The organism is Streptomyces sp. NPDC050625, from assembly GCF_040654755.1.
In the GTDB taxonomy this organism is placed as follows: domain Bacteria; phylum Actinomycetota; class Actinomycetes; order Streptomycetales; family Streptomycetaceae; genus Streptomyces.
In genome coordinates, this window is the sequence record NZ_JBFAIQ010000047.1 from 1 (window position 1) to 42,957 (window position 42,957).

Genomic DNA, 42,957 nt, shown 5'->3' on the forward strand with positions numbered 1-42,957 from the left:
AAGCGAACAAGCCCCACGGGGCTCCGTATGTTGTCTAGGCCCACCGTCAAGCATCACCTGGGACCGGAACGTCAAGCATCAGCTGGGATCCGACACTGACATTCGTCGGCATGCTGGAGTACAAGGCGGCTCTGCACGGCCGCACTTTCGCCAAGGTGGACCGGGCCTTCCCGTCCTCGCAGGTCTGCTCGGCCTGCGGATTGAGGGACGGCCCGAAACCTCTGCACGTCCGGGAGTGGACGTGCGGCGAGTGCGGTGCCGTGCACGACTGCGACCACAACGCAGCCCGCAACGTCCTGTTCGAAGTTCGTCGGCACGGCCACGGCCCACCATCGCGAGCGAGCCCCCGGCCCTCACCGAGGACGGGGGCTCGCCTGTGTGTGCGTGGTGCGTCGTGGAGCGGTCGGCGAAGGACGCCGTATCGTCGCCGCCGGATGGGCGGAGACGCCAAACGCCTGTGGAGCGCCGGTAAGACGGGCACACGTGCCCGCACAGCGCGGTGAAGCAGGAAGCCCCCGGAAGGGTCACACGACCCAGGCCGGAATCCCTGGACCCTAGGCCAGGGAGCACGTCAACGGCGACAGGCCGCCCAACAGGAACAGGACAGGCATGACGATCGCGATCTTGCTCGCCGGAGCTTCCGGAGGAGAGGAAGGCCCGTGCGAAATAGAAGAGACGGGCGACGGCGTTGGGACGATGGTTGCGCTGTCAGGAGGCTTCGCTCCGGCAGAGGAGGCGAGGCGCGATGATCCCCGGGTGGGATCACGGCTTCACGGATCAAGGAGTCTCTCTGATGGTCAGTGTGAGTATGGAGTCTGCGGAACAGACGGAGCAGCGGCTACGCCGTGTGATCGCCCGGGCTGATCTCGTCGTGCACGACGGCGTATGGTGTTTTGAAGAGTCTCCGGCCGACCAGCCGCCCGCGCTCACCGGCGAGACGCTGGCGGTGGTTCGGGACCGAGAGAGTTGGAGCCGCTTGGTCCCGCTCACCCAGGACGGTGACGGCGTCGAACGCTTCGGAATCTTCTCCTTCCACTTCGCCGACCAGGTGGACAACAGCGGTTTCGTCGGCTGGCTGGCCACCCACCTCAAGGTTGAGCTGGGGACCGGCGTATTTGTCGTCTGCGGTAGCAACCGCGCCCGCGGCGGCATCTATGACTACTGGGGCTGTCCCATCGACTTGCTGGATCAGGCCATCGCGGTCGTCAGGGCGCTGCGAATCAGCTGACACTGCATGGCAGGTCTGATCCATCCATACCGTTCCGCGGCACCACCTCCTGCGGAAACCAGGCGACCTTGACGGTGCTCGCGGCGGGCTCCACCGGATCCACCGGGGGCACGCCCACCCCGACCCCCCCTCCGCTTCGCCGTCCACCTCGACCGGGGCCCCGTCCGCGAACTCGGGCACGACCTCCGGCACGTCCGGGGCAAGCTCGCAACTGGCCAGCACCGGAAGCAGCGGGACGTCCACCATCGCCGCAGCGGTCAGCGCCCTCCTCTTGGCCGGAGCCGGGGCACTCGGGGGCGTGGCCCTGCGCCGCCGCCGTACGCGGGCCCGACCCTGGAAGTAGCGCATGCATCACCCGTCCAGCCAGGAACCCGCCGGGCAGTCCTTAGCCGGCGTGGTAGAGGGCCCGGGCACGCGTCAGGTCGGCAGGCCCGTCCTGGCCGAGGTTGAAGAAGTAGTTCACCTGCCATGCCTGGGTGCTGCGGGCCTGCCGGTTGGTCGTGGTCACCCACGGCGGATAGACGCGAAATCCCCGCTTCCCGCCGGAGCCGTTGCGGGAGACGATGTTGCGCTCGCACAACACCTCGCGCGGGAACACGAACTGTCCGAAGCCGGCGTCGTCGCGGCTGCTGATGACGAAGAGGTGCACCCCGTCGTCGGCGTCGAAGGGCCGGATCGGCCCCTCCTCAGACCGCTGCCACACGGTGACGAACTGGCCCACCTTCGTCGGGGTGGTCTTGGCCACGCGAAACCGAACCGAACGGTCATCGAGTGTGAAGGCACAAGCTGCGTACTCGGCACTCTCCGGTTCGGTTACCGGCAGCGAGCAGGCGAAACCGCTCGGGTCGTACGCCAACGCCTTCGCCGCCAGCAGGTCACCGTGAAGCCCCGTCCACGGCTGATTCGTCACCATGCGGTCATCTTGCCATCGCGCCCCTGAGCACTGCTTCGGCCCCTCATGTCGCCGGCCGTGCAACCCGCCACCCTCGAACCCGACCTACATCCTCCGGACAGAGCCCATGGCTGTTCGGCGGGCCCGACCGACTCATTGGCCTCGCCTTTGCCTGCGACCTGGCGTTCTCCCTCGGGGGCGGTTCTCCCTGACGGACAGCGCTCCGACCACGTTCACCCTGTTTGTTCCGGTCGGCAGTGTCCAGGCGGTGGACGGTTCGACGTGAAGGCGAGCAGACCACGTTGGCCTGTTCAGCCCGCCGGTTGGCGTTCGTGGGGTGTCGTGCCCTGGCCCGTACGACGCGGTTCGTGGTCGCCTTCTGGAGCAGGCCGCAGCCGAGGACCTGGCGCAGCAGGTGCGGTGTGTCGGGGAGGGCCATGGTGAGCGGGACAGCGCTCGCGCTGCTGTTGTCCATACCGCGGCCGAGGGTGAGGGAGGAGGCGGCGGGCGGGTCGACCCGCAGCAGCGGGGCAGCGCACCGGCCCGGCAGGAACGACAGCAGGCAGACCGATGCCGCCACGGTCAACGCGCCGACGTGCGGCACCGGGCGTGGTTGGGCGATGAAGGAGCCGAGGGCGCCCCCGGCGTTGATGTACGTCAGCACGAGCGCGCCGACACGATGAGGATCATCGCGGTGCCCAGGCCGTTTGCCACCGTCGGCGGGCAGTGCGCTCGGGCGCATCGGGACGCGGCCCAGCTCACGGACAGGGACCTGGAGACCGGCGCCGAGAACAGCTCATGCCGCACGAGTGGGGCGAGTGGCGGTGGCAGTCAGGATGTGTTCAGGTCCCCGATGGCACAGTCGCGCAGCATGACCTATGAAACGTCTGAGAGTCCGGTGGTTCCAGGGGCACGCACCCAGCAAGGAGACCAGCGGCGAGCCGGCGAACAGCCGGCCGGGGCTGGCTCTCACCGTCTCTCCTCCGAGAGTCGTCGGACGCCTGCCAGGCAGATGCTGAACAAGGTTCCCGAGGTCACCATCTGGTTTTGGATCATCAAGATCTTGTGCACCACGGTCGGCGAAAGTTTCGCTGACTGGATCAATATGAACCTCGGTGTTGGCCTGATCAACACCGCATTGATCTTCACCGCCGTTCTGGCAGGCGTCTTGGTCTGGCAACTCAGCACCAAACGCTACATCCCGTTCGTGTACTGGCTCACCGTCGTCGTGGTGAGCGTGACCGGCACTCTCTACACCGACATCCTCACCGACAGCCAGGGCGTCCCCCTCGCACTGAGCAGTAGCGTGTTCGCCGGCGTCCTCGCTGTTGTCTTCGGAATCTGGTACGCGCGCGAGCGGACCCTGTCGGTCCACAGCATCACCACTCGTCCCCGTGAACTCTTCTACTGGCTCGCGGTCCTGGTCACTTTTGCCCTCGGCACCGCCACCGGCGACTGGACCCTGGACCTGACCGGCTGGACCCCGGGCGTCTCCGTGCTCCTGCCTCTCGGGTTGATCGTCGCGATCGTCCTTGGATGGCGCCTGGGAGCGAACGCGGTGCTCTCCTTCTGGCTGGCCTACATCCTCACCCGCCCGCTCGGCGCCAACCTCGGCGACTGGCTCGGCTCGCCCAGCGGCGACGGCGGCCTGGGCCTCGGTACCGCGGTGACCAGCGTGATCTTCCTGGCCGCAATCCTGGCTACGGTCGTGTACCTCACGCTCAGCCGGAGCGATGTGATCGAGACCCACTCCCTGACAGATGCCCCACATGCGCTGGACCCGGCGCGTGAGCGGATCATGCTCGGCTACTACGCGGTCGTAGCGGTCGCAACTGCGGCGCTCCTCGTCTGGGCGCACCAGCAGCCTCACGCGGCCGCGGCCGGCGAGGAGGACACCCCTGCGCCGGTAACCGCCCACCTCACCCCGGAGGAGGCGACGTCACCGTTCCCTCCGAGCGAGATCGCGAAGTTCCGCACGATCACAGCCGGCACTCTGGCAAGGCTCAATGCGGGTAATCAGCGAGCCGCGACCACCCGAGTGACCGACCTCGAGACCGCTTGGGACGACGACCAGCCCACCCTCGAGCCCAAGAGCGAGCAGTCGTGGCACTTCCTCGACAGCGAAATCGACCAGGTCCTGAAGGCACTACGCGCCCCGAACCCCGACAAGACCACCGAGGTCAAGGCACTCAACACCCTCCTCACCTCACTCGGCTGACCAATCGAGAGTCGTCGACCCAGCCGTAGCCGTACTCGATGCCGTCCGCACGCAGCTGCTCGGCCCGCGTTTCGTTCCGGTCGCACACGACGACCGGAACGGTGGCGCCGCAGTCGCGTAGCTCCCTGGCCACCTTGCGGACCGGTCCGGCCCCCACGATCCGGCGACCAGAAGGGCGAGCGGACCGCCCTCCGGCAGCCCGAACGCCGCGCGGGCCCGGGCTCGCTGCTCTGCGTCGCAAGGGCGGAACCGGGGGTCGGTGACCGAGCCGCAAACGCGCACGTCTCGTGCCCCTGCGGCCCGCGCTTGGGCGGCCGGAACGGCGTGAGCGGCCAGGTGGATGTCGACGCCGTCCGCCACCCCCAGCGGATTCACCCGGAGCAGCGCATCCGGTGGCAGCCCTGCTGGACGGCACGGCCCAGGCGGGCGGGCAGCAGATCCAGCAGGTCGAACCGGCCCACGGCGAAACCGTTCGTCGTAAGGCGTCGGGCGAGTTCCGTGGCCGCGCCGTCATACGGGCTCCGACGCTCGCGGAGACCACCGCGATCCGGCCCGCGCATGGCGTTGCGGCCCGCTGCTGCGGAATCAGGCCCGCGGGGGCGAGCCCGGGCGCCGTGCTTCCCGGCGTGGGGCCTGGGCTTTCCTCCACACATGAAGGGAGCGACGGAACTCCACGAGATGTAGTGGTGGCAGACGGGCGCGCGGCGAGCTGGAGAGTGATGTGCTCTCAGAGCTCTGGGCCGCCGACGGGCCTCTGAGCGCACGCCAGGTCCGGAAGCAGTTGCAGGGCGACCTGGCTTACCGGCGATCTTGCGTGAAAGCCCCGGCGTTCACGCCGGGGATGAAACGCATCTCAAGACTGCTCTGCCCGCAGGCTGGAGCGGACGTTGTTGCTGCTCGATGTACTGGCGGACGATCGCCAATGGTGCTCCGCCGCACGACGCGGAGAAGTACGAGGGCGACCACAGGTGTCCGTGCATGACGGCGGGGTTGATCCGGCCGGTGAACTCCTGCCGTATCCGGCGGGCGGAGACGCCCTTGAGGCTGTTGACCAGCTTCGAGACGGCGACGGAAATGCTGACAAGTTGAAGGCCGTCGACGGCCGACTGCACTGGAAGCCGGCGGCCAGGGACGAGATCATCGGCGTCCCCGTGGTCAAGGACGGCGGCGCCATGTGCGCGTGCAGCAAGGACCGGCGACTGGCACGGCACATACCCCGTGAGACAGAGCTGCTCGGCCTGCCCTCGCCGAGACCGGTGCGGCGCCCGTGGGTAGGGTGGGGGCATGTACATGCGGGGGCGCAGGCTCAGATTCACAGCGGTGTCGGCGATGGCCGTACTGGCCCTGACCGGGTTCTCGGCGGGCCGCGGCCACGGAAACGGCAGCCAGGACAGCAGTGACGGGGGCGGTTGCAGCAGCTCCAGCCAGGACCACGACAGTTCGGCGTCGGGCGGCGGTGGCTCGCACGGCAGCGATCCGCACGGCAGTTCATCCAGCGGCTCGCCCAGCAGTGACTCGCACGACTCCGGGACGAGTGCCCGTGACAGTGGCGGCAGTTCACAGCCCACCTCCACGGCGTCCACTTCCAGCGGTGCCGACCGGCCCCTGAAAGACGGCACCGCCGTTCTCGTGCACTGCGCCAGCATGGAGGACCCGTACGCGACCGTCGAGATCAGAAATCCGAACGGACGCGACGGCCTCTTCACCGTGAAAGTCGCCTTCAAGGACAAGCACGGATACACCATGATCGACACTTCGGATCAGGTGTCGGTACCCGCGAAGGACAAAACAACCTTCCGGGTGGCCGTTGCCAGCTCGGGGCGCGTGGATATGATCGATCACTGCGAGGTCGATCCGAGAGCCGCTGCCGACCGGTGACGGCTGGCCAGGTTCTGTCCGGCAAATGATGACCGGAAGCGGTTATGCGACCGACCAGTGGGTGGAGTGACGCCGCTTCGGTGGCAGAATCCCAGCGGGCGAAGCGTCATTGGGCCGTCTGTCAGCTGCTATTTGGTGCGTACCGGCGGTCGTCCGGACTTTTTCCCAGTGGGGAGCGCTTCGCCCACCGCGCATTCGTCAGATCGTGGCTCCCCATGAAGTGGATCGTGACACATCAAGATCCACTTCTGAAGCACGCCTACCTGATCTTTTCGAAGGTTCGGTGGGTGTGGTGGGCGGATGGTCAGGCCGGTATGGGCGAGGAAGGACCATGGGGGTTGCTGGTTGTGGTTGATGCGGTGGATGCCTTGTTCGGTGGCGTCGGCGGCGTCGGCGAGGTGGTCGCCGGCGAGGTTGGCGAGTTCAGCGCGTTGTATAGCCCAGTGCGAAGGCCCGCTGGCGTCCGCGGCCGGGGGACCGGCGCCCATCTGCAGCCAGCCAGCGCCTTAGGACGCTCCAAGGGTCCCGGCCGCCAACCTGGCCTTCGTAGTCGAAGGAGCGAACAGCAAGCACCTCTGACCTGGCTGTCGTGACGACGAGAGCCAGCTACACCGCGCCGGTGGCAAACAGCTCGAGGTGCCCGCACTTGGGGCAGCGGAACGCCTCTATCTGCCGCCGGGGCCGGCCCATCCGCTTGGCACCCCCGAAAATCCCCCGCTCCAACGCGCCCTCGATCCAGCGCGCGTACCCGCGCGAGTTCTCGCCGGCGTCCTCGATGAAACCCTCGGCCAGACCGACGGTGCCGCAATAGGTGCACCTGTAGTTGTTCACCCCGTGAGTGTAGGTAACAGCGCGGTCGGCCAAGACGGACGCGTGACCATCAATTCCTACCCAACTGGGACGGCGGGGGGCCAGTGCCGTATCAGGCAACGTTCGCCCTGTTCACGATCTTGCGCGGGCGTCCGTCTGCGGCGTGCTGGTGATCTTCTTGATGTCGCGGCATTCGGGGAGGGTGAAGGTCTTGGGCCGGAGGCCTCTGTACTTGAGGTAGAGCGAGTTGAGCCGTCGGCATTGAAGTCGTGGATCACATCTCAGCCCCAGTCCGGGCTGGTGAACGTCACCTCGGTGATCTTCCCAACCGGCATGCCCTGAGCGGACAACAGCACCATCTGGGCCCGCCGCCAGGTCACCACCGAACCGGTGCCCCGGCGCACGATCCGCAGGCGGCGCCGGCCCTCGTCGTCATCGATCTCCCGCACCCGAACCCGTACCCGCACCCGTTCAGCCATCCGCACATTTCCCCGAGCTTCCGCTGCACGGCCGTACCGCCGTGTTCGGCCTTCTCCGCTCGCGAAGACGGGGCACAGGACTGGCTACTGTTCGGGGTATGTCTGAGACTTCCGGCCAGCTTTCCCTGGGCATCGATGCAATATCCCGAATGCAGCCCTCCGTTGCGGTACCGGGCCTGAAGTACGTCGCCGACTGGCTCACCCCCGACGCCTGCCAGGCCCTGCTCTCGGACATCGACGCCGCGGAGTGGTCGGCACAGTTGAAGCGGCGGGTGCAGCACTACGGCCACCGGTACGACTACGGCCGCCGAAGCGTGGCAGGCGACCGGCAGGCAGCCGCGCCGCCGCTACCCTCATGGGCCCGAGCGGCGGCCGCCCGCCTCGCAGGTGAGGGCCTGATGGACCAAGAGGCGGAGCAGGTGATCGTCAACGAGTACCAGCCGGGGCAGGGGATCAGCGCCCACGTCGACTGCCTGCCCTGCTTCGGTCCGGTCATCGCCGCGATCTCACTGGGCTCAGGCTGCCTGATGGACTTCACCAATCCCGAGGACGGCGCGAAGCTGGCCGTGCCGCTCGCACCGGGTAGCCTGCTGGTCATGACCGGCCCGGCCCGCTACGCCTGGCGCCATGCCATCGCCGCGCGCAAGAGCGATCCCGGAACCACCGGCCGTGTCCCACGCGGCCGACGCGTGTCGGTGACCTTCCGCACCCTGCTGCATCCCGGCCAGTAGTCCCCCCGGACCACGGCACCAGCTCCCAGAACGCCTCGTTCTCGACGTCCAAGTCACATGCCGAGCCGACGAAGACGTAGGACGTGAAGACCACGACGGACTTGTCCGTCTCGTCGATGTGGGTGGTGCCCGCCGCGGCCACGCCGACTCCGATGGCCGCGGCGCCGCAGTCATCCGCAGGCCGCCATCGACACACCTCGGCCGCTCTGTTCCAGTACCGTGCTGCGACCGTCGCGGGGCTCGCGTAGCGGAGCCCCGCCTGACCAGCCCATAACAAGAGAATCACATCGCTTCGTCCCTTCTGCTGGTTTCGGCGGACGGCATCTAAGGTCACGCCAGCCGCTGCGCCGGAGGACCCCGGCAATGCGGCATGCGCCTCGAAGGGAAAGGACCGATCGTGCGCAAGCGTTCTCTCATAGCTGTCACCGCCGCGTTCGCCGCTGGAGCACTCTCGCTCACGGCATGCGGTTCCCGTGACGCAGGATCAGCCGACGACCCCTCCGGCGGATCCACGGTCGTCACCATCGGATTCGACGCCCCTCTGACCGGGGACCTGTCGGCTCTCGGCCTCGGTATGAAGAACTCGGTCGACCTCGCTGTCAACCAGGCCAACAAGAACAAGGAGGTGCCGGGCGTCACCTTCAAGGTCGTGGCGCTCGACGACCAGGCCCAGCCGTCCTCCGGCCAACAGAACGCCACCAAGCTCGTCGCCGACACGAGCGTGCTCGGCGTCGTCGGCCCGCTGAACTCCTCCGTGGCCCAGTCCATGCAACAGGTCTTCGACGCCGCCCAAGTGCCCGAGGTCTCGGTGAACACCAACCCCGCCCTCACCCAGGGGGACAAGTGGGACACGGGCGAGAAGGTCCGGCCGTACAAGACGTACTTCCGCACCGCGACCACGGACGCCATCCAGGGCCCGTACGCCGCCGAGTACCTGTACAACACCGCCAAGAAGAAGAAGGTCTTCGTCGTCGACGACAAGAAGACCTACGGCGCCGGCCTGGCCGCGACCTTCTCCGCCTACTTCAAGAAGCTCGGCGGCACGGTGGTCGGCAACGACCACGTCAACCCCGACGCCAAGGACTTCTCGGCCGTCGCTACCAAGATCAAGGACTCGGGCGCGGACGTCGTCTACTACGGCGGTGAGTACCCGGCGGCCGGCCCGCTCAGCGCACAGGTCAAGAAGGCGGGCGCCGCGATCCCGCTCATCGGCGGCGACGCGATCTACAGCGACGAGTACCTCAAGCTCACCGGCCCGCGCGGCGACGGCGACCTGGCCACCTCGGTCGGCGCGCCCGTCGAGAGCCTGCCCTCCGCGAAGAAGTTCATCGCGGACTACAGGGCGGCCGGGTACAAGGAGGCGTACGGAGCCTACGGTGGCTTCTCCTACGACTCCGCCTGGGCGATCATCCAGGCAGTGAAGGCCGTGGCCAAGGACGGAAAGCTGCCCTCCGGCGCCCGCGCCAAGGTCACCGAGGCCCTGCAGAAGGTCTCCTTCGACGGGGTCATGGGCAAGGTCTCCTTCGACGAGTACGGCGACGCCACCAACAAGCAGCTCACCGTCTACAAGGTCAAGGGCGGTGCCTGGAAGGCCGAGACCACCGGCACGTTCACCGGCTGACCGAACCCGGTCACTGGGCGAGCCGCGGGCGACCGGGCACGTCTCGCCCTTCCGGGCAGGCGGCGAACGTTCGCCCGCAACAACACGAGGCCGGGCTGCTCCTCCCCATACGGGACGGGGCAGCCCGGCCTCGCCCGTACTGCGCCCGCGGCCGTCGGGCGCGCCTCCGTCACCGGCAGGGAGAAGGAACTGAACACCGCCTGCAACGGCTACACGGGCCGAATGGGGGAGTGCCACAGGACGGGTGGCGGGGTCAGCAACGCGGCAGCCGCTTCCGCTGATGTTGGAGTAGTGCGCGAAGACGTCGGGCCCGCCCCCGTCCTGCTTCGACAAGATCAAGACGGTTCCTGTGAACGTCATGCCATGGGAGCGGGGGGCGACGTCCGCCACGATGCGAAGCCGCCTCCCACCCTCTGTCCCAGCCATTGCCTAATCTATCGAAACTCGATAGATTCCCATCGTAAATCGATGGAAGGATGAGGCATGGGAAAGCTGACAGTGCGTGCGCTGCGTGCCGTGCTCGGGGTGGTGCTCGCCGGCACCGTGTTCGTACAGGCATTGATGGTGTGGGCATTGGCCACCGACCCGGAGGACGGGTCGCTCCCGCTGACCCCGCTGCGCGTGATCACGATCCTGGGCATGGTGTCGGCCCAGGTCGCGCTGGTCTGCGTATGGCGGCTGGTGACGATGGTGCGACGCGGAACCGTGTTCTCCCACGCCGCCTTCCGGTACGTGGACGGCGTGATCGGCGCGATCGTGGCGGCAGCCCTCGTATGGTTCGCGGTCACGGCCCTCAACGCGCCGGGCCAGCGGGACGACCCGGGCGTCACCCTCATCATGGGCGGGATCGGCGTGGCCATCCTGGGGGTCGCACTCATCGTGCTCCTGCTGCGGATGCTGCTCGCCCAGGCCGTTGCGCGCGACGTCGAAGCGACGCAGATGCAGGCCGAGTTGGACGAGGTGATCTGATGCCGATCAGCGTCGACATCGACGTGATGCTGGCCAGGCGCAAGATGTCCGTGGGCGAGCTCGCGGACCGCGTAGGGATCACGCCCGCCAACCTGGCGGTACTCAAGAACGGCCGCGCCAAGGCAGTGCGCTTCGCGACGCTCGCCGCGCTCTGCGAGGTGCTCGAGTGCCAGCCGGGCGACCTGCTGCGCTGGGAGGCCGAGGACGCCGTGGGCGGATGACGTGCCTTCAGGGCGAGCGTGGTTCAGCCGGTTCAGCCGACGCACCGCGGCCAGGGACATGCCTGGAATCCGTGCGCTGGCCGCCGGGCCGTATGAACTGCAGCACTGACACGAGCGCCAACTGATCTGGTGGCACGCGGGTTGACCACGCTGCGAGAAAAGATCCACGAAGTCCTTGTCGGCTGACAGCGGTCCGGGCTCTTCCCGGATCCGTATGCACAAACAGCCCTTCGGGAACGCCCGGGCCACCTCGGTGATCTGGGCCGGAACATCGCCCGGCAGACGCGGACACAGCGACACCACGATCAACGGGTCAGGCAGGGTGTAGGCCTGATGGCACGGCCGTGCCGTCCCGATCGGATCCGCACCCGGATGTGATCACCGCCACAGAGACGACAAGTAGCGGGCGGACAGGGCTGGTTGTGGAACTTTCCCTACGTGACCGGATACGGGCCGGTGACCCGGAGGCCTTTGCCGAGCTGTTCGGTGCGCATGCCCGCGCCGTGTACAGCCACGCCGCCCGGCTGACCGGAGACCGAGGCGCCGCCGAGGACGTGGTCTCCCTGACCTTCCTTGAGGCATGGCGGCTGCGGGAGAAGCCGAGACCCGATGCCACGGCCATCGAAGGAGACGCCGGGAGCCCCGATGGTGATGGCCTGCGTCCCTGGCTCTACGGCATCGCCACCAACGTCCTGCGCAACACCCGCCGAGCCGCCCGCCGGCAAGGCGCTGCGCTCGCCCGGCTCCCGGGCCGCCCGACGGACCTCGACCGTGTGCCCGACTTCGCAGATGACGTCGTCGGCCGCATGGAGAACGCCGAACGCCTCGCCGCTGCCCGCGCGGCGCTCGGCCGACTCCGACGAGCCGAGCGCGAGGTGTTCGCGCTGTGCGTCTGGTCGGGACTGAGTTACGACGCCGCGGGCGAGGCCCTCGGCGTACCGGCCAGCACTGTACGGTCGCGGCTCTCCCGGGGTCCGCGGGAAACTGCCGCTGAACGTCCGTGCGTGGACGTGCGCGTGCGGCACCGTGCATGACCGTGATGTGAACGCGGTCCCGGGTGCATGCGCGGATCGCTGACCGGCGCCCCGAGCGCAGGGCGGCAGCCCTGGAATGCCACGGGTTTTGACGCTCCAGCAGACCCGCACGAGCACCATGCTGGCCCGGAGATCTTCAACGGCGGTGACGGCCTCTCAGGCGTCGCTGGAAACGTCGTCATCCACGCGTACCCGCAGCCGTCCTTTCGCCTCCAGCCGATTGAGCCGTCGTTGCTCCTTCACCACCCACCGCCGTACCTGGTCAGGTTCCAGCATGCCGCCGTGGCCTGCGTGCAGCCGCTCCGGTCCCAGGTCGAGCATGCGCCGGAGACTGGCCAGGTTGGCTAGCGGGTCGTCGTGGAACGGTGGGTTCCAGGGCCGGCGGGGCAGCAGTCCCAGCAGCGGTGTCGCGATCAGGTCTCCCGCGACGAGGTCGCCCGCCTCGGTGAGGACTGACACCGACCCGGCGGTGTGGCCCGGGGTGGGGACGATGCGTGCGTCGATGCCGTACTCCGCAAGCGGCGTCTCCCCGCGGACGAGGACCTGCGGTGTGAACGGCTCGGCCCGGACATGGAAAGGCGGCAGCGGGGCCAGAAGCCTGCCCAGCCTCCCGGTCGGCAGGTAGGGCTCGCGCACCCGGCCGCTGGTGTACTGCCGAAGATCGCCCACGTGCGCGGCGATCGGCGCCCCGGTCAGACGGCTCAGTTCGGCGGCCCCGCCGAAGTGGTCGATGTGGCCGTGGGTGACGACGATCATGGATATGTCGTTCGGGTCCACCCCTTGCTCGGCGACGCGGTCGTAGATCTTGTGGCCGCTGCCGGGGACACCGCAGTCGACGACGACCGGTCGCCGGCCGAGGAGCAGATAGGCGTTGACGTTGCGCTTCCCGAGGACCGGGAGGGGGATGACCTTCGTGCCAGGCACGGAGTACTCCGTTCAGACTGAACAGGTTCGGACACCTCAACGCTACGAACGCCGATTGAGCCGATCCATGTCTGTGATGCGCATATTCATTGCTGCTCGTCTCAGGTGTTCGACTAGGCTGCTGGCATGGACGCGCTCGCGGATGTCCTCACCGCAGCCAAAGTCGGCGGCACCGTGCTCGCCCGGGTCGACGTGGCAGCGCCCTGGGGCATCGAGTTCCCGAAGCTGCCGATCGCGGTCTTCCACACCGTCATCAACGGTTCCTGCTGGCTGCGCCGCCCAGGGGCCGAGCCGATCCGGCTCGCCACCGGCGACCTGGTCCTCCTGCCCGTCGGCACCGGCCACGTGATGTCCGGCGCCCCGAGCGGCCCGGCGACCCCCTATGACGACCTCGTGGCCACGCGCCCCGGACACCAGGAGTCGGAGGTCCACATCCCCGGCCCGGGCCCCCGAACCCGGATCATCTGCGGCGGCTACCGCTTCGACGGACGCGTCTCCCGCCCGCTGCTCACGCTCCCACCGGTGCTGGTGCTGCCCGCTGCCGACGGCGAAGCGCCCGAGGGCGGCGAGCTCGCCGACACCCTCCGGATGCTCACAGCCGAACTTGCCGAACCCCGGCCCGGTTCCCAGACGGTCATCGACCGGCTGACCGACGTGCTGTTCGTCCACATCCTGCGCCGGTGGACCGCAGATCAGGGCGAGCACGGCACCTCCTGGGTCCTGGGCCTGCGTGACCCGGAGGTCGCTGCCGCGATCTCACTCCTGCACGAGGACCCGGCCCGGCCCTGGACCGTCGAGGAACTGGCACACCGGGTCGGTGTCTCCCGCGCCACACTCTCTCGGCGCTTCACGGACCTCGTCGGCGAGCCACCACTGGCCTACCTCACCCGCTGGCGCCTGGAACTGGCCGGCCGACGCCTGCGTGACACCGCCGACGCACTGCCGGCCGTGGCCAGAAGCGTCGGTTACACCTCGGTATCGGCGTTCTCCCGGGCCTTCACGCGTCAATGGGGAACACCACCGAGCCGCCACCGCACCGACCATCACCGGCCATGAGCACCCAACGGCCACCACCACGCAGGACATCACTGCCCTTGGTTGCGTCCTTGGAAGTGGGGTTTTGCCGAGGCCGTGGGGGCGGCGGGGGTTGGTGATCAGGTGGCGATGGGGACGGAGGCCGTCAGAACTCTTGAACTCTCATGGCCCTCATGGCCCTCATGGCCGAAGCCGCCTTCCATACTGCGCGCCTTCGCCCGACCGGGCGACTCAGCTGTTCCGCCACGTCCCGTTCCGCGACATCATGCGAGGTCGTCGAGGCGCCGTTGCGCCGCGCGGAGGGAGCGCCGGCAGCGGCTGAGCCCCTTCCACGGGTCCCCGTGCTTGTCCAGGCGTTCGGGGAGGGTGCGCAGTGTCCACTGCCGCGGTCCCAGGTCCGGGTCGTCGAGTTCGTCCCAGTCCAGGGGAGTTGCGACCGGGGCGTGTGGGCGGGCCCGTACGGCATAGGGGGCGACCGAGGTCTGGGTGTAGGCGTTGCGCTGGGTGTCCAGGTAGAGACGGCCCCGGCGCTTGTTCTTGCGCGGCTCGGTGGTCAGCCGGTCGTCGTGACGTGCGGCGAGCACGTCGGCGACCCGGCGGGCGAAGTGCCGTGCGGTGTCGAAGTTTGTACGCCGGTCGAGCAGGACCAGCAGATGCATGCCGCGCGATCCCGTCGTCATCAGCGCGGGGCGAAGCCCGAGTTCCGTGAGCAGATCCCCGAGTTGGCGGGCGGTCCACCGAACGGCCTCGAAGCCGTCGCCGTCGCCTTCGCCCTCGGGCGGGTCGAGATCGAAGACCAGCCGGTCGGGGCAGTCGAGGCAGTCGGCGGGGCTCAGCCACGGATGCGGGGTGATGCACGCCTGGTTGGCGAGGTAGACCAGGGTGGCCGTGTCGTCGCAGACCGCCATGGTGAGGCTGCCGCCCTCCTTGGGCACCCGGACGGTGTGGATCCAGTCGGGGAAGTAGTCGGGAACGTCCTTGTGGAAGAAGGACTTTCCCTGGTACCCGTCCGGATAGCGCTCCATCACCAGCGGCCGGTCCTTGAGGTGGGTCAGCATCGGGCACGCGACGGTGCGGTAGTAGTCGATCAGCTCGGCCTTCGTGATGCCGTCGTCCGGAAACAGCTCCTTGTCGGGGTTCGACAGCGGCATGCGCCGGCCGCCGACCCGTATCTCGTCCTTGGTCCTGGCACTCATGCGCTCTTTCTCGGCTCTTGAGAGCTCTTGAGCTCGACCTCAGCTATGGCTCGTCAGCTGTCGCCCGTCCCGTCGGGCCGCTCCCGTACGACCTTCCGCGCGGATTTGTCGGTCCGCAGTCCGACGAACCGCGGGTGGCGCAGCTTCCCGTCGTCCGTCCACTCCGTGAACCCGATCTCGGCGACGAGCCGCAGCTCGGTCCAGTGGGCGCCGCACTCCCATGGGGCACGGCCCGCGAACGGTGAGCGGCCGCGTTTCAGACGGTCCATCCGCGCCCGCAGCCCGTCGAGCGTGGCACGGTCGTAGCCGGTGCCGACCTTGCCCGCGTAGACCAGGCGCCGTCCCTCGTAATGACCGACCAGCAACGCCCCGAAGCCGGTGCGGCTGCCCTGGGGCTCGGTGAATCCGCCGATCACCAGCTCCTGGCGCCGCCCGCACTTGAACTTGAGCCACTTCGTCGAGCGCCGCTGCTCGTAGCGGCTGTCCGCCCGCTTGGCGATGACGCCGCCCTCCCAGCCGCGCTCGCACGCCTGGCGCAGATACGCCTCGCCGTCGGTGTTGCGGTGCGGGGTGAAGCGCAGGGGCGGGGCGAAGGCGACGGCGCGGCGCAAGAGGGCCTTGCGGGTGCGCAGGGGCAGCTCGGTCAGATCGTGTCCGGCCAGGTACGGCACGTCGAAGACGTAGAGCACCTAACAGAAAGCCTGGTCGTAGCCATATCACCTTCCTGGCTGAGACGGCAGTGCTGCGGGAGGCGCTCGGGCCCGAGCTGTACGAGGCCGTAGTGGCCGTCCGCCACGCGGAGGCGGAGCTGTTCGCGATGTTCACCGACGCGGACGTCATCAAGGCCGTCCGCTGGCGGTATTGACTGGCTACTCCTCGGGCTCCCAGGCGATCAGCTGCTCGAACACCTGCTGGTCGCCCTCGATCTTCAGGTCGCTCAGCGTGAGGCGGCCCCAGACGAAGAGGAGCAGCTGCTCGGCCGTGCCCGTGGCCGAAGCGGAGGCGGGCGCGGCGTCGTCCGTGAGGGGTGCGGGCCAGGCGCCGGTGCCGTCCAACGCGAGGAGCCAGGAGCGGCCCTCGGTGGCGTGGTAGTGGATGGTGGCGGCCTCGTGCGGCCAGGCCGCCGGGGTGGAGTTGCAGGTGTCGAGAAACTCGGCCACGCCGTCGATCGCGACGTCCGCCGGCATCGGTTGCACGGCGCCTGCGGCGAGCTGGGCGTCGTAGGTGTGCACCAGCACCTCGTGCACCCGGCGCCGGGCAACGCCCCAGGCATTCGCCGGCGACACGCCGGCGGCCCACCACGCCCAGCACTCGCGCTCCGGGCCAGCCTCGCGCAGCGCACTCAGCAGCAGCTCGTTCGACTCGGCGTACCAGGCCAGTAGCGCCTCGAGCTCGCGCGGCACCTCCGCGGCATCCTTGGCCGGCGGAGCCTCGGCCGGGCCCGCGGCGACGATCGCGGCCCACCAGCGCTGGCCCGTACCCAGGTGCTGCACCAGATCGAACAACGTCCACTCGGGGCAGGACGGCACCGGCGCGTCAAGGGTGGGCGCGGCGGCAACCGCGCTCCGGAACGCGGCCGACCGCTCGTCGATCAGTTGCAGCAGGGTGGAAAACTCAAGACTCTCTGTCACATCGCTTACCTATCACCCCAGCTCAGCCGACCGCACCCTATTTTCCAGGCCGTCAGCTGCGGGAGTTAGAGCACCTAATAGAAGGCCTGGTCGTAGCCATATCTCCTTCCTGGCTGGCTCGTTGAACGAGTCATGGGGAAGGGGAACGGTGCTCCGTGGATGGTGCCGGATGACCTGTGGGGGCGGATCGAGCCGTTGCTGCCGGTCAGGCAGCGGCGTCCGCGCCATCCCGGCCGGCTGCCACTGGACGACCGTGGTTGCCTGCAGGGCATCCTGTTCGTGCTGCACACCGGGATCCAGTGGGAGTGGCTGCCGCAGGAGCTCGGCTTCGGGTCCGTGACGACGTGCTGGAGCCCGCTGCGGGACTGGCACGAGGCCGGGGTGTGGGACCGGCTGCACCAGGTGCTGCTGACCGAGCTGCACCGTGCCGGGAAGCTGGACTGGTCCCGGGCGGTGATCGACGGATCCCACCACGAGGCCCGTCGGGGCGGCCCAAAACCGGGCCAAGCCCGGTCGACCGTGCCCGGCCCGGCTCGAAGCACCGCGTCATCACCGACGCAGGCGGAACCCGCTCGCCATCACCCTGACCGGTGGCAACCGCCACGACATCACCCAGCTGCTGCCCCTGCTCGACGCGATCCCGCGGATCCGCGGAGTGACCGGTCGCCCCCGTCACCGGCCGCGGCAGTTGTTCGCCGACCGGGGCTACGGCTTCGACAAGTACTGTCTGCTCCTGTGGAAGCGCGGCATCAAGCGGACGGCTACGGATCCGCTGGGAGATCCGCGACGACATCCACGAGGCGTTCCTGAAGCTCGCCTGCTGTGTGGTCACCTACAGGCGAGTCCAGGCGTTGTGTTAGCTCCTCGTAGTACGTCACCACCACTCGGCTGGCGCGTGCCTGGCACGGGTCGTGGATCCCGATGCGCTGCTGCAGTCGTGCGAAGCTGGTCCGGGTTCCCTCGAAGGCGACGATCTCGCCGTCCACCACGAAGTCGTCGCAGTCCCGTCCGCCGAGCGCCTCCGCGATCTCGGGATAGGTGTCCGTGAGCGACTGGCCGGTGCGGGAGAGCAGCCCCGCGTCGGCGCCGTCACGGAAACCCAGACAGCGCTCCCCGTCGAGCTTGCGCTCGAATATCCACTGCGGATCCGAGAAGTAGCGCTCCGTCAGCGTGACCAGCATCGGCCTCGGGAGCTCGGGAGCTCGGGCCGGCCGACCGCCGCAGCGCCCTGCGCTCGTCGTCGGGCACGGTCTCCAACAGATCCGCCACGGAAGCGGAGACGGGCATCGCGCATCCACCTCCCTCCACCGCGAGGACCGTTCCTCGCCTTCTCCGAGTTCCCGCAGCGGGCAGGCGCATGCGGACGCACCACACCGCCAGATCGACGCACTACACCGCCATGACGACGAGGAACACCGCCACACCGACGGCGAGCCAGGCCACGTAGTCGCCGAGGTGACCGGAGTGCAGTCGGCGCAGCGGCAGGATCACCTCACGGCCCACCGCTCGGCACACCGGCCCGACGCGGGCCGCGCCCGGCCACCGCGCACCCCAGACGGCGGCCGACGCGAGCAGTACGGCCAGAGCGGTGGAGGCGAGTGCGAGGAGGACGCCCTCGGCGGTCCAGGCGGTGTCCGGCACGGGGGAGGACGGGGCGACGATGTGCCCGAAGATCGCAGCCGTGTAGGCGGTGCGGTCGGTGAACTGCCGGGCGGCGCGGGCGAGTGCGTGACCTACCCCGGGCAGCAGTCCGACGGCGAGCGAGGCGCAGAGCAGGACGGCCGGCACGGCGAGCATGGGGACCGGGATACGGCGCTGCGGATCGCGGATCTCGGGCTCCTCGCCGGTGCCGGTGGTCTCCGGGCCCGCGTACCGTTCTCGCGGCCGGGGCCCGGCGCCGGCGAAGATCCGGGCGGACGCGCGGAGTACGGCTCCGCCGGTGGCGGCCGAGACGAGGACGAACACGGCGGGCAGCCAGGGGAACCGTTCCTCGCCGGCGTGCTCGGTGACGGCCTTGCCCAGGGCGGTGCCGAACGGCGGCAGACCGGCGAGCGCGAGCCCGCCGAGGGCGAACATCGCACCGGCGAGCGGCAGATCGCGGCCACGCCCGTGCAGTCCGTGTTCGTCGACGGAGCCGTGCCGGTCGAGCAGGACGCCCGTGGTGGCGAACAGGGCCGCCTTCACCCCGGCGTGCGCGGCGACGTAGAGGGCCACGCCGGCGGTTCCGGCCGGGGTGAGCAGCGCCATGCCGACGAGGAAGAGTCCGACGTGGCCGATGGTCGAGAAGGCCAGCATGCGCTTGAGGTGCCGCTGCTGCCAGCACATCACCGCGCCCACCAGCGCGGTCAGCACCCCGGCTGCGACGAACACGGCCCGCAGGTGCGGCTGCGCGATGCCGTGCGGGCCGGAGAACACCGTCCAGTACACCCGGACGGTGCCGTAGACGCCGAGCTCGACCATGACGCCCGACAGCAGCATGCACACGGGGGTCGGCGCGACGGAGTGGGCGTCGGGCAGCCAGAAGTGGAAGGGCACCACAGCCGCCTTGACCAGCAGTCCGGTGACCACGAGCACGAAGGCGACCACGAGCAGGGCGTCGTAGCGATGTCCGGCCAGCTTCAGCCCGATCTGCGCGAAGCCGAGTTCACCGGTACGGGCGTAGAGCAGCCCGATGCCGAGCAACGAGCAATACGCGCCGAGCGAGTTGACGATGCCGAAGATCAGCGCGCCCTGCACCGGACGGGGGTCCTCGATGCGGTAGCCGGTGAGCGCGTAGGCGACGGCGCCCATGAGCTCGAAGAAGACGAAGGCATCGAACAGGTCACCCGTCAGCGCGAAGCCGCACATGCCCGCCTCGAACAGCAGGATGAGAGCGGGGAACACCCCGGCGTGCCGCGCCGGGGGCTCGTCGAAGTAGCGCCAGGAGTAGACGACGACCGCGAGGACGAGCGCACTCGTCAGCAGTGCCAGACCGACGCCGATCCTGTCCCCGGCGAGCACGATGCCGACGCTCTCCCCACGGACCGGATGCCAGCCGCCGACCCAGGACACACTGTGGCCGTCGCCCGTGCGCGCCCACAGCAGGACGAGGCACGCGACCTCCAGCGTGGCCCAGGCGGCGGCCAGCGAGTCGATGGCGACCCGCGGCAGCCATCGTCCGCCGATGACGAGCACGACGGCGCCCAGCAGCGGGACGGCGACGGCGAGCGGCAGCAGATCCGCGGTACGCACCACCCCGCCCGCTACCCCCTGAGCCCGGTCAGGGCGTCCGGGTCGACGGTGCCGTGCCGCTTGCGCACCTGCAGGGCCAGCGCCAGCAGCGACGCCGTCACGGTCGCGCCGACCACGACGTCGGTGAGGGCGAGGGCCTGCACGACCGGGTCGACTACGCGTGTGCGCAGCGGAGTGTCGGTGAAGTACGGGGCGGTCGCGGCACGACGGTATCCGACGGTGAGCAGCAGTACGTACGTCGACGACTGTGCGACGGCGAGGCAGCCGATGGCGTGGATGGCGTTGCGGCTGGTGACCATCCCGTACACCCCGACGAGGAAGATCCAGCCGGCCACGAGAAAGGGCAGGACCATCATGAGCCGCCCCCCTTCTCCGACTCCGAGTTGTCCGGGGATCTGACCTCGACCGCCTGGTCGAGGAAGGAGGCCAGCAGGACGATGACGCCGGAGCCGACCTCCACACCCACCGCCGCGTTGAGGAGGGGTACCAGGCCGCCGGAGGAGAGCTGTCCGAACGTGCCGAGCGGCAGCACGTTCTGCAGATAGGCCCCGCCGGCGGCCAGTCCGGCGAATCCCAGGGCCACGAAGGCGCCCGCGCCCAGGGCATCGGCCACATCCAGCACGGCGAGCGGCCGGATCCGCTTCAGGACGCGGTAGTCCGCGGCGATGTACGCCAGATGCAGCCCGGTGGCGAGAATGACACCGCCCTGGAAGCCGCCGCCGGGCGACAGCTGGCCGTGCGCGACGATGTAGACGCCGGTGAGCAGCGTGACGGGCAGCAGCACCGCGCCCAGCAGCCGGGTCGTGGGCAGCACGCGTCCCGCCCGCGGACGGCCGACGCTCTCGTCGCGGGCGTGGCGCAGCAGCACGATGGCTCCCAGCACCGAGGCGAACAGGATCGACTCCTCTCCGAGCGTGTCCAGGGCCCGCTGGTCGAAGTTGACGGACGAGACCACGTTGGCGGTGCGCTGCCGCAGGGAGGCCGCCACCGCGCGCGTGGCGTAGGGGTGCACCTCGCTCCCGAAGCGCGGCAGCCCCGTACAGGCGGCCGTGAACGCCACCGCGAAGACGACGGCCGCCGCCCAGAAGACCCGGATGCGCACGGTACGGCTCATCGGCGCCGTCCCTTCGGGCGCCCGTTCCGACCCCCGCGCGGTCCCGAGGTGCGGCGCACCTTCCGCACCGTCAGCAGGATCAGCAACGGTGTGACCACCGAGCCCACCCCCAACTGGGACAGCGCCACGTCGGGCGCCTGGAGAAAGGTGAAGAGCAGGGCGAGGCACAGACCGAGCAGGGCCAGCACCACGGCCTGGCGCACCGGGTCACGGGTGAGCGCCGCCACGGTCGCGGTCACCGTGACCAGCACCAACGCCACGGCGATCAGATACTCCTCGACTCCGGCGGCGTTCACTGCGGGGAGTCCCTTCGCACCAGGCGGTCGCGCTGGGCCGTCGCTCTGCCGATGGCCATCGCCGTGACCGCGCCGCCGGCGGCCATGATCGCGCCGATGAGCAGCAGCTTGACGGCGGCACGCCCGGGGCCCGTCTCGACAGCGAGGGCGAGCACGACGAGCGGCCCTCCGACGGAGGTGGCGGGGGAGAGGGCGTGCAGGCGCTGGTACGGCCGCGGCAGTACCACCAGCCAGACGGCGCACAGCAGCAGCACGCCGGTGCCGATGACGAGCAGCGCGACCGCGCACCCATGACGAATCGTCACCTCACTCCTCCTCACGCCGTCCCGTGTCGCCGGCGTCGATCGAGCGTCCGCCCAGAAACCTGGCGAAGACCAGCGTTCCGGCGGGCCCGAGCACCGCGAGGACGAGGGCGAGGTCGCCGTAGGAGCTGCGGCCGACGCCCTGCGCCGTCAGCAGGAAGAGCACGGTGACGAAGGCGGTCGCCAGACTGAGCCCCGCGAGCCGCTCCTGTGCCGACCCCCGGGCCGCCACCCACACGCACGGCGGCATCCCCAGGGTCGACAGCACCGCGGCGGCCGCCAACCACGCGTTCACCGCCGCCCGCCACTGGTGAGCAGCCGCTCCAGCCGTGTGCGGTCACCGGTCAGGACATGGGCGACGATCACTCGCCCCTCCGTACCCTTCCCCCGGGGGACGTCGACGACGTACGCGCCGGGCGTGGACGACAGGACCCCGCAGGCCCACGCCGCCCCCGTACCGGACTTCAGCGTCAGCCGCTGCAGGCTTCCCTCGGCCGGGCGACCGCGCAGGACGCGCACGGTGACCGCGCACAGCCCCGCCATGTCGGTGAACACCGCGCCGGGCCACGCGAGCAGGGCCGCACCCCACCGGGCGGTGCCGCCGAGACCGGCGCCTGAGGCCGTGTGCACGGCCCGTGCGGCGACCGCGCCGATCGCCGCCCCTCCGGCCGCCACGACGAGTTCGAGCACCGAGACCGAACTGATGAACATCAGCTCGACGACGACCAGTACCGCCCACCACACCAGCACCTCACCCCAGGCCGCGCGCCACGACCGCCGCATCGCCCCTCCTCACCGGCGCCAACCGTCACGGACCAGCAACGTGTACCGCGCACGGCGACGCCCATGCCCCGCGCACGCCGGGAAAGAGGCCCCGGCCGCCCGAGCATCACCGTGATGGACCATCACCCGCCACCGCGCCCCGCGGGCCCACGCCTTTCCGACTTCGACCAGGGCTACTTCCCGCCCTTGCTCGTCTTCTCGTCGTCCTGCTTCTCGTCGTCCTGGGACAGGTCGTCCAGGGTGCGACCACTGCGCACGGAGGTCGGCTCGGTGCTCACCGGATTCCGGCGGGCGTCGGCGCCCTCGTCGGCGAGCTTGATCATGATCCAGCGCTCGCGTTCGCCGTCACGGCCGGTCCGGGTCAGCGCGTAGCCGCCGTGCAGCTTCTCGCCGTCCAGCCACACCTTCACATGGCCTTCGCCCACGCCCTTGCTGACGGGCACCTTCCTGCCCTCGTGCTCGGCGAGGTTCCGGTACGTGCCGGTGTCCCAGACGATGACCTTGCCCGCGCCGTACTCGCCCGACGGTATGACGCCCTCGAACCCGAGGTAGTCCACCGGGTGATCCTCGGTGAGCATCGCCAGGCGCTTGTCCTTGGGGTTGGTGGACGGCCCCTTCGGGACGGCCCACGACTTCAGGACGCCACCCGCCTCGAGCCGGAAGTCGTAGTGCAACGCCGTCGCCGCATGTTTCTGGACCACGAAACGGCGCTTGCCGCCCTTGGCCGACGTGCCGCCCATGGGTTCCGGCGTGTGTCCGCTCTTGCGCTTCGCCCGGTACTTGTCCAGGGACCGACCGGAGCCGCCGGACGCGGACTTCCGTTGCTTGCCGCTGCCTCCGCTGTCACCACCCATGCTGCCCGCGTTCCCGGGACCCGTGGGGACAAACGGCCGCATCGATCGCACCGGGAGGGGTACACGGACCGGGCGGAACGACGCCCTGTGGAAGCGTGCCGCAGAAGTCGGCTGCGCGGGCGCGCGGCGTGCCGCGGAATACCGAAAAGACTGTTGAAACGGTGACGAGTCGGTGACGGGCGATGAGTACGAAGACCGACAGGAAATCCACCAAGAAGACGTCCGGCGTGACGGACAAGGCTGTCGTCCGCGCTCTGCTTGATCGGCAGCAACACACCTATCCCGCGCAGGCCGGTATCAGACTGCGCAACACCCCGGGCCCCCTGTACCAGACGCTCGTGCTGGCCGTCCTCCTCAGCGCCCGCATCAGGGCCGACACAGCGGTCGCCGCGGCTCGGGCACTGTTCGACGCCGGACTGCGTGACGCGCGGTCGATGGCGGACGCCTCCTGGCAGGAACGCGTGGACGCACTCGGCGAGGGCGGCTACCGCCGCTATGACGAGCGCACGTCCACCATGCTCGGCAAGGGCGCGGAACTGCTCCTCGAACGCTACGACGGCGATCTACGCAGGCTGCGTGAGGAACCCGACCCCAGACAGGCCCTGATGGACATCCCCGGGATCGGGCCGACGGGGGCCGACATCTTCCTGCGCGACGTACAGGGCCTGTGGCAGGAGTTCGCGCCCTACATCGACCGCAAGGCCCTCGACGGCGCCCGCCGGCTCGGCCTGCCGTCCTCGCCCGAGAAGCTGAGCAGCCTCGTCGCGGGACGCGAGATGCCCCGCCTGGCGGACGGTCTGGTCCACGCGGCCCTGGACAAACCGCTGGCCGACGAGGTGCTCGCGGCCGCCCACTCGTGATCGAGGATCACGGCTCGAAGACTCATCGGAGCAATTCCATGGACCATGGGAAAGACAGGAAAGACGGGAAAGTCGAGCAGGATTCCCAAGGGCCCGTCCCGCGGGAGCCACCGCCCACCGACGACATGCCGGAAGAGGTGAAGCAACCCTCGCCTGACGCGGAAGAACTGCAAGAAGGCGAAAGCGAGACCGAGGGGGAGATACAGGAACCACCGGATTAGCAGGAAGGAACAGCGGTCCTGCCACGCGGCGTCGAACTCGAAACGGGAACGCCGGTAAGAGCACATCCAGGAGAGCGCCGAAGCGCGTGGAGAGAGCACCGAGCGGGCGAAGGAGATCGCCTCGCGCACGGTCGACAAGGAACGCGCCCGCTCGGGCGAGTCCAGGACCGCGAGCAAGTCGTCCACGCAGGACAGGACCAGCCGTCGTCGAAGCGCGGCGGTCAGCGCTCCCACAGCGGCGCCGAGGCGCCCACGTACGACCAGTTGTATGCCGAGGCCCAACCGGGCGAGGTGGGCGCCCGGCCGGGTCACCGCTTCGCGGACCGCCAGGGCTGTGCCGGGCAGAACCTCAGAACGGGGGCTTGTCGTGCCATGGGCCGGCCGACGGCCTGGCGGGCGGCCGGGCGCCGGTTCGCTGGAGAACGACCAGAGCCTCCTTGATGCGGCCGAGGTCGATGAGGTACCCAGCCAGGTCATGGCTATTGGCTGACGAGTGCTGTTCGAGAACGGCAATGGCCTCCTCGGTACGTCCAGCGCCGGCGAGCAGCTCGGCGATGTGCGGCGCCGCGTACGAGGTATTGCCCTCGGGGTGGGCCTGGGCCTGCTCGACCGCTTCATCAACGCGGCCGCAGGCGGCCATCAGCGGCAGCCGGATCCAGAACAGGTCCCACTCCTCCTCGCCGCCGCGGCGTGCCTTGAGAGCATCGAGATGGGCCAGGGCATCCTGGGGGCGCCCTTGGTCGGTGTACAGAGTGCACAGCGTGTGGAGGATCCAGTCGTCACCGCTGTGGGAATCGGCCAGTGCGCGCATCACGTCCATCGCCTCGTCGCCGCGGCCGTGCCGGGCCAGAAGGTGCGCAAACAACACGGTCGAGTTGGTCCGGCGGGCGGCTGATTCGTCGGTCTGCCGGTACACTGCGATCGCGCCCTCCACGTCGCCGCGCTCCTCCAGCAACTCCGCGAGCCGCTGCACGGCGTACCCAAGGTCGTCGGCCGCCGCATAGGTACGCAGTTCTTCGATCCGCCCGTGCCGAGCAAGCAGGTCGGCAAGCTGGTCACGGCCGTTGAGTGAGGCACCATTGCGGGTGTGCAGCAGGGCGATCGCCTCATCGACGCGACCCTGGCGCCCGCGGATCGTCGCGAGCAGGCCGATCGCCATGTCGGGGTCCAGAGCCCGGCAGCACCACGGCGAGTCGCACCGGTGCTCGGCCGGGATCCGGGCCGCAAGCAGCGCGGTGGCTTCCTCGTCGCGGCCGGCGCCTTCGGAGACGTCGACCAGAGCTCTGGCGAGGAAGTAGTCGTCGATGTGAGGCCGCAACAAGGTGAACGCCTCGTCGCCGCGGCCATGGCGGGCGAGCAGCCGGGCGTAGGACTCCAGCGCCATCGGGTGCCCGGCCTCCATCCGGGCCCGCGTGAGCTCGATCGCTTCCTCGGCCCGACCCCAGAGCTCCAGCAGTTCGGCGGTAGCCTCGGTGGCAGTCCACCAGCCGGTGGCGAGGTACTGGCCGAGCACCTCCAGCGCCTCGGCCTGCCGACCTTGCTCGCCGAGCAGCCGCGCCCACTCCCGCGCGCAGAACCACTCCCCGCGGCCGGCCGACAACTCCACCTTCTCGGCATGGCCAAGTTCGAGAAGCCGGGCGACCAGATGCGGAGGGATGCAGCCGGTCTGCGTCCGCGCCCGGTAGTCAAGATCAGTAGCGTCCACGGCGATGCACCCTAACCCCTGCCTCTGACACCACGCCGGTACTACTGCCAGACCCGGAATATCACGCCCATGGAACAGCGCTCCTCGCCAGTCGGCGCCGACACCTGGACTGTCGACCAGCGCAAAGCCTTCGCCAACGACCTCAAGGACGCCCAACTGCTGATCGCCTCGGAGTCTGCGAACAGTTGAAGTCCGACAGCGGGCCGGCCGACTGGAAGCCCACCAATCACGCGTTCTGGTGCACGTATGCCAAGAACTACACGCACATCAAATCGGTGTGGAAGCTGACCACCACCGACCAGGAGAAGTCGGCCCTGTCGTCCAGGCTCGACACCTGCGCCGATTGATCCGACCGGTGGGCCCGGACGCCTGTCCGGCCGCGCAGTTGCTTGGGTGTCGGCGACGCGTTGGTGCGGCGGATATGTCCGCCGCACCGGAGGTGGCCTGGTTCAAGGCCTGGGGGACTGGCGCATGTCGAGGTAGCAGCGGAGCCGGACCCCGTGTTGTCCGGGGCCGCGGCTTGTGCGCTCGACGGTGGTGATGGCCCACATCGCGGCGAGTGCGGCGTGAAAGGCGAACGCGGTCTGGTCATCGGCGGCCGCGATGTCGACCACCACCAGGCCCGGTTCCGACACGTGCACCTCGTGAATCACATCCATGACCCGCACGACGCCCTCCCGGCCGGAGCGGGTTCGTCCGGAGCTCACCTTTCACCCGATTGGACATTCCAGGCATATCTTGATCCGCCCGTGGTCAGCGCGGGACCTCGCGCCATGCTTCCCGCGTGCGGGGAGCGGGCGAGCTACACAGGCTTCATCCCCGATGTCCTCGCGATGCCGCACGGCGCCGCGCGTACAGGGCGACGGCGAGGCTGAGCAGCGGGATGACGACAGCAGCGGCGATGTAGAAGCCGGGGGTGGCCCAGGCCGGCCCCGGCCACACGGACACGGCGACGTCCGCCGCGTCATCAGCCGGCTCGGTGTCGCCGCTGGGGTGTCGCGGGTCGCTGTCCGAGACCGTGACCTGGCCACTGTCGTCGGCGCTGTCCTTGTCGATGCGCAGAGTGAACGGGAACGTCGTCGTGGCCCCCACCGATCCGACGCGCGCCTTGCACACGTACCGTCTGGCACTCGGCTGCCTGGCGGAGGCTTCCGCAAGTGGCGTGCCGTCGGCGGTGACGGCCCGGCAGTCCTGGTCGATCACCTCCTCGTCGCGTTCGAAGCGGTATGGCGACGCCATGACAGTGGTGCCCTCGGGCACCGTGAAGACGACCTTCACCGGTGCCGTCAGCGAACCGGGACCGTTGTTCCGCACGCCGATCCGCACGGTGGCGTGACTGCCGATGGGACCGCGCGCGGTGTCGGCGACCGCGGCCAGCTCGCTCTGGTTGTGGACGGTCACGTGCAGCACCTGTGGATCGTCGCCGGCTGTGCTCGTCACACCGGCGTCGGCCTTGGAGGCCGGAACGAAATGCAGTGGAGGTCCGCTGCCGGCACGGTACGTCGATGCGATTTCGGCCGGGGGCACGTAGTCGGTGCCGATGGCATCAGCACTGAAGATGACGGTCGGATAGGTGGCATCCGGTGCGGCCCGCAAGTGCTCGCGGGCATCCAGGCCGTACGACCGGCCGGGCGGAATGACGACGTCGTCCGCGAGGAGCCGACACCACGCCGAAGTGCCGCCTCGATAGCGGCAGTTGCGGTGCCGGTCGGTCAGGGTGATGCCGTCGCGTGCTGTCATGCGCAGGGCCACTCCACGGGCGGCCACGTCGCCGACGTTGCGTACGGTCAGTCCGACCGACAGGCTCCCGCCAGGTTCCACCCGGCCGGGATCGGGGTGAAGCGTGACACGGAGCTTCGGTTTGCCGACCACGATGAGGGAGTGGCCTCTGACGGGCGGCAGTCCGGGCGCGGTCACGCGGTAGCGCAGCACCCCGGAGTCACCCGCCTTCGCGCCTTTCGCGGGACTCAGGTGGAAGGCCTGGATGCCGCCTCCACCCGTTGGACCCGCCTGCGTGTCGCAGTGGTAGACGGGCAAGTGGACGGCGCATGCATCGAGCGCCCGCTTGACGGTGACGATGCCCTTCAGATCACTGGCGTCGAAGGTCACCCTCAGTCTGACCGTCGCTCCGCCGGCTCTCTCTTCGACCCGCAGGTCGGATGCGGCCTGTTGCGGATCGCGGGAAACGTAGAAGACCGAGGGAACGACCAGCTTCACGTCGGCTGCCCCGCTGGAGGAGCACCCGGAGAGGACGGACGTCATGGCGGCCAGCGTGAGCATGAGGCCGACGGCAGCCTTGCATGCTCGGATGACCGGGCTCGTTTCCTGACTCGAGTTCCTGCGGGGTCGACGGTCCCGCCGCAGAGTGTTCATGTGGCCACCCTGCCAAGTCGAGATCACGACCACGCCTCGCTACGGTCACGGGTGTCTTGATCGTCACCAGCCGCATACACTTTGCACTTGTCGGTGCACCGGACCCTGCGTGCGTCGTAGCACGCGCGTCTTCGTTCGAGCTTGTGGGCAGGAGCCGCGGTCTCTGGGCTCAGAAGGGGTGGCATCGACGTCGGGAGCTTCGTGGGGCGTTGCCCTGTCCTGAACAATGCCTTGGTGGCGGGCGAGGTTGAAGATGCCGAGGGTCAACGCTTCCGCTCGGCACTCGATGGTCGGCTCGACGCGCGCCTCCTCGACGGTGGTCGCCCGTTGCGTGGTCCTGGCGTTTATAGAGTCTTCGCCATCTTCGAACATGCTGGTCTGAGGCTCTGGCCTGGCGCTCGCTCGGGATACTCATGCTGATCTCGGGCGGGCGTCTGCGAACTTGATCATCCGTCATATCATGGGTCAAGGCCGTCGCATTTGGGCCATTGAACCCAACCCAGCGAGCCGGGTTGTTAATGTCAAACAGCCACTCGCGGCGGCGCGGCCTGCAGGGCACATCAGCCCCCAGCGTCATCGGAATCTCCTTGCGTGGAAGCCCCGTCCTTCAGGGCGGGGAGGAGGCGCATCCTCGGATCGGAGCCGCGCAGCGGCGAAAATTGCTCTGCCATCCAAGTAACGGGCGTTGCTTACATGGGAACTGATAGAATGTGAAGCATGACGCAGCAGGTGAAGCGGGCTTTCAAGTACCGCTTCTACCCCACGGACGAGCAGGCAGCGGAGCTGTCGCGCACGTTCGGCTGTGTCCGCCTCGTCTACAACAAGTCGCTGGAGGAGCGCACCCGCGCCTGGTACGGCGAGCAGCGCCGTACCTCCTACGTGCAGTCGTCCGCCGCGCTGACCAAGTGGAAGAAGACGGAGGACCTGGCCTTCCTGGCCGAGGTGTCGTCCGTGCCCCTTCAGCAGGCGCTGCGGCACCTTCAGACGGCGTTCGCGAACTTCTTCGCCAAGCGTGCCAAGTATCCGCGTTTCAAGAGCCGGAAGAAGTCCCGGCCGTCGGCCGAGTACACCCGCTCCGGCTTCAAGTGGCGCGACGGGAAGCTGACTCTGGCGAAGATGGCGGAGCCGCTGGACATCCGCTGGTCCCGCCTCCTTCCGGAGGGTGCGGCACCGTCCACGGTGACCGTCTCGCGTGACGCGGCCGGGCGTTGGTTCGTGTCCCTGCTGTGCGAGGACGCCATCACCCCGGCACCGGCCACGAAGAACGCGGTCGGCGTCGACGCGGGCATAACCTCGCTCGTGACCCTGTCGACCGGGGAGAAGATCGCCAACCCGAAGCATGAACGCCGTGACCGCGCCCGCCTGGCCAAAGCGCAGCGGGAGCTGTCCCGTAAGGCGAAGGGGTCGGCGAACCGTGAGAAGGCTCGCCGAAAGGTCGCCCGCATTCACGCCCGCATCGCCGACCGGCGCCGGGACTTCCTGCACAAGCTGTCGACTCGGCTCGTCCGTGAGAACCAAACGGTCGTGATCGAGGACCTCACCGTCCGCAACCTGCTGAAGAACGGCAAGCTGGCGCGCGCCATCTCCGACGCATCCTGGACGGAACTCCGCTCCATGCTCGAGTACAAGTGCGCCTGGTACGGGCGCAGTCTCGTGACCGTGGACCGGTGGTTCCCCAGCTCGAAGCTGTGCGGGGCCTGCGGCACGGTCCGTGAGAAGCTGCCGCTGAACGTCCGCGAGTGGACGTGCGACTGCGGCACCGTGCATGACCGCGACGTGAACGCGGCACGCAACATTCTGGCGGCCGGGCTGGCCGTGTCTGCCTGTGGAGACGGTGTAAGACCTCAACGGGAGCCCTCCCGGACGGGGCGGTCGTCGGTGAAACAGGAGACCCAGCGGGTGACCGCTGGAATCCCCCGCATTTAGACGGGGGAGGAAGTCAACTCCCGGTGCGGTACGCTCTCGCGGCCCACGGTCGGCGACGGCGTCCGCGAGGGGCGCAGCCGGGTCTCCGTTGTATGTAGTGTGCGGAAATGACAAGAAGCGAGCGGCTCGCGGACCAGCTGGACTGGTACTGGACCAAGAACCTGCGGCCACGGCTGGACGGCCTTACCGACGAGGAGTACTTCTGGGAGCCGGTGCGCGGATGCTGGAGCATCCGCCCACGTGGCACGTCGGCCGCACCGATGTCGGAAGGCTCGGGGGAATGGACGATGGACTCCGCGTCCCCTGACCCGGTGCCGGCGCCGGTGACCACGATTGCCTGGCGGCTGGCGCACATCATTGTCTCGTGCCTGGGCTATCGGGTCGGATGGTACTTCGGCGGTCAGGACGTCGACTCCGAGGCATTCGCCTACGCGGGGACCGCTGACGAGGCGCTGAAACAGCTCGATGAGATGTATGGGAGATGGAACGCGGGGGTCCGCGAACTCTCGGACGCTGACCTGGAGAATCCGCCCACGGTGGGTCCCGAGCGGTTTCCCATGGAGAACAGGGTTCTGCACGTCAACAGGGAGCTGATCCATCACGGCGCCGAGATTTCCCTGCTGCGCGACCTCTACCGCTGGCAGGACGGAGCCGTACCGCGCCGGATGTGACTTTCCGGTGACTGGCGATCGGGCTTCGGAAACCTATGTGGACTCCGGGACGCTCCGTGGCTGCGAGCTTCAGTGAAGCTGCGCCCGCTTGAAGGAGCTGGTCAGGGTGGTGGTGGGGGTCGTTCGGGGGGCATGCTGGTGTCGGGCGGAGGTCTCGGGTGTAGATCATCGGTCAGCGGGATCCTTCGAGGTTCGTCAGGACGAACAGGGCGCGCAGCAGGCCCGGTCGCGCGCGGCTGCCGGCCATGTCGGCCAGGCGCTGATCGTGCCGCAGCGCGGCCAGTACGATGGTGGCGATCCTCCCGGCCGGCAGTGCCCGCCACCTGGATCGTATCGACTTCAGGTGGCCGCGCAGCAGATCGGCGAGGTGGTTCACGGTGCGCGTGGACAGCGGCAGGCGGCAGTGGTGGACCAGGGACACAGTGTTTCCGGCATGCTTATTGGTTTTCGTCACACGATTCCAACAGCCGCCGGGGGCACCTGGGTTACGCCCTGCCGTCCGTGCGGGCCGGTCACGGGCGGAGGGTGAACTTCCCGTTGGGCCGTTTGTGCTGCCAGCCGCGGTCGGCCAGCTTCGTCAGCTTCCCGCGCAGCGGCTCCAGCTTGCCCCGCACCCCGGTGTCCACGCCCAGCGCCTCGCCGATCTGCCGGATAGCGACCGGACTGCCGGCCGCCCGCACGGCAGCCAGGACGCGCTGATACTCCGCCGGCAACGCGGAATCCAAAACTCCCGGCCCACACTCCGGGACCACCCTCACTGCCCGACCCGCCACCTGAAACACCGGCGATCCGGCCTGGGCCCGCTCGTTGGCGAGCTGCTCACTCATCCGCTGCCACACCCGCTCGGCCACGGCAAGCTCATCCCGCTCGGCCCGCACCTCCGCCAGCTGCTTGACCAGCTGTTCATCGAGTCCGTCCAGCTCCGCACGACGCGCGGCGATCCGTTCCTGTATCTCGGGACGGACGAGAACCCGCAAGACCAACCCCACCAGACGATCTACACCTCAGACTGCCGCCCACCACCAGCACGAGCACCCCGAACGACCCTCACGCCACCACCTTGATCAGCTACTTCAAGATGGCGCAGCTTGATGGGAGGCGAGCTGCGTCTATGCCGTGCGGAGCACCTTCTCCATAGGCTTGCCGCGTGCGATTTCGTCGACGAGCTTGTCGAGGTAGCGGATCTTCCGCATGAGCGGATCTTCGATCTCCTGCACCTTCACCCCGCACACGACACCTGTGATGAGCGTGGCGTTCGGGTTCAGGGACGCGTCCGCGAAGAACTCCGCGAACGTCGCCTCCTCGTCAAGCTGGCGACGTAGGGTCGTCTCGTCGAACCCGGTCAGCCAGCGGATGGCCTCATCGAGTTCAGCCTGCGTGCGGCCCTTGCGCTCCACCTTGGCGAGGTAGTGCGGGTAGACCGAGGCGACGCTCGTCCTGAAGATCCGGTGCTCCATGCGTCCAGACTACTGAGGTCTTCGGGTTGTTGTCGGCCGATGCGCGAGGGTGAGTCCGGTGCCGGCAAGGCAGCCGTCGATCAGGTCGGGACGGAGCTGAATGTGCCGCAGCCCCCGGCGGAGGGTGCGTTCGAGGTGCTCGTCGTCGGTGAAGGCGGTGTTGGCCAAGGGACCGCGCCGTAACAGCGACCAGACGCCCTCCACCGGATTCAGATCCGGTGCGTAAGAAGGGAGTTGAACGATGGTGAGCCAGTCGTGTGCCGCGGCGTACTCGCGCATCCCCGCGGCCCGGTGGGTGTTGAGATTGTCCCAGATCAAAACGATCGGGGCCTTGAGCTGGATGTGGGCGCGGACGACCAGGTCGCGGTTGTCGCTCCAGGAGAAGCTGTCGCGTCCTTTGCCCTTGTGCTTGCGGTGGCGGCGCGGCCGGTAGATCAGCCGCGAAGTCTCGCCCGGCCGGTAGCAGCACATGGCGGCGATCGACCAGCGGCGCCAGGAGCGGCCCCGCACCCGCACCACCGGCGTGAGCCCGCGCCGGCCCCAGGTGCGGGCGCATGGCGGCGTCATCGAGAACCCGGCCTCGTCCTCGAAGACGATGAACGCCCCCAGCGCCGCCGCAGTCATTCCACCTGCGGCCACACATCCTTCTTCCACAAACCCACCGCACCCTCGTCGCGCTCCAGCGCCCGGCGGGCCGGCGACTGCCAGGACCAGCCGTGCCGGTGCATCAGCCGCCACACGCCCGCCGACGAGACGTCCAGCCGGAACTTCCTGGCGATCAACTCCCTGATCCGGGCCACAGTCCAGCGCTGGTCCTCCCAGCCATGCACAGCCGGCCCCAGCGCCAGCTCCCCTTCCAGCTCGGCGAACTGCTCGTCGGACAGCTTGGGCAGTTTCGCCGGCCCCGTGGAGGCGAGCCCGTCCATTCCGCCCTCCCGCCAGGCACGACGCCAGCGTTCCACCGACCGCTCACTGACCCGCAGATCCTTCGCGATCACCGCGGTTCTCTCTCCACGAGCGAACCGCTCGCCGGCCTCGTACCGGATCCGCTCGCGAAACCGCCGCCGATCCGCGGTCAGCCCACCACCCTGCGCGTACCGCATACCACCGGCCTACCGCAGGGATCACCACACGTCACCACCCCCGACAACAACCCGAAGAGATCAGTAGGAATCCGATGGGTGTGGAACCGCACCCTGCGCGGATTGCCGCCGTAGGAGGCGATGTTGTCCTGGGCTCAGCGCATTACGGCGGCCTGGTGCTGGTTCCCAGGTCGGCCGCTCCGATCGCCGGCAGGTGGAGGCAACCCAGCGGTCCTACCCGCAGGGTTGCTTCCCCGGCAGATCATGAACGCGCTGGCTCGGCGACGGACAGATCCCGTGCCGGTAGGGTCGAGGGTGTGGACCGCAGCAGTAGGCAGCCGGACGACGCGCTCGGCGGGGAAGGGCGGGACGTGGTGTCGCCCCGGGCGGCCCGGGCGCTGTGGTGGGGGTCGGCCGGTCTGGTGCTCGCTGTCCTCGGAACCTCAGTACTCGTCGCCGGCGCGGAGCACCGCCAACGGCTGGCCGTGGCCGTGGCCCTGGTCCTCGCGCAGACCTGCGCCCTGAGGTGGCAGGCCCGCGCCCCGGTCACCGTACTGGCCGCGAACGCAGCGACGGGGTTCGCGGTGTGGGCGCTGCTGCCCGCGGTAACCCTGACCGGGGCGATGCTCGCGGCGCAGGTCGGGTTGTGCGTAGTGTCGGCCATCCGGCCGCGGCGGGAGTCGGCGCGGGCGCTCGCGGCGATGTGTCTGCCCGCGCCGCTGGCGTTCGGGGCGGGCGGCGGCTCGGGTCTGACGGTCTATGTGCTGGCGGTGGTCCTGGCGTGGACCGGGGGGCAGTGGCGCAGGGCGCAGCAGGCACGGACGAGGGCGGAGCTGCGCCGGGCCGTGATGGAGGAGCGTGCGCGGATCGCGCGCGAGGTGCACGACGTCGTGGCGCACTCCTTGTCAGTGATGGTCATTCAGGCGGGCGCTGCCGACGATGTGTTCACCCAACGGCCCGAACAGGCTCGGCAGGCGCTGCAAGCCATTGAAACGGGCGCCCGCTCGGCGCTCGGCGAACTGCGCCTGTTGCTACGTGCGTTCCGGTTGGAACTGGACGATGACGGGGCCGGAGAGCAGCGGGAGCCGGGACCCTCGCTCGCGCGCCTGGACGAGCTGGCCGACACCGTGCGCGCGACCGGGATGACCGTGAACGTGCACCGCGAGGGCGCCACCGACGGGCTGCCGGCCGCGGTGGACCTGGCGGCGTACCGGATTGTCCAGGAGGCCGTCACCAACACGCTGCGCCACGCGGCCGGCGCCGACGAGGTGAGCGTGTGTGTGACGGCCGAAGGAGGCCGCGTGAAAATCACGGTGGCAGACAACGGGCTTACGTCGCACAGCAGTTCGGCCGCGGTGGGAGCGGGACGCGGGCTTGTGGGAATGAAGGAGCGCGCACGGCTCGTGGGCGGCAGCCTGCACGCCGGTCCGCTGCCCGGAGGCGGGTTCGAGGTGGTGGCGCGGCTGCCGGTGGAGCGTGCGTCATGACGCTCCGCGTGGTGGTGGCCGATGACCAGGCCCTGGTCCGTACCGGATTTCGCATGATCCTCGACGCCCGGGACGACCTCGAGGTGGTCGGTGAGGCGTCCGACGGCCGGGAGGCGCTGCGGCTGACGCGGGAGCTGGCGCCCGACGTGGTGCTCATGGACGTACGCATGCCCGTCGTGGACGGCATCGAGGCGACCCGGCAGATCGTGGAGTCCGGCAGTCGGGCCCGGGTGCTCGTGCTGACCACCTGGGACGTGGACGCGCACGTGGTCGCCGCCCTGCGGGCCGGGGCGAGCGGCTTTCTGCTGAAGGACATGCGCCCCGCCGAACTGGTCGACGCCGTCCGCCTCACCGCTCGCGGCGACGCGCTGCTGGCGCCGGTCGTGCTGAGCCGCGTCCTCGACCGCTTCCTGCGTACCACGCCCGACCCGGCGCCGCCGCCCTCCCTGCGGGACCTCTCCGGCCGCGAGCGGGAGGTGCTCACCCTGATCGGGCAAGCCCTGTCGAACGCGGAGATCGCCGGGCGGCTGCGCCTGTCGGAGGCCACCGTCAAGAACCATGTCACCGCGGTGCTGCGCAAGCTGGGCCTGCGCGACCGCGTCCAGGCCGTCGTCGCCGCCTACGACCATGGGCTCGTGCGACCGCGACGCCCTTGACGGCACCGCCCTTGACGGCACCGCCCTTGACGGCACCGCCTCCTCCTCAAGGAGGAGGCGGTGCCGCGATCCCTCCTGCGTTCCCAGTGCCGGTCCGTTCTCGTGGCCGATCCGGGGCCGGGGTGTCCGGTCATAGCGTCGAAGTGTGATCGACGACCTGCCCTGTGTGATGTACCTGCTCGCCTACGACGCAGCGGCCGAAGGCCCTTATGACCGTGCCCGGGCCGAGCTGCTGATTCGTGCCGCCGCCCTGATCGACCTCGCGCTGCTCGGCCGGCTCGGGGAGGACGGCGGCACGGTCACCGTGTCCGGCACAGAACCGACCGGTAACCCCGTCCTGGACCGCGTTCTGCACGACGCCGCCGGGCACGGCTGGAAAGACCTCGTGCGCCGCCACCGCAAGCGGACTCTGACGGAGGTGGAGGACCGGCTCGCCGCGATGGGAGTCCTCACCGTGAGGGAGCCCCGCCCCCGCTTTGGCACACGGCGACTGACCGTGACGGACCGCGCCGCGCCCGCCGCACTACGCGCCCGCGTGTGCACGGCGCTGCACGGTGACGACCCCGTGCGGGAGATCCCCGCCGCCGCCGCCGCGCTGCTGGCGCTGGCCGCTGCGGGCGGCGTCCGCTCGGTCGTCTCCCGGCAGGACCAGAAGACCTTTCGGGCCAGAATCGACGCCTGCACCGGGTGTCTCGGCGCCCTCGCGCCCGGCCTGGAGAGAGCCGTACGCGCTCTGCCGATGACCATGATCGCCGCGCAGGGCGGCATGGGCGGCAGCTGACCGGATGGGGAGATGATGAGCCTGCACCGCCTCCTGACCACCCTGGGCTGCGTCCTGACCGCCGTGCTCGCGACGGCCTGGTCCGCAGCGCCACCGACGGAGCCCGCCCGGCCCGCCGCTACCACGACGGTACGCACCCACGACGGCCTGGTGCGGGGCGCCGACCACGACGGCTACCGCACCTTCGAGGGCATCCCCTACGCGGCACCACCCGTCGGCCGGCTGCGCTGGGCGCCGCCGGGCCGCGCAGCCCCCTGGCCCGGGGTACGGGATGCGACCCGGCCCGCGAGCGCCTGCCCGCAGCCAGTCGGCGAGGTGCCCGGCGGCAGCACCGACGAGGACTGTCTCCACCTGAACGTCACGACGCCCGACGGCGCAGGACCGGCACGCCCCCGGCCCGTGATCGTATGGCTGCACGGCGGCGGCTTCACCACCGGAGCCGGCAGCTCGTACGACGCCCACCGCATGGCCATCCGCGGTGACGTCGTGGTCGTCACCGTCAACTACCGCCTCGGGGCCCTCGGTTTCCTCGCGCACAGCGGGCTGCCCGGCTCCGGCACCTTCGGCCTGGCCGACCAGCAGGCGGCGCTGCGCTGGGTCCGCGCCCGGATCGGCGCCTTCGGCGGCGATCCGCACAACGTGACCTTGGCCGGCGAGTCGGCAGGCGGCTACAGCGTCTGCGCCCAGCTCGCCTCACCCGCCGCCACGGGACTCTTCGACCGGGCGATCGTCGAGAGCGGCCCGTGCACGGGCCGCCCCGACCGGCCCTTCGCCCCATCCTCCGTCCCTCTGTCCACGGCGCGAACCGCGGGCGCGGACCTCGCGGCGAAGGTCGGCTGCGGCTCCGCCCGCGACGTGATGGCCTGCCTGCGGCGCGTGCCCGCCTCCCGTCTGCTCGCGGCCCAGGACACCGATCAACAGCCCGCCTACGCCACCCCGTTGCTTCCCAGCGACCCCGCAGCGGCGATCGCCGCGGGCCGCTTCCACCGCGTCCGCGTGCTCATCGGCAACAACCACGACGAAGGCAACGGCTGGGCCGCCGGCATCGTCCAGGCCGGCCACCCCATCACGCCCGACACCTGGCCCGACGTCGTGGCCTCCTTCTTCCCCGCCCCGGGACAGGCGAAGGCAATCGTCCGCGAGTACCCAGTGCACCGCACCGACGGCGGCCCGGTGTTCGGCGCGGTCATCGGCGACGCGAACTTCGCCTGCCCGACGGCGCACACTGGCAGCCTGCTCTCCGCCCAAGTGCCCATCTGGCGCTACGAGTTCGCTGACGAGCACGCTCCGCCGCTCACCTCGGGCACACCACCGTTCCCTCTCGGCGCGCCGCACGCGAGCGAACTACCCTACCTGTTCGACCTGGGCGGCCGCCCCCGCAACCTGACCGCGGCGCAGCACCGGCTGGCCGACACCATGACCGACTACTGGACCCGCTTCGCCCGCACCGGCGACCCGAACGGCCCGTCGTCGCCGCACTGGTCCCGGCAGACGGTGCTGTCCCTGGCACCGGACCACATCATCCCCACGGGCACGGTTCGGCTCCGCCACCACTGCGCGTTCTGGAGCAGCCTCGGGTGACCACGGAGACGACCACCGTGAGGGTCCGTCAGCTCGGCGAGCAGACCCTCACGGCACGGACCCCGGGGTCAGCCCAGCTCCATGTCGCCCGACCGGGCCGAAACCGCGTCCAGCATCGCGACCGTCGCCGGGTCGGCTCGGCGTGCCGCCGCCACGGGCCTTCACCGCCGCCGGTGCCGATCTGCTGTGCGGGGCGCTGCTGTGCAGGGTGCCCGCGAACCGGATCCTGCCCCACCGACCGGCACTCACGGGACGGAACCTGGCTCTCCCGTATCCACACCCGCACGGATCCGGCCCGCACCGGCCCGCGAACGCGATCTGAACCGGTGCCTTCAGGCGGTGGGCATCATGGACAACCCCTTCCCGGCTGGGGGTGTTGGGAGGACCACCCCCAATCCGCGGTCCAGGCCCAGAGACGAGGCCCCGCTGAGAGCCGCAGAATTCACGTCACCGGACCAACGAGGAACCCACCACACAAACCCCAGGGGGACAGCCATGAACGAAACCTTCGCCAGGCGCCTGACGGGCCTTGCCGCCATCGCCGCTGCGACCGCCTTCATCGTCGAAGTACCCCTGTACTTCATCTACTCCGGCCCCCCGCCGGACTCGAACGTCCTCGCCAGGTTGCTGATCGGAATCCTCGCGCTGGCGTTCCAGATCGTCTTCGTGACAGCCTTGCGTGAACTGGTCAAAGCAGCGAATCCCGCCTATGAATGGGTCGGCACGATGGCCCTCGCCACCGGACTGGTCTACTCGACGATCACCCTCGTCTCCAGCGGGCTGGAGGCCGGCGCGGTCATCGCTGCCGACCACCCGATCGACCCGACCATCACGGTCAGCGGCACCTACATCCTCTACGGGACGATCAGCCGCCTCATGCTCGCACTGTTCCTGACCACCGTGGGTTACGGAATCTCCCGTACGAACCTGCTACCTCGCTGGACCGGCCGCTCTGCCTTCGTCCTGGCAGGAGCCAACCTGGTCTTCGTGCCGTCCCTGTTCTTCGGCAACACCCCCGCACACTTCTACGCGGCGAACGGCTGGGGTACCACCGCCCTGATGGGCGCGATTTTCAGCTACTGGATGCTCGCCCTGGGTATCTCCACCTATCGCAGCGCCACACGACATGCGCCCGCCGACTCACCGGCTCTGCAACACTGACGCCACCTGCGCAGAAGATGGCCGAACTCTCCTGGTCGGGTGTTGGGTAGAGGCGTTCCCCCTCCCAACCGTCAGTACGCCGATCACCCGCGCTTCTTCCCCCGCGGACGGCGCCCCCGCCAGCCCTGCGGCCCCGGGACGGACCGCGGAGGTCCAGATCGGGAAGCAGTCCGGGGCGGACAGGACCTGGATGTTGCCGCCGTGGCGCTCGTGTTTGCCGCTCCACCACAGATCGACGCCTTTGGTGGGGGAGAGGGAGTGGAACTGTCGGCACCGTTTCGGGCCGGCCTGGGCGTCGACGGCACGGAGACCGGGAGAATGAGGGCCGCGGCCGCCGCCGGGATCGGCGCGATCGACGGCCGTGTGCGGGGACTCGTGCTCCTCCCCTTCGAATACGAGTCCCATACAGCTGGTCCTCGTGATGGTCGGGAAGGAGCGGGAGCGCTCCCCGATCGCGAACCGGTCACCAGGGCCGGGGCAAAGGCCGGGACCGCTCGCGCCTCCCCTGCAAGACACAGCCCCGGCCCCCTGACGCGAAGGGAGTTCCCCCACTTGATCCCGCGGTACGCAACCCTTCCTGACAGGCCGTGCCGTTCACCGCGGCCCGTCGTTGGGTCTGTGACACGTCGTGTGTCGGTGGCCTGATCCGCTTGTCTGCCCGGCCGGCAGGCTGGGCCGCGCCGCCTGCTGTGGTTGGGCCCGGGTGGTGAAGGCGGCTCCGGGGGGCGTCGTGGCCATGAACACCGGAGCCGCCGCCGCGGCAGGCACCCCAGGCCGAAGCCGTCCTCTCGCCGACCATCGTGGCTCCCCCTATGAGCCCGCCAACTGCGGTGTCTTTGAGCAGGGAGCAGTCCAGTAGGGAGCAGCAGGGCGCGGCCCGGTCTGCCGGCCGGGCAGACCGGGCAGGGCCGGGTCGCTGGCACATGCATACGTGGTGTCGTGCGGGCGGCAGGCCGTCCCGGTGAACGGCACGGCCGTGTCCACGGTGATGCTGCCCCGTCGAGCGATCGGGGGTGGCATCGTTCTGGCGGGCCGGCGCTGTCGTCCGCAGGCAGCCACGGGCAGTCCCGGCCTGTCCCGGTGGCCGGTTGCCGGGGAGGCAGGCTTGCGCTCCTGGCGGCGCGTGCGTATACCAGGCTGCACTCCGCCTCGCCGCCACCTCATCTGGGTACAGCGCTGAGCGATGAGACAGAACCTAGTGCCGTGTCAGAGAACGTTTGCCCTGCCGCGTTGTCAGGCACGGCTAGCTCCAGGGTGCATGACGGCGCGGCGGGGCAGAGGTCTCCGTGCGCGGCACTACCGTCATGAGGGTGACGGGAATCAATGCCGACCAGCGGTGGTCCGAGTCCATGCCGGCGGCCTATGAGCAGTACCTCGTGCCCGTGGTCTTCCGGCCTTTTGCCGAGGACCTGACCGCGAAGGCGGCGGCACTCCACCCTCGGCGGATCCTCGAACTGGCTGCGGGGACGGGCGTGTTGACATCGAACCTGCTCGCGACGGCACCGTCGGCCGAAGTGACGGCCACCGACCTGAACGAGGCCATGGTCGCTTTCGGGTCGGCCCGGGTTCCGGGCGCGGTGTGGCGGCAGGCCGATGCGCAGCGGCTGCCGTTCCCGGACGGAGGTTTCGACCTAGTGGTCTGCCAGTTCGGCGTGATGTTCTTTCCCGACCGGGTCGCGGCCTTCACCGAGGTCCGGCGGGTGCTGGCCTCGGGCGGCCGGTTCTTGTTCAACACCTGGGGCCCGCTCGGGACGCACGCCTTCGAAGTCGCGCTGCAGGCAGGGCTGGAACGGGCCTTTCCGGTCGACCCACCGCGGTTCTTCCCGACGGTTCCGCATGGCTACGCCGACCCCGCTGTCGTAGTCGCTGATCTGGCGGCCGCCGGGTTCGCCGTCGAGGAGGAGCAGGAGCTGACGCTTCAGGGCCGGGCCGTGTCGACTGCCGACCTAGCCACCGGGTACCTCACAGGGACACCGGTGCGCGCGGCCGTTGAGGAGCGCGGCAACGGACCAGCTGTTCGGGCAACCGTCATCGAGGAGATGACGGCCCGTCTGGGCCCGGGGCCGGTCACCGCCTCGATGACGGCGTACGTCTTCCGCGCCGCAGCCTGAACGCAGGACGCGCCGGCGCCGGGATGGTCGTGAGCCGACGTCGAGGGTGCGTCGCACGGGTGCCTAGCGCTGCATCAGGCAACGTTCGCCCGGGTGACGACCCTGCGTAGCCGTTCGTCGGCGGCGTGCTTGTTCCGCCAGATGATGTAGCGGCGGATCATGCTGCCCTGCTCCTTGTGACTGGCGTGGTCCGTTCCGTCCAGTGCGAAGTAGCGCAGGGCAGTGAACTGGGCCTCGATCCGGTTGAGCCAGGAGCTGTTGGTCGGCGTGTAGGCGAATTCGATGTTGTTGACCGCGGCCCAGTCACCAACCCGGGTGTCTTTCTTCGTAGTCAGGTGCGGGGAGAAGTTGTCGAGCACGATCGCGATGTGGATCTCCGGCGGGTAGAGGCTGCGCAAGTAGCGGCAGAACTCGAGGAACATCGTGCGGTTCTTCTTCGGCTTGATGTGGCCGTAGAGCTTGTCCTTGGCCAGATCGTAGGCGGCGAACAGGTGGCGGACCCCGTGCGGGCGGGTGTAGGTCGCTCGCCTGCGGGGCCGGGGCTCGCGGTCTGGGTCCTTGTGCCGGCCGCCGCGTTCGGCCCATTGCCGACCGGGGTGGGGCTGGAGGTTGAGCGGCCCGAACTCGTCCAGGCATAAGACGACTTCGGGTTCGTTGTCCTCGGGTATGACCTCGCCGTCGGCGATCGCGTAGAGATGCTCGACGCGGGCCTTCTTGGCCGCGTAGTCCGGGTCGCGGGAGGTCTTCCAGCTCTTCATGCGTTGAAAGGAGACGCCCTCCTCGCGGAGCAGGACCCGAAGGCCCTCGTGGCTGATGTCATCGACCACCCCCTCGGCGACCAGGAAGTCGGCCAGCTTGGCCAGGCTCCAGGTCGAGAACGGCAGACCGTGTTCGGCCGGCCTGGACTTGGCGATCTTCTTGATCTCCCGGCGTTCCGGCAGGGTGAAGGTCTTCGGTCGCCCGCCCTTGTACTTGGGGTAGAGCGAGTCGAACCCGTCGGCGTTGAAGTTGTGGATCACGTCTCGAACCCGGTCGTCGCTGGTGAAGGTCACCTCGGCGATCTTCGTTACGGGCATGCCCTGGGCGGATAACAGCACCATCTGGGCCCGCCGCCAGGTCACCGCCGAACCGGTGCCTCTGCGGATGATCCGCAGCAATCGCCTGCCCTCGTCGTCATCGATCTCCCGGACCCGCACACGTTCAGCCACGTGATCATTCTGGCCGTCCGGTGTCGCTCAGGGCAGCAATCGAGTGACACTTCACCACAGGGCGAACGTTGCCTGATGCGGCACTAGTAGGACTCCGTTAAGTCATCTGGTTCGGGCTGTTCCTGGGCATGTTGAATGTGTGGATGCACACGAAGTGAACCGTGTTCGGGCCAGGTTGGCGTTATACGTGGCCGATGTATTCGCCTCGGTGCCGCGCAAGGACCAGCGGG

At 69.3% G+C, this 42,957-nt stretch carries 45 protein-coding genes and 7 pseudogenes; 24 read left to right on the forward strand and 28 right to left on the reverse strand.

Annotated elements, in window-relative coordinates:
- Positions 1-101: 101 nt before the first annotated feature.
- A pseudogene (locus tag AB0I54_RS44100) lies at positions 102-299 on the forward strand (transposase); the annotation flags it as partial.
- Positions 300-793: 494 nt separating this feature from the next.
- Positions 794-1,228: a DUF6196 family protein gene (locus AB0I54_RS44105; protein ID WP_363302012.1), complete on the forward strand. Its 435-nt coding sequence runs from the start codon at positions 794-796 to the stop codon at positions 1,226-1,228.
- A 385-nt stretch (positions 1,229-1,613) separates the two neighbouring features.
- Here the strand turns inward: AB0I54_RS44105 and AB0I54_RS44110 are convergent, their stop codons facing one another.
- Positions 1,614-2,141 (reverse strand): MepB family protein, encoded by a 528-nt coding sequence (locus tag AB0I54_RS44110; protein WP_363302013.1) that lies wholly within the window; start codon positions 2,139-2,141, stop codon positions 1,614-1,616.
- 850 nt (positions 2,142-2,991) lie between these two features.
- Between AB0I54_RS44110 and AB0I54_RS44115 the strand changes: the two genes are divergently transcribed.
- Positions 2,992-4,338 carry a hypothetical protein gene (locus AB0I54_RS44115; RefSeq protein WP_363302014.1) on the forward strand — a complete coding sequence of 449 codons (1,347 nt, stop codon included), beginning with the start codon at positions 2,992-2,994 and terminating at the stop codon, positions 4,336-4,338.
- Here the strand turns inward: AB0I54_RS44115 and AB0I54_RS44120 are convergent.
- Together AB0I54_RS44120 and AB0I54_RS44125 are read right to left on the reverse strand one after the other, a co-directional pair.
- Positions 4,322-4,495, reverse strand: coding sequence for a hypothetical protein (locus tag AB0I54_RS44120; RefSeq protein ID WP_363302015.1), 174 nt, complete (start codon positions 4,493-4,495; stop codon positions 4,322-4,324). The genes AB0I54_RS44115 and AB0I54_RS44120 overlap by 17 nt on opposite strands.
- A gap of 673 nt (positions 4,496-5,168) precedes the next feature.
- Positions 5,169-5,408: pseudogene (locus AB0I54_RS44125) on the reverse strand (transposase); the annotation flags it as partial.
- Between the two features lie 259 nt (positions 5,409-5,667).
- On the opposite strand from AB0I54_RS44125, the gene AB0I54_RS44130 reads away from it, so the two are divergent.
- A complete protein-coding gene (locus AB0I54_RS44130; protein ID WP_363302016.1) occupies positions 5,668-6,216 on the forward strand; it encodes a hypothetical protein in 549 nt (182 codons plus the stop codon).
- A 215-nt stretch (positions 6,217-6,431) separates the two neighbouring features.
- Positions 6,432-6,809, forward strand: coding sequence for a hypothetical protein (locus tag AB0I54_RS44135; RefSeq protein WP_363302017.1), 378 nt, complete (start codon positions 6,432-6,434; stop codon positions 6,807-6,809).
- Positions 6,810-6,822: 13 nt separating this feature from the next.
- Here the strand turns inward: AB0I54_RS44135 and AB0I54_RS44140 are convergent, their stop codons facing one another.
- Both AB0I54_RS44140 and AB0I54_RS44145 read right to left on the reverse strand, forming a co-directional pair.
- A complete protein-coding gene (locus AB0I54_RS44140) occupies positions 6,823-7,047 on the reverse strand; it encodes a hypothetical protein (RefSeq protein WP_363302018.1) in 225 nt (74 codons plus the stop codon).
- Between the two features lie 150 nt (positions 7,048-7,197).
- Positions 7,198-7,505 (reverse strand): annotated as a pseudogene (locus tag AB0I54_RS44145) (helix-turn-helix domain-containing protein); the annotation flags it as partial.
- A 149-nt stretch (positions 7,506-7,654) separates the two neighbouring features.
- Between AB0I54_RS44145 and AB0I54_RS44150 the strand changes: the two are divergent.
- The 5 genes from AB0I54_RS44150 (at position 7,655) to AB0I54_RS44170 (ending at position 12,081) form a co-directional block, all read left to right on the forward strand.
- Positions 7,655-8,236, forward strand: a complete 582-nt coding sequence (locus tag AB0I54_RS44150; RefSeq protein WP_363302019.1) for an alpha-ketoglutarate-dependent dioxygenase AlkB — start codon at positions 7,655-7,657, stop codon at positions 8,234-8,236.
- Between the two features lie 397 nt (positions 8,237-8,633).
- Positions 8,634-9,857, forward strand: coding sequence for a branched-chain amino acid ABC transporter substrate-binding protein (locus AB0I54_RS44155; protein WP_363302020.1), 1,224 nt, complete (start codon positions 8,634-8,636; stop codon positions 9,855-9,857).
- 483 nt (positions 9,858-10,340) lie between these two features.
- Positions 10,341-10,826 carry a DUF2975 domain-containing protein gene (locus AB0I54_RS44160; protein ID WP_363302021.1) on the forward strand — a complete coding sequence of 162 codons (486 nt, stop codon included), beginning with the start codon at positions 10,341-10,343 and terminating at the stop codon, positions 10,824-10,826.
- Complete coding sequence (locus AB0I54_RS44165) at positions 10,826-11,047, forward strand: helix-turn-helix transcriptional regulator (RefSeq protein WP_363302022.1); 222 nt, start codon at positions 10,826-10,828, stop codon at positions 11,045-11,047. Before AB0I54_RS44160 ends, AB0I54_RS44165 begins: the two co-directional genes overlap by 1 nt.
- 422 nt (positions 11,048-11,469) lie before the next feature.
- Positions 11,470-12,081: an RNA polymerase sigma factor gene (locus tag AB0I54_RS44170; protein ID WP_363302023.1), complete on the forward strand. Its 612-nt coding sequence runs from the start codon at positions 11,470-11,472 to the stop codon at positions 12,079-12,081.
- Positions 12,082-12,237: 156 nt separating this feature from the next.
- Here AB0I54_RS44170 and AB0I54_RS44175 read toward each other — a convergent pair whose 3' ends face one another.
- Positions 12,238-13,005, reverse strand: a complete 768-nt coding sequence (locus AB0I54_RS44175; RefSeq protein ID WP_363302024.1) for an MBL fold metallo-hydrolase — start codon at positions 13,003-13,005, stop codon at positions 12,238-12,240.
- Between the two features lie 126 nt (positions 13,006-13,131).
- Here AB0I54_RS44175 and AB0I54_RS44180 point away from each other — a divergent pair, with 126 nt between their 5' ends.
- Entirely contained in the window at positions 13,132-14,061 is a 930-nt protein-coding gene (locus AB0I54_RS44180; RefSeq protein WP_363302025.1) for an AraC family transcriptional regulator, read from the forward strand.
- 242 nt (positions 14,062-14,303) lie between these two features.
- Here AB0I54_RS44180 and ligD read toward each other — a convergent pair whose 3' ends face one another.
- A complete protein-coding gene (gene ligD / locus AB0I54_RS44185; protein ID WP_363302026.1) occupies positions 14,304-15,236 on the reverse strand; it encodes a non-homologous end-joining DNA ligase in 933 nt (310 codons plus the stop codon).
- Positions 15,237-15,289: 53 nt separating this feature from the next.
- Complete coding sequence (locus AB0I54_RS44190) at positions 15,290-15,925, reverse strand: hypothetical protein (RefSeq protein WP_363302027.1); 636 nt, start codon at positions 15,923-15,925, stop codon at positions 15,290-15,292.
- 50 nt (positions 15,926-15,975) lie between these two features.
- Here AB0I54_RS44190 and AB0I54_RS44195 point away from each other — a divergent pair, with 50 nt between their 5' ends.
- On the forward strand, positions 15,976-16,101 hold the full coding sequence (locus AB0I54_RS44195; protein ID WP_363302028.1) for a hypothetical protein: 126 nt from the start codon (positions 15,976-15,978) through the stop codon (positions 16,099-16,101).
- A gap of 4 nt (positions 16,102-16,105) precedes the next feature.
- Here AB0I54_RS44195 and AB0I54_RS44200 read toward each other — a convergent pair whose 3' ends face one another.
- Positions 16,106-16,867 (reverse strand): maleylpyruvate isomerase family mycothiol-dependent enzyme, encoded by a 762-nt coding sequence (locus AB0I54_RS44200; protein WP_363302029.1) that lies wholly within the window; start codon positions 16,865-16,867, stop codon positions 16,106-16,108.
- A 132-nt stretch (positions 16,868-16,999) separates the two neighbouring features.
- Between AB0I54_RS44200 and AB0I54_RS44205 the strand changes: the two are divergent.
- Positions 17,000-17,727: pseudogene (locus AB0I54_RS44205) on the forward strand (IS5 family transposase).
- On the opposite strand, the gene AB0I54_RS44210 reads toward AB0I54_RS44205, so the two are convergent.
- The 9 genes from AB0I54_RS44210 to AB0I54_RS44250 all read right to left on the reverse strand — a co-directional run bounded on the left by AB0I54_RS44210 (position 17,629) and on the right by AB0I54_RS44250 (position 23,447).
- Positions 17,629-18,048, reverse strand: coding sequence for a hypothetical protein (locus AB0I54_RS44210; RefSeq protein WP_363302030.1), 420 nt, complete (start codon positions 18,046-18,048; stop codon positions 17,629-17,631). The pseudogene AB0I54_RS44205 and the gene AB0I54_RS44210 sit on opposite strands and share 99 nt — an antisense overlap.
- A gap of 208 nt (positions 18,049-18,256) precedes the next feature.
- Positions 18,257-20,098 carry a complex I subunit 5 family protein gene (locus tag AB0I54_RS44215; protein WP_363302058.1) on the reverse strand — a complete coding sequence of 614 codons (1,842 nt, stop codon included), beginning with the start codon at positions 20,096-20,098 and terminating at the stop codon, positions 18,257-18,259.
- 11 nt (positions 20,099-20,109) lie between these two features.
- Positions 20,110-20,454, reverse strand: a complete 345-nt coding sequence (locus AB0I54_RS44220; RefSeq protein ID WP_363302031.1) for a sodium:proton antiporter — start codon at positions 20,452-20,454, stop codon at positions 20,110-20,112.
- The gene (locus tag AB0I54_RS44225; protein WP_363302032.1) at positions 20,451-21,212 is read right to left on the reverse strand and encodes an MnhB domain-containing protein; all 762 of its coding nucleotides are present in this window, start codon (positions 21,210-21,212) and stop codon (positions 20,451-20,453) included. Before AB0I54_RS44225 ends, AB0I54_RS44220 begins: the two co-directional genes overlap by 4 nt.
- Positions 21,209-21,508, reverse strand: a complete 300-nt coding sequence (locus tag AB0I54_RS44230; protein WP_363302033.1) for a DUF4040 domain-containing protein — start codon at positions 21,506-21,508, stop codon at positions 21,209-21,211. The genes AB0I54_RS44225 and AB0I54_RS44230 overlap by 4 nt, the downstream gene beginning before the upstream one ends.
- Positions 21,505-21,813, reverse strand: a complete 309-nt coding sequence (locus AB0I54_RS44235) for a monovalent cation/H(+) antiporter subunit G (RefSeq protein ID WP_363302034.1) — start codon at positions 21,811-21,813, stop codon at positions 21,505-21,507. Before AB0I54_RS44235 ends, AB0I54_RS44230 begins: the two co-directional genes overlap by 4 nt.
- A gap of 1 nt (position 21,814) precedes the next feature.
- Positions 21,815-22,105, reverse strand: coding sequence for a monovalent cation/H+ antiporter complex subunit F (locus tag AB0I54_RS44240; protein ID WP_363302035.1), 291 nt, complete (start codon positions 22,103-22,105; stop codon positions 21,815-21,817).
- Positions 22,102-22,593, reverse strand: coding sequence for a hypothetical protein (locus AB0I54_RS44245; protein WP_363302036.1), 492 nt, complete (start codon positions 22,591-22,593; stop codon positions 22,102-22,104). Before AB0I54_RS44245 ends, AB0I54_RS44240 begins: the two co-directional genes overlap by 4 nt.
- Before the next feature lie 173 nt (positions 22,594-22,766).
- Positions 22,767-23,447 (reverse strand): DNA polymerase ligase N-terminal domain-containing protein, encoded by a 681-nt coding sequence (locus tag AB0I54_RS44250; RefSeq protein ID WP_363302037.1) that lies wholly within the window; start codon positions 23,445-23,447, stop codon positions 22,767-22,769.
- A gap of 182 nt (positions 23,448-23,629) precedes the next feature.
- Here AB0I54_RS44250 and AB0I54_RS44255 point away from each other — a divergent pair, with 182 nt between their 5' ends.
- Together AB0I54_RS44255 and AB0I54_RS44260 are read left to right on the forward strand one after the other, a co-directional pair.
- The gene (locus AB0I54_RS44255) at positions 23,630-24,307 is read left to right on the forward strand and encodes an endonuclease (RefSeq protein WP_363302038.1); all 678 of its coding nucleotides are present in this window, start codon (positions 23,630-23,632) and stop codon (positions 24,305-24,307) included.
- A 285-nt stretch (positions 24,308-24,592) separates the two neighbouring features.
- Positions 24,593-24,810, forward strand: a pseudogene (locus AB0I54_RS44260) (plasmid stabilization protein); the annotation flags it as partial.
- Between the two features lie 67 nt (positions 24,811-24,877).
- On the opposite strand, the gene AB0I54_RS44265 reads toward AB0I54_RS44260, so the two are convergent.
- Complete coding sequence (locus AB0I54_RS44265) at positions 24,878-26,233, reverse strand: hypothetical protein (RefSeq protein WP_363302039.1); 1,356 nt, start codon at positions 26,231-26,233, stop codon at positions 24,878-24,880.
- A 185-nt stretch (positions 26,234-26,418) separates the two neighbouring features.
- Between AB0I54_RS44265 and AB0I54_RS44270 the strand changes: the two genes are divergently transcribed.
- Positions 26,419-26,580 (forward strand): hypothetical protein, encoded by a 162-nt coding sequence (locus AB0I54_RS44270; RefSeq protein WP_363302040.1) that lies wholly within the window; start codon positions 26,419-26,421, stop codon positions 26,578-26,580.
- 102 nt (positions 26,581-26,682) lie between these two features.
- Here AB0I54_RS44270 and AB0I54_RS44275 read toward each other — a convergent pair whose 3' ends face one another.
- Together AB0I54_RS44275 and AB0I54_RS44280 are read right to left on the reverse strand one after the other, a co-directional pair.
- Positions 26,683-26,940: a DUF6207 family protein gene (locus tag AB0I54_RS44275; protein ID WP_363302041.1), complete on the reverse strand. Its 258-nt coding sequence runs from the start codon at positions 26,938-26,940 to the stop codon at positions 26,683-26,685.
- A 106-nt stretch (positions 26,941-27,046) separates the two neighbouring features.
- Positions 27,047-28,513 carry a hypothetical protein gene (locus AB0I54_RS44280; RefSeq protein WP_363302042.1) on the reverse strand — a complete coding sequence of 489 codons (1,467 nt, stop codon included), beginning with the start codon at positions 28,511-28,513 and terminating at the stop codon, positions 27,047-27,049.
- Between the two features lie 810 nt (positions 28,514-29,323).
- On the opposite strand from AB0I54_RS44280, the gene AB0I54_RS44285 reads away from it, so the two are divergent.
- Complete coding sequence (locus AB0I54_RS44285; RefSeq protein WP_363302043.1) at positions 29,324-30,532, forward strand: RNA-guided endonuclease TnpB family protein; 1,209 nt, start codon at positions 29,324-29,326, stop codon at positions 30,530-30,532.
- A gap of 107 nt (positions 30,533-30,639) precedes the next feature.
- Positions 30,640-31,203, forward strand: coding sequence for a DinB family protein (locus AB0I54_RS44290; RefSeq protein WP_363302044.1), 564 nt, complete (start codon positions 30,640-30,642; stop codon positions 31,201-31,203).
- 265 nt (positions 31,204-31,468) lie between these two features.
- On the opposite strand, the pseudogene AB0I54_RS44295 reads toward AB0I54_RS44290, so the two are convergent.
- The 5 genes and pseudogenes from AB0I54_RS44295 to AB0I54_RS44315 form a co-directional block, all read right to left on the reverse strand.
- A pseudogene (locus tag AB0I54_RS44295) lies at positions 31,469-31,618 on the reverse strand (IS5/IS1182 family transposase); the annotation flags it as partial.
- A 97-nt stretch (positions 31,619-31,715) separates the two neighbouring features.
- On the reverse strand, positions 31,716-32,180 hold the full coding sequence (locus tag AB0I54_RS44300; RefSeq protein ID WP_363302046.1) for a hypothetical protein: 465 nt from the start codon (positions 32,178-32,180) through the stop codon (positions 31,716-31,718).
- Positions 32,181-32,312: 132 nt separating this feature from the next.
- Positions 32,313-32,660 (reverse strand): DUF2200 domain-containing protein, encoded by a 348-nt coding sequence (locus tag AB0I54_RS44305; protein ID WP_363302047.1) that lies wholly within the window; start codon positions 32,658-32,660, stop codon positions 32,313-32,315.
- A gap of 9 nt (positions 32,661-32,669) precedes the next feature.
- Entirely contained in the window at positions 32,670-33,284 is a 615-nt protein-coding gene (locus AB0I54_RS44310) for a transposase (RefSeq protein WP_363302048.1), read from the reverse strand.
- Positions 33,281-33,763, reverse strand: coding sequence for a winged helix-turn-helix domain-containing protein (locus AB0I54_RS44315; RefSeq protein ID WP_363302049.1), 483 nt, complete (start codon positions 33,761-33,763; stop codon positions 33,281-33,283). The genes AB0I54_RS44310 and AB0I54_RS44315 overlap by 4 nt, the downstream gene beginning before the upstream one ends.
- Positions 33,764-34,059: 296 nt before the next feature.
- Between AB0I54_RS44315 and AB0I54_RS44320 the strand changes: the two genes are divergently transcribed.
- The 5 genes from AB0I54_RS44320 to AB0I54_RS44340 all read left to right on the forward strand — a co-directional run bounded on the left by AB0I54_RS44320 (position 34,060) and on the right by AB0I54_RS44340 (position 39,408).
- Positions 34,060-35,229, forward strand: a complete 1,170-nt coding sequence (locus AB0I54_RS44320) for a histidine kinase (RefSeq protein WP_363302050.1) — start codon at positions 34,060-34,062, stop codon at positions 35,227-35,229.
- Complete coding sequence (locus tag AB0I54_RS44325) at positions 35,226-35,885, forward strand: response regulator transcription factor (RefSeq protein WP_363302052.1); 660 nt, start codon at positions 35,226-35,228, stop codon at positions 35,883-35,885. Before AB0I54_RS44320 ends, AB0I54_RS44325 begins: the two co-directional genes overlap by 4 nt.
- 145 nt (positions 35,886-36,030) lie before the next feature.
- Entirely contained in the window at positions 36,031-36,666 is a 636-nt protein-coding gene (locus AB0I54_RS44330) for a GPP34 family phosphoprotein (RefSeq protein ID WP_363302053.1), read from the forward strand.
- A 15-nt stretch (positions 36,667-36,681) separates the two neighbouring features.
- Positions 36,682-38,247, forward strand: a complete 1,566-nt coding sequence (locus tag AB0I54_RS44335; RefSeq protein ID WP_363302059.1) for a carboxylesterase family protein — start codon at positions 36,682-36,684, stop codon at positions 38,245-38,247.
- A gap of 495 nt (positions 38,248-38,742) precedes the next feature.
- Positions 38,743-39,408, forward strand: coding sequence for a hypothetical protein (locus tag AB0I54_RS44340; RefSeq protein WP_363302054.1), 666 nt, complete (start codon positions 38,743-38,745; stop codon positions 39,406-39,408).
- A gap of 132 nt (positions 39,409-39,540) precedes the next feature.
- Here AB0I54_RS44340 and AB0I54_RS44345 read toward each other — a convergent pair.
- A pseudogene (locus AB0I54_RS44345) lies at positions 39,541-39,657 on the reverse strand (IS5/IS1182 family transposase); the annotation flags it as partial.
- Between the two features lie 1,055 nt (positions 39,658-40,712).
- On the opposite strand from AB0I54_RS44345, the gene AB0I54_RS44350 reads away from it, so the two are divergent.
- Positions 40,713-41,519 carry a class I SAM-dependent methyltransferase gene (locus tag AB0I54_RS44350; protein ID WP_363302055.1) on the forward strand — a complete coding sequence of 269 codons (807 nt, stop codon included), beginning with the start codon at positions 40,713-40,715 and terminating at the stop codon, positions 41,517-41,519.
- Positions 41,520-41,593: 74 nt separating this feature from the next.
- Here AB0I54_RS44350 and AB0I54_RS44355 read toward each other — a convergent pair whose 3' ends face one another.
- Positions 41,594-42,727, reverse strand: a complete 1,134-nt coding sequence (locus AB0I54_RS44355; protein ID WP_363302056.1) for an IS630 family transposase — start codon at positions 42,725-42,727, stop codon at positions 41,594-41,596.
- Positions 42,728-42,957 lie beyond the last annotated feature (230 nt).

Coding starts and splice junctions, on each gene's coding strand:
- AB0I54_RS44150 (WP_363302019.1), top strand. CDS start 7,655: ATGCAGCCCTCCGTTGCGGTACCGGGCCTGAAGTACGTCGCCGACTGG.
- AB0I54_RS44165 (WP_363302022.1), top strand. CDS start 10,826: ATGCCGATCAGCGTCGACATCGACGTGATGCTGGCCAGGCGCAAGATG.
- AB0I54_RS44315 (WP_363302049.1), bottom strand. CDS start 33,763: ATGCGGTACGCGCAGGGTGGTGGGCTGACCGCGGATCGGCGGCGGTTT.
- AB0I54_RS44285 (WP_363302043.1), top strand. CDS start 29,324: ATGACGCAGCAGGTGAAGCGGGCTTTCAAGTACCGCTTCTACCCCACG.
- AB0I54_RS44115 (WP_363302014.1), top strand. CDS start 2,992: ATGACCTATGAAACGTCTGAGAGTCCGGTGGTTCCAGGGGCACGCACC.
- AB0I54_RS44250 (WP_363302037.1), bottom strand. CDS start 23,447: ATGGGTGGTGACAGCGGAGGCAGCGGCAAGCAACGGAAGTCCGCGTCC.
- AB0I54_RS44225 (WP_363302032.1), bottom strand. CDS start 21,212: ATGAGCCGTACCGTGCGCATCCGGGTCTTCTGGGCGGCGGCCGTCGTC.
- AB0I54_RS44340 (WP_363302054.1), top strand. CDS start 38,743: ATGAACGAAACCTTCGCCAGGCGCCTGACGGGCCTTGCCGCCATCGCC.
- AB0I54_RS44255 (WP_363302038.1), top strand. CDS start 23,630: ATGAGTACGAAGACCGACAGGAAATCCACCAAGAAGACGTCCGGCGTG.
- AB0I54_RS44310 (WP_363302048.1), bottom strand. CDS start 33,284: ATGACTGCGGCGGCGCTGGGGGCGTTCATCGTCTTCGAGGACGAGGCC.
- AB0I54_RS44335 (WP_363302059.1), top strand. CDS start 36,682: ATGAGCCTGCACCGCCTCCTGACCACCCTGGGCTGCGTCCTGACCGCC.
- AB0I54_RS44110 (WP_363302013.1), bottom strand. CDS start 2,141: ATGGTGACGAATCAGCCGTGGACGGGGCTTCACGGTGACCTGCTGGCG.
- AB0I54_RS44180 (WP_363302025.1), top strand. CDS start 13,132: ATGGACGCGCTCGCGGATGTCCTCACCGCAGCCAAAGTCGGCGGCACC.
- AB0I54_RS44350 (WP_363302055.1), top strand. CDS start 40,713: ATGAGGGTGACGGGAATCAATGCCGACCAGCGGTGGTCCGAGTCCATG.
- AB0I54_RS44160 (WP_363302021.1), top strand. CDS start 10,341: ATGGGAAAGCTGACAGTGCGTGCGCTGCGTGCCGTGCTCGGGGTGGTG.
- AB0I54_RS44290 (WP_363302044.1), top strand. CDS start 30,640: ATGACAAGAAGCGAGCGGCTCGCGGACCAGCTGGACTGGTACTGGACC.
- AB0I54_RS44325 (WP_363302052.1), top strand. CDS start 35,226: ATGACGCTCCGCGTGGTGGTGGCCGATGACCAGGCCCTGGTCCGTACC.
- AB0I54_RS44305 (WP_363302047.1), bottom strand. CDS start 32,660: ATGGAGCACCGGATCTTCAGGACGAGCGTCGCCTCGGTCTACCCGCAC.
- AB0I54_RS44135 (WP_363302017.1), top strand. CDS start 6,432: ATGAAGTGGATCGTGACACATCAAGATCCACTTCTGAAGCACGCCTAC.
- ligD (WP_363302026.1), bottom strand. CDS start 15,236: ATGAGTGCCAGGACCAAGGACGAGATACGGGTCGGCGGCCGGCGCATG.
- AB0I54_RS44210 (WP_363302030.1), bottom strand. CDS start 18,048: ATGCTGGTCACGCTGACGGAGCGCTACTTCTCGGATCCGCAGTGGATA.
- AB0I54_RS44130 (WP_363302016.1), top strand. CDS start 5,668: ATGGCCGTACTGGCCCTGACCGGGTTCTCGGCGGGCCGCGGCCACGGA.
- AB0I54_RS44280 (WP_363302042.1), bottom strand. CDS start 28,513: ATGCTCACGCTGGCCGCCATGACGTCCGTCCTCTCCGGGTGCTCCTCC.
- AB0I54_RS44220 (WP_363302031.1), bottom strand. CDS start 20,454: ATGATGGTCCTGCCCTTTCTCGTGGCCGGCTGGATCTTCCTCGTCGGG.
- AB0I54_RS44245 (WP_363302036.1), bottom strand. CDS start 22,593: ATGCGGCGGTCGTGGCGCGCGGCCTGGGGTGAGGTGCTGGTGTGGTGG.
- AB0I54_RS44105 (WP_363302012.1), top strand. CDS start 794: ATGGTCAGTGTGAGTATGGAGTCTGCGGAACAGACGGAGCAGCGGCTA.